This is a genomic window from Phaeodactylibacter sp. (assembly GCF_022763345.1).
In the GTDB taxonomy this organism is placed as follows: Bacteria; Bacteroidota; Bacteroidia; order Chitinophagales; family Saprospiraceae; genus Phaeodactylibacter.
The window spans coordinates 1-57,671 of sequence record NZ_JALEGS010000048.1 but is presented as its reverse complement, the minus strand read 5'-3'; the positions used below and the strand labels follow the sequence as shown (position 1 = coordinate 57,671).

General features: G+C 51.6%; 48 protein-coding genes (1 of these 48 running past the window's edge). 34 read left to right on the top strand and 14 right to left on the bottom strand.

Annotation, left to right across the window (positions count from 1 at the left end; translation table 11 throughout):
• The 4 genes from MRY86_RS12500 to MRY86_RS12490 form a co-directional block, all read left to right on the top strand.
• Nucleotides 1-450 carry the end of a choice-of-anchor L domain-containing protein gene (locus MRY86_RS12500; protein ID WP_293566446.1) on the top strand. Its footprint begins 1,344 nt before the window's first position, so only the last 450 of its 1,794 coding nucleotides appear in the window; its start codon lies off the left edge, out of view; its stop codon occupies nt 448-450.
• A 7-nt stretch (nt 451-457) separates the two neighbouring features.
• Entirely contained in the window at nt 458-649 is a 192-nt protein-coding gene (locus MRY86_RS27175) for a T9SS type A sorting domain-containing protein (RefSeq protein WP_363325403.1), read from the top strand.
• 301 nt (nt 650-950) lie between these two features.
• On the top strand, nt 951-2,207 hold the full coding sequence (locus MRY86_RS12495; protein WP_293571534.1) for a T9SS type A sorting domain-containing protein: 1,257 nt from the start codon (nt 951-953) through the stop codon (nt 2,205-2,207).
• 134 nt (nt 2,208-2,341) lie between these two features.
• Nucleotides 2,342-4,285, top strand: a complete 1,944-nt coding sequence (locus MRY86_RS12490) for a M1 family aminopeptidase (RefSeq protein ID WP_293566444.1) — start codon at nt 2,342-2,344, stop codon at nt 4,283-4,285.
• A gap of 193 nt (nt 4,286-4,478) precedes the next feature.
• On the opposite strand, the gene MRY86_RS12485 is transcribed toward MRY86_RS12490, so the two are convergent.
• Nucleotides 4,479-4,673: a hypothetical protein gene (locus tag MRY86_RS12485; RefSeq protein WP_293566443.1), complete on the bottom strand. Its 195-nt coding sequence runs from the start codon at nt 4,671-4,673 to the stop codon at nt 4,479-4,481.
• 271 nt (nt 4,674-4,944) lie between these two features.
• Between MRY86_RS12485 and MRY86_RS12480 the strand changes: the two genes are divergently transcribed.
• Together MRY86_RS12480 and MRY86_RS12475 are read left to right on the top strand one after the other, a co-directional pair.
• Entirely contained in the window at nt 4,945-5,232 is a 288-nt protein-coding gene (locus MRY86_RS12480) for a T9SS type A sorting domain-containing protein (protein ID WP_293566442.1), read from the top strand.
• Between the two features lie 326 nt (nt 5,233-5,558).
• A complete protein-coding gene (locus MRY86_RS12475; protein WP_293566441.1) occupies nt 5,559-6,896 on the top strand; it encodes a T9SS type A sorting domain-containing protein in 1,338 nt (445 codons plus the stop codon).
• A gap of 177 nt (nt 6,897-7,073) precedes the next feature.
• Here MRY86_RS12475 and MRY86_RS12470 read toward each other — a convergent pair whose 3' ends face one another.
• Nucleotides 7,074-7,649: a Uma2 family endonuclease gene (locus MRY86_RS12470; protein WP_293567565.1), complete on the bottom strand. Its 576-nt coding sequence runs from the start codon at nt 7,647-7,649 to the stop codon at nt 7,074-7,076.
• Between the two features lie 99 nt (nt 7,650-7,748).
• Between MRY86_RS12470 and MRY86_RS12465 the strand changes: the two genes are divergently transcribed.
• The 3 genes from MRY86_RS12465 to MRY86_RS12455 are packed head-to-tail and all read left to right on the top strand — an operon-like array spanning nt 7,749 to nt 9,736.
• Nucleotides 7,749-8,279 carry a hypothetical protein gene (locus tag MRY86_RS12465; protein WP_293567567.1) on the top strand — a complete coding sequence of 177 codons (531 nt, stop codon included), beginning with the start codon at nt 7,749-7,751 and terminating at the stop codon, nt 8,277-8,279.
• A 20-nt stretch (nt 8,280-8,299) separates the two neighbouring features.
• Nucleotides 8,300-9,064 (top strand): hypothetical protein, encoded by a 765-nt coding sequence (locus MRY86_RS12460; protein WP_293567569.1) that lies wholly within the window; start codon nt 8,300-8,302, stop codon nt 9,062-9,064.
• Nucleotides 9,065-9,736 carry a hypothetical protein gene (locus tag MRY86_RS12455; protein WP_293567571.1) on the top strand — a complete coding sequence of 224 codons (672 nt, stop codon included), beginning with the start codon at nt 9,065-9,067 and terminating at the stop codon, nt 9,734-9,736.
• 5 nt (nt 9,737-9,741) lie between these two features.
• On the opposite strand, the gene MRY86_RS12450 is transcribed toward MRY86_RS12455, so the two are convergent.
• Entirely contained in the window at nt 9,742-10,602 is an 861-nt protein-coding gene (locus MRY86_RS12450; protein ID WP_293567572.1) for a DUF2911 domain-containing protein, read from the bottom strand.
• Between the two features lie 176 nt (nt 10,603-10,778).
• Here MRY86_RS12450 and MRY86_RS12445 point away from each other — a divergent pair, with 176 nt between their 5' ends.
• The 3 genes from MRY86_RS12445 (at nt 10,779) to MRY86_RS12435 (ending at nt 14,318) form a co-directional block, all read left to right on the top strand.
• Nucleotides 10,779-12,752, top strand: a complete 1,974-nt coding sequence (locus MRY86_RS12445; protein ID WP_293567574.1) for an OmpA family protein — start codon at nt 10,779-10,781, stop codon at nt 12,750-12,752.
• Between the two features lie 171 nt (nt 12,753-12,923).
• Entirely contained in the window at nt 12,924-13,523 is a 600-nt protein-coding gene (locus MRY86_RS12440; protein WP_293567576.1) for a sigma-70 family RNA polymerase sigma factor, read from the top strand.
• A gap of 9 nt (nt 13,524-13,532) precedes the next feature.
• A complete protein-coding gene (locus MRY86_RS12435) occupies nt 13,533-14,318 on the top strand; it encodes an anti-sigma factor (protein WP_293567578.1) in 786 nt (261 codons plus the stop codon).
• Between the two features lie 787 nt (nt 14,319-15,105).
• On the opposite strand, the gene lepA is transcribed toward MRY86_RS12435, so the two are convergent.
• Nucleotides 15,106-16,896 carry a translation elongation factor 4 gene (lepA, locus tag MRY86_RS12430; protein WP_293567580.1) on the bottom strand — a complete coding sequence of 597 codons (1,791 nt, stop codon included), beginning with the start codon at nt 16,894-16,896 and terminating at the stop codon, nt 15,106-15,108.
• Nucleotides 16,897-17,227: 331 nt separating this feature from the next.
• On the opposite strand from lepA, the gene MRY86_RS12425 reads away from it, so the two are divergent.
• The 5 genes from MRY86_RS12425 (at nt 17,228) to dnaE (ending at nt 25,553) form a co-directional block, all read left to right on the top strand.
• On the top strand, nt 17,228-18,499 hold the full coding sequence (locus MRY86_RS12425) for a sigma-54 dependent transcriptional regulator (RefSeq protein WP_282784907.1): 1,272 nt from the start codon (nt 17,228-17,230) through the stop codon (nt 18,497-18,499).
• Between the two features lie 134 nt (nt 18,500-18,633).
• The gene (locus MRY86_RS12420; RefSeq protein WP_293567583.1) at nt 18,634-19,350 is read left to right on the top strand and encodes a TIGR00730 family Rossman fold protein; all 717 of its coding nucleotides are present in this window, start codon (nt 18,634-18,636) and stop codon (nt 19,348-19,350) included.
• A 375-nt stretch (nt 19,351-19,725) separates the two neighbouring features.
• Complete coding sequence (locus tag MRY86_RS12415; RefSeq protein ID WP_293567585.1) at nt 19,726-21,219, top strand: vanadium-dependent haloperoxidase; 1,494 nt, start codon at nt 19,726-19,728, stop codon at nt 21,217-21,219.
• 130 nt (nt 21,220-21,349) lie between these two features.
• Entirely contained in the window at nt 21,350-21,622 is a 273-nt protein-coding gene (locus MRY86_RS12410) for a phosphopantetheine-binding protein (protein ID WP_282784897.1), read from the top strand.
• Nucleotides 21,623-21,989: 367 nt separating this feature from the next.
• Complete coding sequence (gene dnaE / locus MRY86_RS12405) at nt 21,990-25,553, top strand: DNA polymerase III subunit alpha (protein ID WP_293567587.1); 3,564 nt, start codon at nt 21,990-21,992, stop codon at nt 25,551-25,553.
• A 59-nt stretch (nt 25,554-25,612) separates the two neighbouring features.
• Here the strand turns inward: dnaE and mscL are convergent, their stop codons facing one another.
• On the bottom strand, nt 25,613-26,026 hold the full coding sequence (gene mscL, locus MRY86_RS12400; protein ID WP_293567589.1) for a large-conductance mechanosensitive channel protein MscL: 414 nt from the start codon (nt 26,024-26,026) through the stop codon (nt 25,613-25,615).
• A 481-nt stretch (nt 26,027-26,507) separates the two neighbouring features.
• On the opposite strand from mscL, the gene MRY86_RS12395 reads away from it, so the two are divergent.
• The 3 genes from MRY86_RS12395 to MRY86_RS12385 all read left to right on the top strand — a co-directional run bounded on the left by MRY86_RS12395 (nt 26,508) and on the right by MRY86_RS12385 (nt 28,726).
• Nucleotides 26,508-27,320: a prohibitin family protein gene (locus tag MRY86_RS12395; RefSeq protein ID WP_293567590.1), complete on the top strand. Its 813-nt coding sequence runs from the start codon at nt 26,508-26,510 to the stop codon at nt 27,318-27,320.
• A 130-nt stretch (nt 27,321-27,450) separates the two neighbouring features.
• Nucleotides 27,451-28,023 carry a TlpA family protein disulfide reductase gene (locus MRY86_RS12390; RefSeq protein ID WP_293567591.1) on the top strand — a complete coding sequence of 191 codons (573 nt, stop codon included), beginning with the start codon at nt 27,451-27,453 and terminating at the stop codon, nt 28,021-28,023.
• A 10-nt stretch (nt 28,024-28,033) separates the two neighbouring features.
• On the top strand, nt 28,034-28,726 hold the full coding sequence (locus MRY86_RS12385; RefSeq protein WP_293567593.1) for a thioredoxin family protein: 693 nt from the start codon (nt 28,034-28,036) through the stop codon (nt 28,724-28,726).
• Nucleotides 28,727-28,734: 8 nt separating this feature from the next.
• On the opposite strand, the gene MRY86_RS12380 is transcribed toward MRY86_RS12385, so the two are convergent.
• Nucleotides 28,735-29,634, bottom strand: a complete 900-nt coding sequence (locus MRY86_RS12380; RefSeq protein ID WP_293567595.1) for a helix-turn-helix domain-containing protein — start codon at nt 29,632-29,634, stop codon at nt 28,735-28,737.
• Nucleotides 29,635-29,700: 66 nt separating this feature from the next.
• Nucleotides 29,701-31,200 carry a hypothetical protein gene (locus MRY86_RS12375; protein WP_293571532.1) on the bottom strand — a complete coding sequence of 500 codons (1,500 nt, stop codon included), beginning with the start codon at nt 31,198-31,200 and terminating at the stop codon, nt 29,701-29,703.
• Between the two features lie 166 nt (nt 31,201-31,366).
• Between MRY86_RS12375 and MRY86_RS12370 the strand changes: the two genes are divergently transcribed.
• The gene (locus tag MRY86_RS12370; RefSeq protein WP_293568752.1) at nt 31,367-31,729 is read left to right on the top strand and encodes a hypothetical protein; all 363 of its coding nucleotides are present in this window, start codon (nt 31,367-31,369) and stop codon (nt 31,727-31,729) included.
• A 91-nt stretch (nt 31,730-31,820) separates the two neighbouring features.
• On the opposite strand, the gene MRY86_RS12365 is transcribed toward MRY86_RS12370, so the two are convergent.
• Nucleotides 31,821-34,946, bottom strand: a complete 3,126-nt coding sequence (locus MRY86_RS12365; protein ID WP_293571530.1) for a glycosyl hydrolase — start codon at nt 34,944-34,946, stop codon at nt 31,821-31,823.
• Nucleotides 34,947-35,233: 287 nt separating this feature from the next.
• Nucleotides 35,234-35,854: an HAD family phosphatase gene (locus tag MRY86_RS12360; protein WP_293563004.1), complete on the bottom strand. Its 621-nt coding sequence runs from the start codon at nt 35,852-35,854 to the stop codon at nt 35,234-35,236.
• Between the two features lie 178 nt (nt 35,855-36,032).
• Between MRY86_RS12360 and MRY86_RS12355 the strand changes: the two genes are divergently transcribed.
• The 4 genes from MRY86_RS12355 to MRY86_RS12340 are packed head-to-tail and all read left to right on the top strand — an operon-like array spanning nt 36,033 to nt 41,185.
• Nucleotides 36,033-36,926: an AraC family transcriptional regulator gene (locus MRY86_RS12355; RefSeq protein WP_293563005.1), complete on the top strand. Its 894-nt coding sequence runs from the start codon at nt 36,033-36,035 to the stop codon at nt 36,924-36,926.
• A 44-nt stretch (nt 36,927-36,970) separates the two neighbouring features.
• On the top strand, nt 36,971-38,245 hold the full coding sequence (locus MRY86_RS12350) for an aminotransferase class V-fold PLP-dependent enzyme (RefSeq protein ID WP_293563006.1): 1,275 nt from the start codon (nt 36,971-36,973) through the stop codon (nt 38,243-38,245).
• A 57-nt stretch (nt 38,246-38,302) separates the two neighbouring features.
• Nucleotides 38,303-39,685 (top strand): alpha/beta fold hydrolase, encoded by a 1,383-nt coding sequence (locus MRY86_RS12345; protein ID WP_293563007.1) that lies wholly within the window; start codon nt 38,303-38,305, stop codon nt 39,683-39,685.
• Nucleotides 39,686-39,700: 15 nt separating this feature from the next.
• Entirely contained in the window at nt 39,701-41,185 is a 1,485-nt protein-coding gene (locus MRY86_RS12340; protein ID WP_293563008.1) for a T9SS type A sorting domain-containing protein, read from the top strand.
• 92 nt (nt 41,186-41,277) lie between these two features.
• On the opposite strand, the gene MRY86_RS12335 is transcribed toward MRY86_RS12340, so the two are convergent.
• Entirely contained in the window at nt 41,278-42,252 is a 975-nt protein-coding gene (locus tag MRY86_RS12335) for a polyprenyl synthetase family protein (RefSeq protein ID WP_293563009.1), read from the bottom strand.
• 33 nt (nt 42,253-42,285) lie between these two features.
• On the bottom strand, nt 42,286-43,953 hold the full coding sequence (locus tag MRY86_RS12330; protein WP_293563010.1) for a metallophosphoesterase family protein: 1,668 nt from the start codon (nt 43,951-43,953) through the stop codon (nt 42,286-42,288).
• A 299-nt stretch (nt 43,954-44,252) separates the two neighbouring features.
• Here MRY86_RS12330 and MRY86_RS12325 point away from each other — a divergent pair, with 299 nt between their 5' ends.
• The 8 genes from MRY86_RS12325 (at nt 44,253) to MRY86_RS12290 (ending at nt 52,948) form a co-directional block, all read left to right on the top strand.
• Nucleotides 44,253-45,170, top strand: coding sequence for an alpha/beta hydrolase (locus MRY86_RS12325; RefSeq protein WP_293563011.1), 918 nt, complete (start codon nt 44,253-44,255; stop codon nt 45,168-45,170).
• Between the two features lie 132 nt (nt 45,171-45,302).
• Nucleotides 45,303-46,592, top strand: a complete 1,290-nt coding sequence (gene glyA, locus MRY86_RS12320) for a serine hydroxymethyltransferase (protein WP_293563012.1) — start codon at nt 45,303-45,305, stop codon at nt 46,590-46,592.
• Nucleotides 46,593-46,826: 234 nt separating this feature from the next.
• Nucleotides 46,827-47,714: a universal stress protein gene (locus tag MRY86_RS12315; protein ID WP_293563013.1), complete on the top strand. Its 888-nt coding sequence runs from the start codon at nt 46,827-46,829 to the stop codon at nt 47,712-47,714.
• A gap of 29 nt (nt 47,715-47,743) precedes the next feature.
• Nucleotides 47,744-49,234, top strand: a complete 1,491-nt coding sequence (locus MRY86_RS12310; RefSeq protein WP_293563014.1) for a serine hydrolase — start codon at nt 47,744-47,746, stop codon at nt 49,232-49,234.
• Between the two features lie 112 nt (nt 49,235-49,346).
• Entirely contained in the window at nt 49,347-50,822 is a 1,476-nt protein-coding gene (crtI, locus tag MRY86_RS12305; protein ID WP_293563015.1) for a phytoene desaturase family protein, read from the top strand.
• 95 nt (nt 50,823-50,917) lie between these two features.
• The gene (locus MRY86_RS12300; RefSeq protein WP_293563016.1) at nt 50,918-51,754 is read left to right on the top strand and encodes a phytoene/squalene synthase family protein; all 837 of its coding nucleotides are present in this window, start codon (nt 50,918-50,920) and stop codon (nt 51,752-51,754) included.
• A gap of 3 nt (nt 51,755-51,757) precedes the next feature.
• Entirely contained in the window at nt 51,758-52,609 is an 852-nt protein-coding gene (locus tag MRY86_RS12295) for a lycopene cyclase domain-containing protein (RefSeq protein WP_293563017.1), read from the top strand.
• 90 nt (nt 52,610-52,699) lie between these two features.
• Nucleotides 52,700-52,948 carry a DUF2281 domain-containing protein gene (locus tag MRY86_RS12290; protein WP_293563018.1) on the top strand — a complete coding sequence of 83 codons (249 nt, stop codon included), beginning with the start codon at nt 52,700-52,702 and terminating at the stop codon, nt 52,946-52,948.
• A 16-nt stretch (nt 52,949-52,964) separates the two neighbouring features.
• Here the strand turns inward: MRY86_RS12290 and MRY86_RS12285 are convergent, their stop codons facing one another.
• From MRY86_RS12285 to MRY86_RS12275, 3 genes are read right to left on the bottom strand one after another with little or no spacing between them, the layout of a single operon-like run.
• Nucleotides 52,965-53,963, bottom strand: a complete 999-nt coding sequence (locus tag MRY86_RS12285; RefSeq protein WP_293563019.1) for a DUF3089 domain-containing protein — start codon at nt 53,961-53,963, stop codon at nt 52,965-52,967.
• Nucleotides 53,947-55,353 (bottom strand): sodium:solute symporter family protein, encoded by a 1,407-nt coding sequence (locus MRY86_RS12280; RefSeq protein WP_293563020.1) that lies wholly within the window; start codon nt 55,351-55,353, stop codon nt 53,947-53,949. The genes MRY86_RS12285 and MRY86_RS12280 overlap by 17 nt, the downstream gene beginning before the upstream one ends.
• 3 nt (nt 55,354-55,356) lie before the next feature.
• Complete coding sequence (locus MRY86_RS12275; RefSeq protein WP_293563021.1) at nt 55,357-57,132, bottom strand: M14 family metallopeptidase; 1,776 nt, start codon at nt 57,130-57,132, stop codon at nt 55,357-55,359.
• Nucleotides 57,133-57,336: 204 nt separating this feature from the next.
• On the opposite strand from MRY86_RS12275, the gene MRY86_RS12270 reads away from it, so the two are divergent.
• Nucleotides 57,337-57,576, top strand: coding sequence for a hypothetical protein (locus MRY86_RS12270; RefSeq protein ID WP_293563022.1), 240 nt, complete (start codon nt 57,337-57,339; stop codon nt 57,574-57,576).
• Nucleotides 57,577-57,671 lie beyond the last annotated feature (95 nt).

Genomic DNA, 57,671 nt, shown 5'->3' with positions numbered 1-57,671 from the left:
AATGAGCTGCAGGTGGCTTTCCAGAATAATGCAGCGCATGCCACGTCCTACCTATGGGATTTTGGGGATGGCCAGCAAAGCACGGAGCAGTCGCCCATGCATACTTACGCATCCGAAGGCAGCTACACCGTAACCCTTACAGCCATGAATGACTGTGGGGAGGCCATTGCGGTGTCAGAGGTGAGTGTAATGGTCGTCAGCACCCGGGATTTGCCTGTTACGGCTTTTGTGCTATTTCCTAACCCGGTTAAAGACCGCCTGACCATCCGCCCGGCAATGACCGGAGCTTATGACGTGTCTGTTTTCCGCGCCGACGGACAACTGCTGCTCCGCCGGCAGGGGCTGCAGGGGCAGTCCACCATTCCAATGGAGCAGTGGAGTGCGGGTGTTTATGTCATCGAACTGACCAATGAGCAGGGCGCTTTACAACGGCTGGTGAGTAAGCAGTAAAGGGTTTCTGCCGGAAATATATTTATCTGGCAATGTCTGCTTATACAATGCTCAGGGGCAGATACTAAGGCAAGAGGTATTTGATGAAAATGTCAATGATCTAACCTGGGGAGTAAACGGATTGCCTAAAGGCCTTTACCTCGCAGAGGTTCGTACCGAATCAGGACAAATAACTCGGACTAAAGTTTTAATCCAATAATTATGGGTTTATCAATAGGATACAAAGCAAAGAAAAAATTTATTTACCTTTTTTTTATTCTTTACTTTTTTGTCTAAACCTGGGATTCTCTCCTTTTTCAGCTCACGGGCAGGATAACTGGAATGAAGCAATAGATATACCTTATCTGGGCTCTAGAGCTACCAGTATTACAGTCTTCAATGACACTCTTTTGATGTATGGGCGAGGAAGGAAAATGGGTGAAGAACCTGTAGACGGAGTCTTCTTTGCTCAAGTTGATAGCTCCGGGCAGCTATTAAGGCACAGGTTTCTAACAGATAGTATGGGAGATGTACTTAGGAATTCAGAAACATGGGGAAAAGTAATTTTCGACTCTATTTCAAATTGTTATGTAGCAACAGGGGCCACCGTTTTTCGTCCGAGCTCCTTTCTTTTTAAACTCAACGATACACTTGGGCTTGAGCATGTACGTGAGTATGCCGATACCGTCAACCTTAGCAATTTCAACTATACTGTAGCCCCGGCTCATCCAGATGGGTATTATCTATATGGGCGAATTCAAGGCCCTGATACCGTGTCTTTTGGATTTGTCAGGCGTATCGATATGTACGGGGAAGAAATTTGGGAGCGCCGGTTTGAGCACAGCCTCTACAGCACGACTGTGATGGATGTTCAGCAACTGAATAGTGGCATGGCAGTAGCCCTGTCAGTAGAGCAGGAGTCCCCGCCTGGAGCACCAACTCAAAGTGGCCGTTCAAGAATTACACTACTTAGCCCTACAGGTGAAGTCTTAAAAGAATGGGTTTCTGATTTAGAGCCGGAGGAAGGGTATTTCCGGCAGGTCATCCCAGTAGATAGTAGCAGTTTCATCATTTACGGGCAACGGCAAGTACCTGGCCCTATCTCCAATTATACCTTATTGCAACCCACCCTCAGCAGATTTGACACGGCATTCCAACGAGCTTGGTCCTACAGCTTTGGCACCCCTCAGCGGGTTGATGCATTCAGCACTTTAATGGAATTTGAGAAAACGGCCGACGGCCATATTGTAGGCTGTGGCAGGAAGCTGATAAGCTCTTTTGTTGCGCATGGATGGATGTACAAATTCTCTTATGATGGGGAGGAAATTTGGGATAGAAATTTCCCCGTGCCTTTTACGGATTATTTCCCGGCTGGCGGCTTATTATTTGGATTAGGGCAACTCTCAAGTGGCAATCTGGTGGCCGGAGGCATAGCGACCGATGAAGATAATAAAAGATATGGCTGGTTTGTCAAAATGACCAACGAAGGCTGCCTGGATACGATGTTCTGCACGCCTGTACCAACACAAGTGCCTGATGCGGCGGCTTTGTTGGCCAAAGCGTACCCCAATCCGGCAACAGACCATTGGGTAGTAGAATGGGGGCATACTGATCCAGCTCATTTGCAACTTTTAGACCTGCAGGGCAGGGTCTTATTGGAAACCACAATCCGGCAAGGGCAGCAGGAAATCAGTGCTGTGGGTTTGCCACCGGGTGTCTATATACTCTCTTTTCGGGGGCAAAAGGTAACAGGCAGCATTAGAGTGGTAAAACAATGAGTAAGAATGCTTGTCCCGAGCTGTTGATTGTTGCAGAGTAGTCCCCACCTGCCTAATCTCACCCCCTCCGGTGACCATCCTCACCTTAGTTCAGGCTTTTGTCGCTTACTTTTCGGAGAATAAAAAAATTAGCGATGAAAAAATGGATACTCGCCGGTCTGCTGCTGGCCACTTTGAATGCATTAGGCACTGCCCAAACCGAGGAATGGGTGTGCAAAGATCAGGAAGCCATCACCGCCATGGAACGTGGCGCAGCCGAACGGCAGCTGAATTTCCGTTCCTCCGCATTGACCGATGACTACGATATCAAGTACCATCGGCTGGAGTGGAACATCAACCCCAACAACTACTACATTTCCGGGACTGTCACGACCTACTTCATGCCTAAGGAGGCCAACTTCATAGCGCTGCACTTCGATCTTGCCAATACCCTGCAGGTCAATAGTGTCGTTTTTCACGGGCAGGAAGTGGAAACCTACAGCCAAAGCAACAATATGCTGACCATCAACCTGCCCAATTCCCTGGCGATGGCGGAGCTGGACTCGGTAAGCGTTACCTACGAAGGCGCACCGCCGTCCAATGGCTTTGGCTCCTTTGCGCAGGCCACCCACAGCGGCAATCCGGTGCTCTGGACCCTTTCTGAGCCCTACGGTGCCCGGGATTGGTGGCCCTGCAAGCAGGATTTGAGCGACAAAATTGACAGTATTGATGTACTGGTGCGTACCCCGGTTGCCTACAAGGTGGCCAGCAATGGCTTGTTGAAAGAGATTATTGAAGATGGCAATGAGCACATCTACCACTGGAAGCACCGCTATCCCATCCCTGCCTACCTGATTGCCATTGCGGTGACCAACTACGCGGAGTACTCCGACTTCGTACCGGTGGAAAATGGGGAACCGATCGAGGTGCTCAACTACGTTTTTCCGGAAAACCTGGCAGATGCTCAACAGGCCACCACAGCTACGGTGGAAATCATGCAACTCTTCAACGAGCTCTTCGGGCTGTACCCCTTTGCCGAAGAAAAGTACGGCCATGCCCAATTTGGCTGGGGCGGTGGCATGGAGCACCAAACGATGAGCTTTATGGGCGGCTTTTCCCACCTATTGCAGGCGCATGAGTTGGCCCACCAATGGTTTGGCGATAAAGTGACCTGTGGCAGCTGGCAGGACATCTGGCTTAATGAAGGCTTTGCCACCTACCTGGAAGGACTGACGTATCAGTACGATCTGGGGCCCAACACCTGGGAAAACTGGCTATCCGGCAAGATCAATCACGTGACGAGCGCGCCCGATGGCTCCGTTTTTGTGTACGACACGAGCAGCGTAAGCCGTATTTTCAGCAGCCGCCTATCGTACTCCAAGGGTGCGATGCTCCTCCACATGCTGCGCTGGAAGCTGGGCGACGAGGCCTTCTTTCAGGGCGTTCGCAACTACGTGGATGCACCTGAATTAGCCTTTGGCTACGCCAAGTCTGATGACCTCAAGGGCTACCTGGAGGCAGAAAGCGGGCAGGACCTTACCGAATTCTTCGACGACTGGCTGTACGGGCAGGGGTACCCGTCCTATCAGATGCGATGGTTTCAGGAAGGGAGCACGCTATACGTCCGCCTGAATCAGCAAACCTCCCACGCTTCGGTCGGCTTTTTCGAAATGCCGGTCCCGGTACGCTTCCTGATCAGCGGCGGTATCGACACCTCCATCGTCTTCGACCATACTTTTGATGGGCAGCAGTTTGCCATCGAAATGCCCGGGAATGTAGGGATTGTCTACTTTGATCCCGAGCAGCGTATCGTGAGCCGCAACAACAGCGTGACGCAGGGGCAGTTTACCAATACCGAAGCCGCACTGCTGGAAGCAGTACAGGTATTCCCCAACCCGGTACAAGACGAGCTTAATCTAAGCCTCCCCGCCGGCACAACCCTTGAGCAAGCCCGCCTTTACCATGCCAACGGGCAGTTACTGGCGGAGTGGGCAGGTACCGTCCGGCAGCTGGAAATAGGGCAGTGGCCCAATGGTGCTTACACGGTGGAGTTGCAGACGAACTATGGTGTTGTCCGGAGGTTGGTGGTGAAGCAGTAGGGTGTGGCTGGGGGTTAGGCGCTAAGGTTTTCTCTGCGGTTGCAGGCGGTTTGGTGTTATGGCTTTTCCCCTCCTTCGCCTGAAGCTTCGGTGGGCAGAGCGTGTTTGGGTTTTCCCGACCCGGCGTCTAAGCTTGCTTCGCCGATCGAAGCTTTGCTCCTGCCGGGGAGCTTTCTCCCGGTTTTTACCAGGATCAGGCAGGCTGCAGAAAGAAAACGCGGACAGAGTGCCAAAGCAATACCTGATCAAGCCTCACCCGGTGTGCTTTTCGAAGGGGTAGTACGCCGGGCGAAAGGACCGACTTCGTTTTCAAACTACGTCGGACGGAGAGAGCGCCCGGCGAAGTGCCCATCATCGTTTGTAAACCATAGCGGATAATTAATGCCATGGTTAAAATCCTCACCGGGTGTACTAAGACAAGCCATCGCCGGGGCATTCACCCGGTGCGCTTTTCGAAGTAGTACGCCGGGCGAAAGGAGAGCGCCCGGCGAAGAGCGATCACTGGGCAGGAGCCCAACATTGTTTTCTCCACCCAATTCCGTATCTTACCAATTATTCACTAACCGCTAAAAAACGGGCCTCATGTATTATTCATTCACAGCTGGGGTTAAGCGCTTACCTATTTATCTGAATTATCAGTGCAGAATCTGCGAACCTATATGCAAACTTTAAACCTCTCTATTGAGAAGACTAAAAAGGGGAAACCGGCGGCAGAGCTACGCATTTTCCCCAATTCGGCTAAAGAAATACTCACGGTGGTGCTGCCGGATCACTTGACAACCGGGCAGCTGGAGCTCTACGATATGCAGGGGCGGCAAATCCTTCAAAGCACGCTGGTGGGGCAGCGTTCTGAAGTCCGCCTGCCAGGGGTACAAGGGGTGTATATCGTTATGGTCTATTCCCCCGACAACAAAGTTTTGGTCCGCCAATTGTTAGTCATTCAGTAAACCTTTGTTATTGAATAGAAGCCTGACTTTGAAAACAAAGCGGGCTTGTACCGTCTTTTGGAATACTTCAAAAGGAGTTTAAATCAAGTATAAAAAAGGTTATGAAAAATCAATTTAAATTATTTCTGGTAATCATATCTAGTGTGTTTTCAATTGCTCCTTTGCTCTCGCAGCCATTTAATATAGCTCAGGATTTAGAATTTATTGACAATAGATTTTATGATATTTCTTTAGTAGAGGAAAATATAATTTGCCTTGGGCTTGCCAAAGATCGAATCGGCAATTCTGCGTTTAAAAAGCAAGGAGCTTTAGTAGCAAAGTATAGCTTGAGTGGGATCTTACTCAACGGTATGTTGTTTACGGATACTGTAAATGTAGATACGCTTGATCCGGAGTTCAGCAATTTCGGGATCACTTGGTGGTATGGACAAATACTGCCTACTTCAGACGAGGGCTATCTGTTTACAGTAGTATCCTCCCGGAGTAATAAAGTAGCGGTCAAGCTGGATAGCGAGTTGCAGGAAGAATTCCGCTATGAGTACGAAGACAGTACCAATCAGAGTAATTTTTATTGCCTGGCTCCGGTGGAGGTAGAGGATGGATATCTGCTGTACGGTACGGCTGTTACCCTTGATGAATATGGAGAGCCCTACATAAGGCGTATTAATTCTACTGGAGAAACAGTGTGGCTGAAATACTATGGGCAGGAAAATGTAGCGGAATTCCTGGAAGACGGTGCTATGCAGGGGGACTCCGTTCTTGTCTTGGGTATTGGGCGAGATATTGAAGGTGTTACTGGGGGCGTAAATGTCATTACCAAAGTACGGGTATCAGATGGAGAAGTATTAGAAAGCTGGGAATCTCCCATCAATCCGGAAATGGGCTGGTTACGCGAGCTGACTGTCCTTGAGAACGGAGACATCATTACCTATGGTGACCAGTACCAAGGAGAAGATGAAAATGGCAACCGTATTTTACAACCAACTATTGCCCGGTTAGACAGTAATTATCAAACCACCTGGGTGAGGACTATTTTTAAGCCCTTCCGGCAGATCATCGGCAATGAATTCCGGGAACTCAAAGTGGTTTCTGATGGCAATATTGTTGGCTCAGGGGACCATTACACTAAGATACAGGGAGAGGACGTCACTGCCGGCTGGCTATTCAAGTTTACCCCCGAGGGAGATACTTTATGGTCCCGTTCGTACTTGCCCCTGTTTGAAGATTTCAACTTTTATACCTCGGGTAGCTTCGGGCGCTTTGCGGAATTACCCAATGGTGATTTAGTCACAGGCGGTTATGCAACAGGCGATGGTGATCGCAGTTGCTGGCTCGTCCGCACCAACTCAGAAGGCTGCATCGGGCAGGATTCCTGTGAGTACCTGGTGCATGCCGGGCAGCTTTTGCCGCCTCCGGCGCAGTCTGAGCTCTCCATCTTCCCCAACCCTGCCTCCCGCCACCTCACCGTCACCTGGCCGGGCGGAGCGCCCACGGGCACCGGGCAATTCACGCTCTACAATATGCAGGGGCAGGCGGTATGGGCAGTAACAAAACCATCTGCACCAGAAGTACCACTACTGTTGCCGGAGTTGCTGCCAGGCGTGTATGCCCTGCGCGTGGAAGTGGAGGGGCAGGCTTGGGTGGAACGGGTGGTGGTTAAGTAACCGACTTTGCGTCAAGCTTGCTTCGTCGGTCGGAGAAGGGTAAAGGTTAAAGTGTTCAAGGTTAAAGTATAATCGACAAGGAACAAAGCTCACCGGGTGAACTAAGACAAGCCATCGCCGGGGCATTCACCCGGTGTGCTTTATGTCAAAGTCAGTACCTAAGCCGAATGCCCACGGCTATCCCCACACCACCCCCTCATAAACAGCTGACAATGGGATTTCAATGTTTAGGGCCTCAATAGCGAGGGTTTTGTCCAATCCGGTAGTCCGGGTAATTTTCCAAAGGTCGCCGATGCGGTTATAGGTTTCGATGCTTGGTGAATACTGGTCGATGAGAATGTAAGCCTTCAAGGTGGGGATTTGGCGGTAGAAGAAGAATTTATCCCCCCGGTCATAGCGCTCTGTGGATGCAGACAGGACTTCCACAATAATGGTTGGGTTAATAATGGCATCTTGATGTTGCGGTGCACGCTGCAGTGGTCCGCAAATGACCATGGCATCCGGATATAAATATTTATTGAAACTGGCAATGTGAAGTTTGACCTCGCCATTGATGGCTCTGCAGGACTTTTGATGACCGCGGAGTCCCAATTTGAGTTCGCCAAAAATATTGCCGCTAATCAATCCGTGTTCAATGGTGCCGCCTGCCATAGCGACTACAGTCCCATCGTGGTACTCATACTTTATCCCGGATTCCTGCTCTAAAGACAAATAAGCTTCTAACGAAAAGTCTTTAAGGGGCTCTGCTTCCATGGCGTAGCTTTAAGTGTTCAGTAAAAATACATAAATCCATAGCCAAAGCCGCGTTTTTCGAAAGCCTTTCGTTTTAGTTGGGCAATCAAACGCTTTGCCATGAAAATCACTCATTGGGCCGGCTTGCTGCTGGCCGTAACGTTTTTAGCTGGCTGTTACACGGAGCCGGTAGAGATTCCGGAAGAAACGGTCGGGCTGGCGCCTGTCTATTCTGATGGCGACTGGAAGATCATTGAGAGCCAACCCCCTCAGCCCATCATTGAGCTCAACAAAATTTACTACAAAGACAGCCTCATCTTCGTAGGGGAAGCTCAGAAAGGCATCCATATCATCGATAACCACAACCCGGCAGAACCGGAGCGCATTGCTTTCATCAGCATTCAGGGCAACTCTGATATTTCCATCAAGGGTAATCTGTTGTATGCCAACAACCTTGCCGATTTGGTGGTCCTCAATATCAGTGACATCAACAACGTGGAGCTGGTGAGCCGGGTGGAAGGGGCTTTCCCGCAGAGCGGCGCAACCCTGCCCCAAGGCTATTTTGGTTTCTTTGAATGCCCGGACCCTGCCCTCGGTACCATCGTGGGCTGGACCGAAAAGACCCTCCAATCGCCGGAATGCTGGCGCTAACCTCTAAACTGAATGCTATCATGACTAAGATATCCACTTTTATCCTTCCCTTACTTGCCTTCTTTGTCCTGAGCTGCGCAGAGGATAGCGCCGATATTAGTGCGGCTGCTTCCAGCGGTACAGGCGTGGGCGGTTCACTGGCCCGTTTTACCATTATTGGCGATTACCTGTACACAGTAGACAATACGACTTTGGCTACTTTTGATATCAGTGCCCCGGAAGCGCCCGAAAAGATAGACGAGACGGTCGTTACCCAGGGCGTTGAGACCATCTTCCCGCTCAAGGACCACTTGCTGCTGGGAACCCAAAATGGGATGTATATCTATCGGGTAAGCGACAATGGACTGCCGGCTTATGTGTCTGAATACCAGCACGTAGTCAGTTGCGACCCGGTAGTAGCCAACCAAAATTACGCTTACGTAACCCTGCGTGTATCCGAATGCCGGGAGGCAGCTGCTGGCGCAGCCAATACGCTGGATGTGATTGACATCAGCAATATCGAAAGCCCCAATCTGGTCAACTCCCTTTCCCTGGATGGCCCCTACGGACTAGGGCTGGACGGGAATGTCCTTTTTGTATGTGAAGGGGCGAACGGACTCCGTGTTTTCAACCTTGATGACCCGGAATCACCCCAGGAAATCCGCTACCTGAATGATATTAATGCCATCGATGTCATCCCTCTTGGAGGGACTTTGCTGGTCGTCGGGCCAGATGCCCTCCTTCAATTAGACTACACCGACATCAATAACATTCAGGTGATTTCTGAAATAACAATAGGCGCTTAGATGAAGCATTTTGCAGCGATTGTACTGTTGCTCCTTGGTATTACTGGTATTCTAAGGGCCCAGCCCGTAGCTTCGTCTCCTAAGTTGACCGTCAAACTCGGCGCACTTAGCCTGGCCGATCCCGTTTTGCCTTCCTTTAATTTGGCCGGAGAGTTTCAGATCAGTGGTCCCTGGTACGGGCAGATGGAGGCGGGCCTGATCCTTAATCTTGACGATCAGGTGAATGGACTGAGGACTGGCGACAAAAGTGGCTTTCGGCTACGGCCAGCCGTCCGCTTCTATTACCAGGAAAAGCGTAACCGGTATTTTTTGGAATTTTTGCTGGTATATCGTCAGGTATCAATGGACATAGATGGCGAGTTTTTTATTGCTCCACCAAACGAGCTCTCCTATAATCGATTGGTCAATTACTCTGTGGATAGCCGAAAATTATCAGCCTTCCTTAACGTGGGGCTGTTTGACTATAGCTTTAACGAGCGCCTGTTATTTGAGTTGGGCATGGGGCTGGGCCTATCCGGGCAAGACAATTCCTTCAGCAATATACCTGAATATGCTTCTCTAAGGCGAACGAGCATCTTTAGTGGTGCTTATGACCCGGATTATGCACTCACCGTAGCTGATATCAGAGCCACAGGCATGCTGTACTTAAATATTGGGTACGTCCTTTTCTGACAGCTTCACTGGCGCTCTTCCTTCCAGGCCGTCTGTTTTGCCTGGACCGTTTTCCCGTATCGGGTTTTGAAGTCGTCTTCCGCCAGCTTCAGGGCTTCGGATGTTGCTTCCAAGGCAGACTGATAAGCTTCCTGTTTACCATTGATGAGAGCCAGTAGCCAGTAGCCTTGTGCTGTAGGCTTATGATCAATTGATTTTTGGGCGTAAGTCTGAGCTGGATTTACAGCCCCTGACCAAAAAAGAAAATCCGCAGCCTGAAGATAAACTTCCCATTCCCCTTCATCCGGCGTGGCAGCCAGGGCTTCTTCTATTTCTGCGATGGCACGGTCCATAGTTTCCACCTTGATCGGCAGGTAGAGCCGGAGCTTTTCCCAGCTAAGTAGCATGTAGCCGTTTTCAATATTCTGCCGGACGATCTCGTACTGCAGCATTTCCTGATGGCGGGTACGTGCAAACTTAGGCCGGATGTCCACCCTAAGCGCATCTTGTTCACGTTGGTAGTCATTGGTGCCACGCAATGACGTATTCCCGTTGAAAATGACAGTCCAGGTGGTGTCTTTTCTGGGAAGGACCAGCAAAGCATACTTGCCAGCTTTTAGTGGTTGTCCATTAATCTTTACATCTGTACTGAACGCCACCGTGGTTGCCGCATTGGCGCCGGCTCGCCAGAGAGTGTCATAAGGCACAAGTTGGCCCCATATTTCACGGTCGAGCACAGAAGGGGCACTGTAGTCTACAGAAATTTGGGTATACCCAATGGTGAGCGCAGCACTGGCAGCCGGGCTTTTAAGGGGCAGGTCTACCGTCTGGGCAAAGGCCAGCGTTTGCTGTAGCAGAAGGAGCAGGAAGAAAAAAGTAATTCGCATGTTGGTTGGTTTTGTGTGGCACAGACCGTTGATAATGCAATGTCTGTAATGGAAAACGAAGTCGGGAAAGGGTTTGTTTTACCAGCTATAGATTGAAAATATTATAAAAAAATCTATTAGTTTTGGGCTGATTTAAGCAGTGAGGCCTGCTGTACTATTCCAAAAACTGACTCCCAATGGCACGTATCTTTTTCGGGCTGTTCCTTATTTGCTGTTTCTTTACGACTGCTGCTCAGGTGGTGAGCCCAGGTGATGCGGTGGATTATTATAAAGCAGGGGAAGAAGCATTGCTGGCCGGGAAGGAGGAACAGGCCCTTCGGTTGTTTAGGAAAGCAGTAAAAGCAAAGCCCGATTTTAATGCTGCCAGACGCGGCCTGGCGCTCTGTCTGGAAGTGCAGCGGGATTATGAAGGTGCTGCACAGGAGTACAAACAGATTCTTGACCAGGATTCCCTTTTTTCGCGGGCGATGTACTTCCAAGCCGGAGAAGCGTTTTACAAGGCTGGGAAACCAGAGGAAGCGCTGGGATACTTTTCTAAGTATGAAGCCCTCCAGGCATGGGGTGTTGATACCTTTAGCCTGAATACGGAGCGGGAGCTTGAAATGGAGGAGGAGTACCTTAGGCGGCTGCCCGGTAATATTCGTGCCTGCGAGGTCTCACTGGATTCCATCAAATTTATCAACATCACTACCGTAGAGCCGCTTGGAGGGCAAGTCAATACCAAAGCGGACGATTATTTCCCTTTTCTGACCAATGACCAGAAGCTGCTGTATTTCACCCGCAAGACGGATAAGGGGGACGAAGACCTCTATGAAAGCGATTTCGCGGATGGGCAATGGTCAAGAGGGCGTCCTGTCCGTGACCTGAACACCAGAAAAGACGAGGGCATGAGCACCTTTGTCCGGGACGGGCGAGTCTTGTTTTACACCGTATGCGGCAGGGAAGGCGTGCTCGGTGGCTGTGATATCTGGCAAGTGGAAATGGACCAAAACCGGGAGGTCACCGCCATGGCGCCTCTGGAAGGCTTTGCCAATTCCGGAGGATGGGAATCCCAGGCAGCGATCAGCTGCGATGGACAGACCCTCTATTTTGCCAGTAACCGCCCCGGTGGGGTGGGAGGGACAGACCTCTATGTTTGTGAGCGGCAGGCAGACGGATCCTGGGGAGAGGCCGTCAACCTGGGAGCAGGCATCAATTCAAAACTGGACGAAGAAGCCCCCTTCATCACGAACGACGGGCAGACCCTTTACTTTTCCTCCAACGGCCACCCGGGCATGGGCGACCAAGATATCTTCATGAGCTGGAAGGACAACGATGGTGAGTGGTCTGTGCCTATTAATCTTGGCCCACCGGTGAATTCTGCCTTCCGGGAGCTGGGTTTTTTCCTGACTGCAGATGGGCAGACGGGCTATTTCGCCTCGGACCGGCCGGAGGAAAGCGCCGGTGGGCTTGATATCTTCCGCTTTCGACTGGATACGCAGCTTTATAGCCATCCAATAACCTTTGTGGAAGGGCTGGTGATCGATAGTTCTTTGGAAATGACGGTGAGCGCTACGGTTTCCATTGAAGGGCGTCAGGATATTCAGGTTGGACGGGACGGGCGGTTTTTCCTTTGTGTACCCGCTGGCGACACGCTATTCACGGCGGTCAGCAAAAAGTTTTTTCACCCCTATGAAAATGCCTTTATCATACCGCGATGGAACAACCGTCAGTTCTACACCATTGAGCTGTTGCTCCATTCCACATTTGATATACCTGATGCTGCTCCGGCCATTGAGCAGGACACTCTTCAGGCCATAGCTCCGCCGCTGCCGCGTAAGAAATTTGTTGAGTACACCCATACCGTTTTCTTCCCCTTTGATGAAGACAAGATGGAAATAGAAGAACGTGAAAAACTATTAGCTTTTCTGAAACCGCTGCAGAAAAAAGAGGCTCAGGATATTCGAATCGTCGGGTTCTCCGATGACATCGGTACAGACGACTACAACCTCCGGCTCTCCGAAGAACGCGCCAAGCAGATTGCATTGGTCATCATGGACAACGGGCTGGAGGTAGACCATATCTACATGGAGGGCAAAGGGGAGGTCAAAGACGAGACCACAAAAGCCCTCAATCGACGTGTGGAAGTGAAAATCAGAGTGCTGGAATAGCCGTATACTGCCTGACAGCCTCAGGCAGACAATTTAGGAATTTAGCACGCAAGCTGCCCTGCCAAATATCCCTACCTAAACAGTGAACAAAAGTCATAGGGCTCTGTTCCGCCTTTGGAACCTTGCCCTGAATATTAAGTTAATCCTACACCCGGAATTCAAACGCTGATTATGGCCGTAAAATTAAATGAGGACAAACTGGTGCGCCGCCTTCAGGCGAAGGATAAATCAGCCGTTGAAGAAATCTACGATTCCTATGCGCCATCCCTGTATGGCATTGCGATGCATATCGTAAAATCAGAAGCCATTGCTCAGGATGTGGTGCAGGAAACGTTCATTAAAGTCTGGAAAAACGCTGCAGCTTATGACACGAAGAAGGGAACACTTTTTACCTGGCTGCTCAACATCACCCGAAACGGAGCGATTGACAAGACACGTTCAGCAGCATTCCGGCGAAGGCGGCAGGCCGTATCCGTAGATGAGCATTTGAAGAATAACCATCAACTGAGCACAGCCCAAAACACAGATCAAATTGGTTTGAGAACCTTTGTCGATCAGTTGGAAGATAAATACCGGGAAATTATCGAACTGGCTTACTTCCAGGGTTACACTCAGCAGGAAATTGCTGAGCATCTTCAGCTGCCAATTGGTACAGTGAAATCGCGAGTCCGGATAGGGCTCCGTGAGTTAAGGAAAATCTTTTCAGAGCCAGGCTTAACCCACCTGTTAATCGCAGCTTTTTGCCTGTCGGTATGGTGGTTTGTCGTTTAAGAATATGCCATGAATAAAGATAAATTTTTACAGACTGGATTACTAGAGCAATATGTACTGGGCCTAACGGATGAAGAGGAAACTGCTGTGGTTAAACAGTATGCAGATACCTTTCCGGAAGTTCAGTCCGAAATTGATCAGATGCGGGAAGCACTGGATCAGTACGCAAAGCAGTACGCCGTTATGCCTCCGGAGGAACTGAAGTCCAGAGTCATGCATGGGGTCGAACAGGCAGATCAGCAGTCTGATGGAGATGCTGGCGCACCAGGTCCTGCCCGGTCGGGCTCTAACTGGATGGGGGTCGTATTGCTTGCGCTTCTGATAGGTGCTTCACTATTTTTGTATAGAGGCAAAGCTGCTGCAGAACGTGATTTGGCTTCACTGAAAAGCCAGTATTTGACCTTTCAGGCAGAATGCGAGCGTCAGAAAGCCGCGCTCCAGCAGGAGCAGCAAGTGTTTGCCACCCTTACGCACGAAGCTACTGTTCCTGTGCGCCTCCATGCTACGGGCCTGCAGGCACCAAGTGCCGAAGCGGTTGCCTATCTCAATGAGCTCGAAAAAGTAGCTTATATCAACGCCGGTCTACTACCTGAATTGCCTGCTGGAAAAACCTATCAGTTGTGGGCGGATGTTGAAGGTGAAATGATCAACATGGGAGTCCTCCAGCAAAGAAACAAAGGATTGCAAGCTGTATCCTACATAGACCATGCTGAGAGTTTGAATATTACCATAGAACCAGAAGGCGGTAGCGCGAAACCTACCGTTGAACAGCTCGTCGCAAACGGCGAAGTATAGCTTTGAAGGGTAATTAATCACCTTGCCATTGGACAGTGTCGGTTGAAGTCAAAAAATGTGGCTGAAAATTAGGTAGATTATCAAAAATTCTCCATTTTAGTAGCGCCCTCAGAACATATCCACCCTAATAGTCCAAAATTTATTGTTTAATTTTTAAATCCAATCGGCCTATGTTAATCCTATACATTGCCTCAGGTGCATTTGTTGTAGGTGGAGGGTTAGTGTTCTTTTCAAATCTTATGGCTCAAAAAACACGCAGCCGTTACTATTAATTGATCTGATCACCCCCCCTTACCTGTTAAAAACGGAGGATTGCCAAAGCTCCTCCTTGCATTAGTAAGCTATGGCACACACCCCAATCAAAACCAAACACATTACTATACTTGCTGCATACATCATTCACTGCTTTAGTGATTGGAAGCAGCGGTGAAGCCCTTCGGCTTCTGGTACTTTCCCATGAACTTATTGCTGACGGAGCCCCGGTTCCTGTCTAACCGATATGGTGCAATATCGCATTACCGGTGTTAATCATGCTAAACAGGTTTGTTTGGAAGGTTACACTGTAGCGGTTAACACCTATATCATAGTTATTGTCCCTCCTGCCTGTTTACAGGTGAGAGGGGCAATAGCTTTTGTTGCATAAGCTAAGCTGTCAAAACAAAACGAAAAACTAACCAACTACAGCTGATGCTAAAAACAGCGAAGGCACTGCCTAACCCTCGGGTAAGACAGTGCCTTCTGCTTTTGGAGGAAACCCCGCATAGAGGGCACCTGTCCTATTTAGGCATTAAAGCTTCAGCACATCAAGGAATGCCTTTTGGGGTACCTCGACTTTTCCGAACTGACGCATACGGCGCTTACCAGCCTTCTGCTTTTCCAGGAGTTTCCGCTTCCGCGTAATATCACCACCGTAACACTTGGCAGTTACATCTTTACGCAGGGCGGAGATGGTTTCCCGTGCAATAACCTTGGCGCCCACTGCCGCCTGTATGGCAATAACAAACTGTTGGCGTGGCAGTAGTTCCTTGAGTTTTTTGCATATCTGCCGGCCAAAAGCTTCTGCTTTAGACCGGTGAACCAGCGCGGAGAGTGCATCCACAGGCTCACCGTTTAGGCGGATATCCAGCTTAACCAGGTCCGTTTCCCGGTACTCTATAGGCTGGTAGTCGAAGCTGGCGTAGCCCCGGGAGACAGATTTGAGACGATCATAGAAGTCAAACACAATCTCCGCCAACGGCAGGTCAAAGGATAGCTCCACCCGCTCAGGCGTGAGGTAATGCTGCTTGGTCAGCGTGCCCCGTTTCTCCATGCAGAGGGTCATGATCGTTCCGATAAACTCTGGCTTGGTGATGATCTGAGCCGTGATGTAGGGCTCTTCTACCATTTCAATAGTATGCTGTTCAGGCAACTCCGAAGGCGTTCGTACCGTGTATTCCTCTCCGGACTTGTCCATCAGGTTATAGGAAACGTTGGGAACGGTCGTAATGACATCCATATCAAACTCCCGGTAGAGGCGCTCCTGCACAATTTCCAGGTGCAGCATGCCCAGGAATCCGCAGCGGAATCCGAAGCCCAGTGCAGCGGAAGTCTCTGGCTCAAATACCAGGGAGGCATCATTCAGCTGCAATTTTTCCAGGCTGTCCCGCAAGTCCTCGAAGTCATCGTTGTCAAGGGGGAAAATCCCGGCAAAAACCATGGGCTTGACATCTTCAAAACCCTGAATCGCCTTTTCACAGGGGCGTTCCACCGTAGTGATGGTATCACCGACTTTGATTTCCTTGGATTCCTTAATGCCGGTAATGATGTAGCCTACGTTGCCAGCCTCCAGTTTGTTTTTAGGGTGCTGTGTCATTTTGAGCACACCGATCTCGTCGGCTTCGTACTCCTTGCCCGTGTTCACAAACCGGACAAGGTCGCCTTTGCGCATTGTGCCATTAAGTATCCGGAAGTAAGCGATGACACCGCGGTAAGCATTGAAAACGGAATCAAAGATCAGTGCTTGCAGTGGCGCTTCGGGGTCACCTTGTGGCGCGGGGATGCGCTCCACAATGGCTTCCATAATGTCAGGAACACCACGCCCGGTCTTGCCACTGGCCAGGAGAATGTCCTCCTTTTCACAACCAATGAGGTCAATAATCTGATCAGAGACTTCATCGATCATAGCACTTTCCATGTCTACCTTATTGAGGATGGGGATGATCTCAAGGTCATGCTCAATCGCTAAGTAGAGATTGGAAATAGTCTGTGCCTGAATACCCTGAGAGGCATCTACCAGCAGGAGTGCGCCCTCGCAGGCGGCAATAGAACGGGATACCTCGTAGCTGAAGTCCACGTGGCCCGGTGTATCGATAAGGTTGAACGTATATTGTTTCCCATCGCTTGGACGGTCGTAATACATCTGTATGGCGTGACTCTTAATGGTAATGCCACGCTCCCGCTCCAGGTCCATGTTGTCCAGGGCCTGGTCTTTCATCTCCCGGTCGGCAATCGTCTTGGTATACTCCAAAAGCCGGTCGGAGAGGGTACTCTTCCCATGGTCAATATGGGCGATTACACAAAAGTTTCTGGTCTGCTTCATAGCTTGCAAATATACGCTATTTTAGATGTTGGTATGCACTATTTCTGCGACAGGGCTGATTATTACATCTATTTTACGTCGGCATACCCGTTTAGATGCCCTGCACCTCCTTATATAATGGAATGCGCTGCAAATAGTTGGCTTGCCCTGATTTGATATGCGCCAAATTTTTATATTTGGAAAAAGCTGATGCGCTGCTGAAACCTTCAGTGGCCTGGTGGCGTATACCCACTTACTAATTAGCCGGTTAGATCAATCCAATACAAACAACCTGATACTGGTTCCGCCTCTCCCGGGGCGCAGCCCGGTGGCAGCAAAACCGATTTGAAGTATGGCCAAAGTTCTCATCGTTGACGACGAAAAAAGCATTCGCCGAACCCTGCGGGACATCCTTGAATTCGAAAAGTACGAGGTGGAAGAAGCTTCGGACGGCATGGAGTGCCTGGTAAAGCTAAAGCAATCCCGGTACGATGTGGTGATTATGGACATCAAGATGCCCAAAATGGACGGCATGGAAGCATTGGAGCGCGTTCAAATACTGGCACCGGATACCCCCGTCGTCATGATTTCGGGGCATGCTAACATCGACACAGCAGTGGAAGCCGTAAAAAAAGGCGCTTTCGACTTTATTTCCAAACCACCGGACCTCAACCGATTGCTGATTACTATCCGGAATGCGATGGATAAATCCAGCCTCGTTACCGAAACCAAGCTGCTCAAGCGAAAGGTGTCCAAGTCTAAAGTACAGGAGATCATCGGAGAATCAGAAGGTGTACAGGAAGTCAAAAATACCATTGATCAGGTAGGGCCAACCGATGCCCGGGTACTCATCCTGGGGCCCAACGGGACCGGTAAGGAACTTGTGGCCCGCTGGCTGCACGAAAAGAGTGCCCGCTCGGATCAGCCCATTATAGAAGTCAACTGTGCGGCCATACCAGCTGAGCTGATTGAAAGCGAGTTGTTTGGCCATGAGAAAGGCGCGTTTACTTCCGCTCACAAGCAGCGCATCGGTAAATTTGAGCAAGCTAACGGCGGCACCCTCTTCCTGGATGAAATCGGCGATATGAGCCTTTCCGCTCAGGCTAAAGTACTTCGGGCACTACAGGAAAGCCGGATCACCCGCGTAGGCGGGGACAAGGAGATCAGCGTCGATGTCCGAGTAGTAGCAGCTACCAACAAAGACCTGCGCAAAGAAATTGAAGAGGGCCGCTTCAGGGAAGACCTCTACCACCGTTTGGCTGTGATCATCATCCGGGTACCCTCCCTAAATGACCGCAAAGATGATATTCCCACCCTGGCCAGGCACTTTGTGAAGCAGGTCTGCCAGGAATACGGCGTCCCCGCAAAACCCATAGCCCCCAGCGCGCTGGAACGCCTGAAAGACGTCAACTGGACCGGCAACATCCGAGAGCTGCGCAATGCCATAGAACGGCTGGTCATCCTTAGCAAAGACCGGATTAGCGAAGGAGATGTGGAACATTATGTACTGCCCACCAGCGCTGCGCCCAGCCAGAAACTGAAGGATATCTTTGCCCGCTTCGAGAGTAAAGAGGCATTGCTGGACTTCATTGACGAGCAATTTGCCGTCTATCAAAAGGCCTGAATTGAACTAAACGCCCGCTTCAGTTGTCTTTATATGCCCCTTTGCCACGGCTGCCCTTTCTGCTTGGAAAAGGCAGCCGTTCGATTGTTCGGGCATAAGGGAGGAACCAACTATCCTGAATAAAAGAATAGCCTATGACCAGTAATCAAGTGAAAAAGCACGAAATGCGGCAGTGGGGCCGCGCCATGAAAGGAGAGAATTCCTGGACCATGTTCAAGGTCATCTCCGAGTTTGTAGATGGGTTTGAAACCCTGAATAAAATGGGGCCCTGCGTGTCCATTTTTGGCTCTGCCCGTACCAAGCCAGACCACCCTAATTACAAGAAAGCCGTTGACATCGCGCGTATCCTTACGGAAGCGGGCTACGGTGTGATCACGGGTGGCGGCCCGGGTATTATGGAAGCCGGTAACAAAGGCGCACACTTGTACGGCGGCCGCTCTCTAGGGCTCAATATCGACCTGCCCTTTGAGCAGGGCTCTAATCAATATGTAGACCACGATGCCAACCTTAATTTCCGATACTTCTTCGTCCGCAAGGTCATGTTTGTGAAGTATGCCCAGGCATTTATCGCCCTGCCCGGCGGGTTTGGCACTATGGATGAGCTGTTTGAAGTGTTGACGCTGGTTCAAACCAAAAAAATTACCCAGGTTCCAATCATTCTGGTCGGGACTGAATTCTGGGGCGGGATGAAGGAATGGATCAAGCAGGTGATGCTCGAAGAACACCATAATATTAATCCTGATGACCTGGACCTGATGCCGATCGTCGACGACCCTGAAGAAGTCGTTGCCATCATTGATCAGTTTTACGCAGACAAGGGCGAAGAGTTAAGCCCGAACTACGAGCTTTAAGCTGAAAAAGAATACAGTACCGGGCGGCTCCTCTTCTTTAGACCGCCCGGTTCAGTTTAGGCAAAACCTATTCCGCGCTGCCACCATACTTCACTTTGAAGCGCCTGCCAATGCTCTTTCTTCTCTCTTCAGTCAGCCCTTTGTGCTGGGTTTATTTTCTATTTATCAAATATATTTTTACCTTTAATTGTCGGCTGGATTCCAGTTGGGCGCGCTTTCACAGGGTCATCCTGTGTAAAGCATGCTGCCTGTTCTTTATCCGCCAATTTCCCCCTCCCTTATGGTCTGCATATTTTATTCCTAAAGAAGCATACGCTTTGGTATACGATGTTAATACCGGAGCTGAAAACAAGCTATAAATAAACGAACACCGTTATGAAGAGATTTCTTTACATTTTACCGCTTGCATGGGCGCTGTTGCTGCTTGGTTGTGCGCCATCTGAACAAATGGATAAGGCAGCTACTCAGGCAGCTGAAGAACCCATGGGCGCCGACAATATTGCCTACAAGTGGGGAGAAATGGCGCTGCAGGCTACTGCCAATGACACGGAGCGTTTCAACCCCCGCCCCACGGTGACTTCCCGTTACCTCGGGCTTATCTTTGTGGCCGTATTTGATGCCTGGTCGCGTTACGATGAGCAGGCTTCGCCGGTTTATCTCAGCGATGTAGAGCGTCAGCCCATCTCCGCACAAACGCTGGGTAACAAGGAAGAAGCCATTAGCTATGCGGCCTACCGCACCCTGTGCGAGTACTACTACACCGATAGCTTGTTGTTCAGGTCGTTTATGGAGGAGCTGGGCTATGACCCGGACAATCAGTCGGTTGATCCTGCTACTCCTGCTGGTATCGGTAATCTGGCAGCGGCAGCGGTCATCGAAGCCCGAAAAGGAGATGGGGCCAATCAGTACGGCGAGGCCGAAGGGGCTAAGGGCATGCCTTATGCAGATTACACAGGTTACCTGCCGGTGAATACACCGGAAGAAAATGTAGATATCAACCGCTGGCAGCCTAAGTATTTCGTCACGAAGGAAGGGCAACGCTACGCACCTGGCTGCCTGACACCCTACTGGCAGTTGGTCAAAACGATCGGCATCCAGTCTGCTGATCAGTTCCGCCCCGGGCCGCCTCCGATGAAAGGCTCAGAACAACTGGCCAAAGAAGTGGAAGAAGTGGTGGAAATGCAAGCCAACCTGACCGATGCGGAAAAAGCCCTCGTCGAGTTTATGCGCGATGGGCCTCAATCGGTGCAGCAGGCCGGGCACTGGCTAAAGTTTGCTCAGGATGTCTCCCGGCGCGATAAGCATACCCTGGATGAAGACGTGAAAATGTACTTCCTGAATCAAGTCACCGCTATGGACGCTTTTATCGCTTCCTGGGATTCCAAGATGCACTATGATTTTGCACGCCCCTACGCGCTGGTCCATGATCATTACCGCGGTAAAGAGATCACTGGCTGGGCAGGCCCGGGCAAAGGCTTCGTGAAGATGAAGGGGGAGGAATGGCGCCCTTATTCTCCGGCAGAATTCCTCTGTCCACCTTTCCCCAGTTACGTATCTGGCCATAGTACAATCAGCGGTGCCTGTGCGGAAGCCCTGCGTCTTTTTACCGGAAGCGACCAATTTGGCGAAAGCCAGCAACTGGTTGCCGGGGCACTGACGGAGCCGGATAACCTTGGTGATACAGTGGTGCTTGAGTTCCTAACCTTTACAGAAACGGCAGAGATGGCTGGGATTTCAAGGGTGCTGGGAGGCTATCACATTCAAAGTGAGAATGTTGCCGGCCTGGAGTTGGGCCGTGATGTGGCACAGGAGGTATGGAGATTTTACCAAAAGCATATTGGTGCTTCCAGGCTGAGCAGCTCAGAATAGGTGCCCCAAAGACGAAGAAATGACTGGAAAAGACCAATCGGTCTTTTTTTTCGACAAAATTGAAAAACGTCAGGCAACCAATTGACGATGGTGTTCGTTATCTACCTCGAAAAGTAACGCAATACCCGCTATGACAAATCAAATAACTGTAGAATCCCCCGCTGCTACCCACACGATTCAAAACCGCGTCATTGACCTGATCAGCTGGCGTTTGAATATGCCGGTTGACAATATTCACCCTTACAGCCGCCTTCAGGAAGACCTTTATCTGGATGCTATTGACCTGATGCTGCTGATCGCTGAGCTGGAAAGCCGTTTCAACGCTTACCTTTCTGCTGAAGAATATGATGCCATTGAAACCGTGGAGGACGCGACGAATTACCTGATGAAGTATGCTGCTTAGTGGCAGAGAAAAAATTTCATCATTTATTCCTGCCTGCCCGTAAGGCTGTAGCCCAAGCAGGCAGGTCTGTCAACCTGTTTGGTAAAAGGCAGCTTTGTTAGTTAGGTTGCCTGAACTCCTTTCGACACCGGTACAGGTTGCGCCTTGTACCGGAAAAAGACAACAGCAAGTGTTCCCTGTCCACAGAGAGCACTTGTCCTGTTTCCTGGCATTCCCTTTCTGTCCCTAAGGTCCGCAGCCGATGTGGAAAACTCTTTCCCAATTTAATTTTTTGCTTCAACCGAAAGCCCTATTTTCGGTGTTATCGTAGAAACTGTCAATAACAGCTCGAAAAGCCTTCTCTTTTTCAGCCGAAACCGATAACATCATGCCGGAATTCGTACACCTGCACTGTCATACTCAATATTCACTGCTCGATGGCGCCTCCGAGATCGGAGCCATGATGGACAAAGCCGCCAAAGATGGCCAGAAAGGCGTTGCCCTGACGGACCACGGGAATATGTTTGGCGCTTTCAAGTTTGTAGCGGAGGCAGAAAGGCGCGACCTCAAGCCTATCATTGGTTGTGAATTTTATGTCGTGGAGGACCGGCACAAGAAAGCCTTTTCCAGAGCCAAAGGGGAAAGAGACCGCCGCTACCACCAACTTATGCTGGCCAAAAACCAGAAAGGCTATGAAAACCTGAGCAAGCTTTGCTCCCTGGGCTTTATCGAGGGCACCTACAGCAAGTACCCCCGTATCGACAAGGAATTAATTGAGAAGTACCACGAAGGCCTGGTTGTTACCTCCTGTTGCATTGGTGCCATCATCCCGCAGCTTTTTCTGGCGGGTAAAGATGAGGAAGCAGAACAAGAGTTGAAATGGTGGCTGAATATTTTCGGTGATGATTACTACATTGAGCTACAGCGCCACCGCGGGCTGGACAATATCGACGTAGGTAAAGACAGCAAAGGCAATCCGATCTACTCCAACCTCAGTCAGGAAGCTGTCAACCAAAAGCTGCTGAAGCTGGCCCAAAAGCACAACGTCAAGGTCATTGCCACCAATGATTCTCACTACGTAGAGGAGGACGATTGGATGCCCCACGATATCCTACTCTGCATCAATACCGGCAGCCTGCTGGAAGAGAGCACCCGTTTCAAGTTCCCGAGTTCTGACTTCTACTTCAAGACACAGCAGCAGATGTCAGAGCTCTTCCACGACCACGAAGAGGCACTGGCGAATACCATTGAGATTTACGACAAGATCGATAAGCTCACGCTGGCCCGGGATATTCTCCTGCCGGCTTTCCCCATGCCGGAGCAATTTGCCACACAGGACGATTACCTGCGCCACCTGACCTACGAAGGCGCTAAAAAACGGTACGGTACGATTACGCCTGAGATCAAAGAACGCCTCGACTTCGAGCTTTCTGTCATTGAAAACTCCGGCTATCCCGGCTACTTCCTTATCGTGCAGGACTTCACCACCACAGCCCGGGAGATGGGCGTTTCTGTTGGCCCAGGGCGGGGCTCGGCGGCGGGTTCGGCAGTGGCCTACTGTGTGGGGATTACGAATGTCGATCCGATCAAGTACGACCTCCTGTTTGAGCGATTTCTCAACCCGGAGCGGATTTCCATGCCGGATATTGATATTGACTTTGATGACGAAGGCCGGCAGAAGGTCATCGACTATGTGATCGACAAATACGGGCAAAACCAAGTCGCCCAAATTGTCACTTACGGCACCATGGCTGCCAAATCCAGCCTGCGCGATGTAGGCCGGGTAATGGATGTGCCGCTTTCCGAAGTGGACCGGGTAGCCAAGACCTTCCCCAACCACCTCAAAGCCAGCCTCGCCAAAGTGCTGAAGGATGGCGATATCGACGACAAGCTCAAAGGCGCCCTCAACAGCGAAGAGCGCGAAAAAGCCTATCAGTTCCGGCAACTGGCCGAGGCCGACGACAAAATCGGGCAGATGATCCAAACGGCCCGCAAACTTGAAGGCTCCGTCCGGAACACTGGCATACACGCCTGTGGAGTGGTCATCACACCGGATGACATCACCCGCTACGTACCGGTGACTGCGGACAAGGACACCGGCATGCTCGTCTCTCAGTTTGACAACAGTGTGGCGGAAGACGCCGGCCTGCTTAAGATGGACTTCCTGGGTCTGAAAACCCTGACCATCATCAAAAAAGCGGTGGCTATGGCAGAACGGAACCACGATGTCAAGCTCGATATGGACATGATCCCGCTGGACGACCCCAAGACCTACGAGCTTTTTCAGCGCGGGGAGACGGTTGGCATTTTCCAGTACGAGTCCGCAGGCATGCAGAAGTACATGAAGGAGCTCAAGCCTACCGCCTTTGAGGACCTCATCGCCATGAACGCCCTCTACCGCCCCGGCCCGCTTGAGTACATCCCGGAATTTATCGACCGTAAGCACGGGCGCAAACCAGTGACTTACGACTTGTCCGATATGCAGGAGTACCTGGAGGAAACCTATGGCATTACGGTCTATCAGGAGCAGGTAATGTTGCTTTCGCAAAAGCTGGCCGGCTTTACCAAAGGTCAGGCAGATATGCTGCGGAAGGGCATGGGTAAGAAGAAAAAGAAGATCATTGACGAACTGCACCCTAAGTTTATCGAAGGAGGGGTGGAGCGCGGCCATGATAAGGACAAGCTGGAGAAAGTCTGGAAGGACTGGGAAGCTTTCGCCTCTTACGCCTTTAACAAGTCGCACTCGACCTGCTATGCCTTCGTCGCCTTCCAAACCGCCTACCTCAAGGCGCATTACCCGGCGGAATTCATGGCCAGCGTGCTGACCAACAACAAGAGCGATATTAGCAAGGTGACCTTCTTCCTGCAGGAATGCAAGCGCATGGGGCTGAATGTACTTGGCCCAAGTGTGAATGAATCGGTTGCAGATTTCTCGGTAGACAAAAGCGGGAACATCCGCTTTGGCCTGACCGCCCTGCGTGGGGTGGGAGAGGGGCCCGTGGAAGCCATTGTAGAGGAGCGGGATGAAAATGGGAAGTTTGAGAGCATCTTCGACATGATGCGCCGGCTCAACCTCCGCTCTGTCAATAAAAAGGTGATGGAGAGCCTGGCAATGGGCGGTGGCTTCGACTGCTTTGAGGACACCCACCGGGCGCAGTACTTTACCCCCTCCGATAAATTCGACAGCCTCCTGGAGCACGCCCTGCGCTACGGCAATGCCTATCAGGCGCAAAAGGCACAGGCGGTGAATTCTCTTTTTGGAGATTCAGATGAAGTTCTGATCCCTGAGCCTGAGGTGCCCGAGTGCGAGCCCTGGCCGCTCATCGAGCAGCTCAACAATGAGAAAAACGTCACCGGCATCTTCATCAGCGGGCATCCGCTGGATGACTACAAAGTAGAAGTGGAAAACTTCACCAACTGCCCGCTGGACCAGGTGGAGGACAGCAAAAACCGGCCCTCCCTCAACGTAGCCGGCATGGTGATCAATGCCCGCCACCTCATCAGCAAAAACGGCAATGGCTGGGGCATTTTTGAGCTTCAGGATTACAATGGCTCCCTGGAATTCAAGCTATTTGGCGAGGACTACCAGAAGTTCAAGCACCTGCTGGAAATCGGGAAAGCCCTCTACCTCAACCTGGGCTGGCAGAAGAGCTGGCGCGATGAAAGCCTGGAAATCAAGGTGAAAGAAATCAAACTCCTGGACGGCATTGCGGAAAACATGACCGACGCCATCACCCTGAAAATCCCAGTGGAAGGGCTGACCATGGAGCTCATCGAAGCCGTGGACAAAGCCTGCGCTGAGCACGCAGGCCCGCACAGCCTACGCATGGAGATCATCGACCGCTCCAAGCGCCTAAAGCTGAAGATGAAAGCCAAGCAGCGGAAAGTGAATGCCGCGAATGGCTTTATTGCGGAGCTGGAGAAGATTGGGGTGGAGTATGTGTTGAATTGATTGCAGACGCGGCTAGGAGGAAGGCTCTTTCGAAGTGCCTTCCTCCTCCTCTGCCCTCTTTACTTCTTAAGCAAGTCCCGGATTTCAGCCAACAGTTCTTCCTGCGAAGGCCCCTTAGGCGCGGGTGGGGCTTCCTCTGCCTCTTTCTTTTCCGTCAGGCGGTTGTAAGACCGGATGATCATGAAAACAATGAAGGCAATAATTACAAAGTCCAAAATCCGCTGTATGAAAATACCATAGCGGATGGCAACCTCCTCCTGCACGAGCTCGCCCGCGTCATTGGACACGCCCTCCTGAAGCACGATAGCGAGGCTGGAGAAGTCTGCCCCGCCCAGCGCGAGGCCAATCGGTGGCATAATGACATCAGCCGTGAGCGACTTGACAATGGCCCCGAATGCACCCGCAATGATCACGGCTACAGCCAATTCCAGTACGTTGCCTTTCATAATAAAGGCCTTGAATTCTTTTAGCATTGTTTGGTGTGGTTGGTTTAACCCGTGAAAATTACGACAGAAACTCAAATAATTGATCGCTAAAATGGATGAAACAATGCTTTTCTACATTTTCGTTGGCTTTGGCAGGAGTGAACAAATAAAGCCTGCCACTTGCGCTGTATCACATTTATCCTTACTTTAGCTGTGCACGTTGAAACACAAGGGCAGTAGCGCTTCCCCCCGGATTCCTGCTGCCCGCTTTTTTTGCCTTCTCTTTGCCTGATAGTAATGCTATAGTCTTTTCTTCAAAGTAGCTTCCCGGAGAGTTGCTAAACATTTTCTTGCTATTAAAAAAAATAGCTTTTTCGCGAACCAAGCTTGTTTTGCTTTGTATTTATAGTAAAGCTATCAAAGAGGCTAGTTTTGCTGAAAAATAGCTTTCGTTTGGGCTCACGAAACGCGTCCTGTGGTATCAAATCATCCATCTCATGGTTTATTGATCACCTTAAAATTAATGGCTATGAAAAATTTCCTGTTTTTAATGATGTGCTTGGCGCTGTCCGCGCTTACGACTAGCTGTACTGTAGTAAAGCAAGGAGAGGTCGGCGTCAAGCGCACTTTTGGGAAGTATGCTGACCGGCCATATACCGAAGGGCTTCGGGTATTCAACCCCTTCACCACCACGGTAGTCAAAGTGCCGGTCCAAACCGAAAATATGGAGGTCAGCCTCAACCTGCCTTCCAAAGAAGGGCTCAATATCCGGGCCGACATTTCTATCCTGTATAACCTAAAGGCAAACAAAGCACCTGATCTGCTCCGGGAAATTGGGCGGAATTATGAAAACAACGTTATCCTTCCCGTCTTCCGGTCCACGGTTTCCGACGTTACGGCCCGTTACTTCGCCAAGGACATGCACACCGGCGAGCGTGCAACCATCGAAGTGGCGATCCGTGATCAGATGGCGGGCCTGCTCGAAGAACGCGGCATCATTATCGAAGCGGTGCTGATCAAGAGCATACAGCTGCCTGCCAACCTGGCCCGGGCGATCGAGGAAAAACTGGAAGCCGAGCAACGTGCCCTTCGAATGGAGTTCGTCCTGCAGGAAGCACAGCAGGAAGCGCAGCGCCGCCGTATCGAAGCCGAAGGTATCCGGGATGCACAAAACATCATCTCGCAGGGGCTCGACCCCAACGTGCTGCAGTTCAAGTCCATCGAAGCGTTCCTTGAGCTGGCCAAGTCGCCGAACACCAAGGTTATTATCACCGACGGGGATATGCCCATGTTGATGGACCCGCAGCAGCCGGGGGCGGTGCAAAGCACGCTCAAGAATTAAGGTTGTAAGAACCAAGCGATTTCATACTAATTACTATTTTGGAAGGGTGCCGTGTATGCGGCACTCTTTTTTTAAACCCTTTACGCCCGCCACCGTTTTCTCAAAGTGTAAGTATGGAAAAACAACAATCATGAAAACAGGACTGATGCTCGCGATATTGCTGCTGACTGGCGGGTGTGGTGCCTCAGAGCAGCAAGAAACAAGCAGCAATACCTCTGATCAGCAAGAAGAAGCCGCCGTTTACGAAGACTATCCGGAGGCGGACAGCCTTTTGTCGGGCATCCCCGTTTATCCAAAGTTTGACGATATGGCGCCCTTACTGGCGCTGAATAACGATACCACTTACGTAGTCAACTTCTGGGCCACCTGGTGCAAGCCCTGCGTTAAGGAGTTGCCTTACTTCATAGAACTGAGCAAAAAATATGCCGACCAACCGGTTCGAATATGGCTCATCAGCCTTGATTTTCCGGCTCAGTTGCAATCCCGCCTTGTCCCCTTCGTTGAAGAGCGGGAGATTAAGCCAATGGTAGCCGTACTGCTGGATGGCAAGTACAATGACTGGATTGACCGGGTTTCCCCGGAATGGAGCGGCGCCATACCGGCTACCCTTTTTTACCGGGGCAAGGACCGCCACTTCGTTGGAGAAGCCGTGCACAGCCTGGAAGAGCTGGAACAGGAACTCAATACCATTTATCAACCATAACACTTTGACCATGAAACACCTGATGACTACCCTGTTGCTTGGGCTCTTACTGACTGCTTGTGGCAATGCCACTGAAGCCGGAAAAGAGCAAGCCACCAACACCGAAACGACGGAGGCCACCGAGACAAAACCTGAAGCTAAAACAGTATCTCAGCGTGCTGAAGGCATTGCCGTTGGAGAGCAGGCACCTGACTTCGAGCTCAAAAATGTAGATGGAAAGACCTACAGCCTTGCCGGTATCAAAGATGCGAATGGAAATGCTCCTAAGGGTTATGTCGTCATCTTCACCTGCAATACCTGTCCCTTTGCAGTAGCGAGCGAGCAGCGCATTATTGACCTGCACAACAAGTATGCCCCACAGGGCTATCCGGTGGTGGCCATTCAGCCCAACGACCCCGCCATTCAGCCGGGCGACAGCTTCGAGGCGATGCAGGCGCGGGCAGAGGAAATGGATTACCCTTTCGTTTACCTCTTTGACGAAGGGCAGGAAGTATATCCCGTTTATGGAGCAACGAAAACGCCTGAGGTGTTTCTGTTGGATGCCGACCGCTACGTGAAGTACCACGGTGCTATTGATGACAGCGTACGCGACCCTGAAGGTGTGGAGGAAAAATACCTGGAGAATGCCATCAATGCCCTGATGAATAATGAAACGCCCCATCCGCCTGTGACCAAAGCGGTAGGTTGTGGTATCAAGGCTTAAGCTTTCACTTACCGATGCCCGGCTCTGGAGAAGAGCTGCTTACGGAAGCGCTCCGGAGTGGTGGCTTCGTACTTCTTGAAAAAACGGCAAAAATAGGCTGCATCCTTAAAGTTAAGCGCATCGCTGATTTCACCGACCGTCCGGTTTTCGTGAGCCAGCATGCGCTTAGCTTCCAGCATCACCCGGTGCCGGATGAGGTGTCCAGCCGATTGCCCTGTCTTCTCCTTCGCAACAGCATTTAAATAGTTAGGCGTTAGGTGCAGCAACTTCGCATAGTCTTTTACCAGCCTCGTCTCGCTATAGTGCAGATCAATCAGCTGCTCAAACCGCTGTATGATATCCCTCAGCTGCGGCGTTTCGCTTGGGTTGGCCTGAAACCGGTCTTCGTAAACCTGTTGTGCCCGGCACAGGATGACATTCACGTAGGAGCGCAGCATGCTCATCATCCCGGTTTTATTTTCCCGGTACACCTCTAGCATTTGCTCCAGCAGGGTGCAGCAAGCCTCGGCATTCGGCTCATCCAAATCCACAAACGGATGCTCATAGCTGGAAGAGTAAAATGGAAATTCATACAGCTTATTCATGTTGTAGCGCTGTGTGAAAAAGTCGGCCGTAAAGAACAGTACATATCCTTTCAGTCCCTCATCCCGTTCCCAGGCATGTATCATTCCCGGCGACATCAGGAAGAGGCGCCCCGGCTTGACATCATAGGCCTTGAAGTCGATCAGCTGACTGCCGTTGCCGGAAGTGGCGAGCAGTAGCATATAGTAGTTGTGCCGGTGGGGATAGGCAAAGCCATCCGTCTCAGACATGAAAACCTCGTGCCGGGCCAGGTCAAAATGTTTGCCTGCCCGGGTGAAGGCATTACAGCGCAGTTCGTCAATATTAAAGCTCTTGGGTTCTGACATATCAGATGGTCTCAATCCTGTCAAACAGGGCTAAAATAATGCTTTCCAAAACCTAAGCGGTACATTTTACGGATTTTTGACCTCAAGCATCGGGCACCCCTGCTGTTTGGCCTGTAGCCATCGGATGATGTCCAGGTATTCAAAAGCCCGCCGTTCGTAGGGGTCGGTATTCAGTTCACGAAAAGCCCTCAGGTAGTATTCGTAGTCGTAGTTTGGCCTGAATTGACCGATAAGTGCAGCCAGCTTGCGGATCATCCGCAGGAACAAGGCTTCAAATTTGTGCAGCTGGCCGGCTCGTTTAAAACGGGTGTAGTGCGCGCTACAGGTATTTTCCAGCAATTGTCCGTTTCCGAGTTCAAAATGGATCAGCAGATTGAGGAGTTGGCTGCTGCGCTGCAAATACGCCTGCCCCTCAGATGAGGGCAACTGCTGAAATGCAACACTGTACTCCAGTGCACGCTCAAAGGTTTCCTGCACAAAGCACTGATACGTCATATTGTACAGCAGCAACCGCCGTTCGGAAAGACTCAGGGAAGAGGACCGTAAAAGCGCTTGAGCAGCTGCTTCCACTTCGGGGAAGTGCTGGTAGTCCTGAGTGAGCTCAATGAAACTGATCTCATACAGGCACTTTCGGATTTTCAGCAAATCTGCATATTCGGAAGTCGGGGGCCGCAATTGCCCGATGCCGTCCAACAGTTCCCGGAGTTGAGTGGTTTTTCTAAGCTGATAGCACCAGTTGATGTGGTTGAGGTAGGAAGCCATAAAATCCTTGAAGCGTTCCTGCCGTATAAACGGATGCTCCTCCCAGAGCCGGAGGTTATGGTCGCTGTAGGAATAGGCCAGCTCGTAATCGCCCTTCAGGGTATGAAAAGTGTAATGGATACCATTGAAAAGTTGTTTTGCGCGCAGCGTTTGAGGAATGCTTTGATCCGCTACCCAGGGGTGGGACATTTGTATTTCCAGGTCCTTCATTTCATTGGGCTGCCGCAGGCTTTGCTCGGTCTTACTGTGGGTATAGAGCCGGTCGTAAAGGGCAAAATAGAAGCGCTCCTGCTCCAATAGTCGGATAAGGCGTTCTGACTGTGTGTTAATAGCTGCTTTCCGCTGCGCGCCGTCACTCATGAAGTGCAGGCCAATGGTGTGGTTTTCAAGTTGCAGCGCTTCCAGCCAAAGCGTAAGGTATTGCAGCTTGGCACACGCTTTTTGCACCTGTTGTAGCTTGGCCAGGCCATCTTCATAGAGGCTTCGTTCGATGAGCAGTTGTGCATGCTGAAACTGCTGTTCTGCCTTCCGGCGCTTACTATTCTGCTGATGGTAACAATGAAGGCTGTCGAGTAGCTGTTCGTAAAGGTATTGGCAAAGTGTGGGAAAGTAGGCCGCGCTGCGCCCCTTACTAAACTGCTCCCGAATAGCCTCCGGCGATGCTTCCAGTTTGACCAGGGCTCTGTACAACATCAGATAGGCGGGCTGTTGCTCGCCCCGGAAGGCCATGGACTGTTTTTGGAAGTAGGCTTTCTCCGTTTGGCTCAGGCTTTTTATCAGGCGAATTAGCCGGGGATTGACCATTTGAAAAATGAAGTTTTTGGTTTAAAGCTCTTTAAAAATAATCAGAAAAAAGCATTTTGGCTTTATTTGAAACCTGAAATCGAAATTAACTTTTTTGGTTTAGGTAGCCGTGTGGGCCTAATTTTGCATTGTTCTTTTTTACCAAATGAAAATACAAGCTTTAAAAATGAAACGTACAATCTGCTTTTTCCTGTTCAGCTTTGTTCTACTCGCTTCCTGCAATAAGGACGAAGAGGAAACCATCACCCCTGCTGATCCTTTCTTCGGAAAGTGGATCATCACCGAAGCCTTCGGCGATTTTGCGGACGCCAATGAAGGGACCACCTATGAGTTTACGGAGGAAGGGACCCTTACTATTGAAAAAGGGCTGCTTTTCAATGAAGGGACTTACGTCAAAAACGATACGATGATCATGGTAGACCTGAATGGCATTGAGATCAATTACCTGTACACGCTGAGTAATGAAAAGCTGGAATTAGATAACGCAGGTGCAGGCAACAATCAGCGGTTTATCCTGGAAAGGCCTTAACCGCTTCAAGAGGTATGCTGACGACGCCCTGTTGTTAGCCGTAATCAAAAGGGATAAGCTGGTGCTTGCCAAATGACAGGCACCGGCTTCTTTATTCTGCCCCCAGCGGCAGCATAATGGCAGGTATCTGATAAGTCTTGTACAGCTCGTTGAAAGCGGAAATGTCGTCTTTGGTGATTTTCCGCATGTCTTTTTTCATGCCAGCCCACTGTTGCAAAAGGTGCTCCAGGCGTATTAACGCTCCCTTGGTTACCACAGGTTTAGGATGGTCGATCCGGGCTTTCAGGTCCATTAGTTCTGCGCTCAGCCGGTTGGGATAGTTGATGACATCCTGATGCGTTTCCTGCTTCGGCTGAATAAGATTGTCCTCCCAGTCCGTAATCCGGTTGATAAGGTGCTCACCGGCATCCAAAATCTCCTGAGTGCAGTCAATTTGCTTAAGGTTGGCATGCAGTTGTTTAACCTGTTGCTTGACGTTGCGCATGTGCTGTATCGACTGATGGACCTCACGGACCGCCGACTCAATGCTCAGCAGCAGCTCCTGCTGGGCAAGGTAAGCCTCCTGAGGGGCATTAAGCCGGGGGTCTGCCTGTAGGACAGCATCGCTTTTCAGCACACCATAGGGGGTGGTCAGCCGGATACGGTATTGTCCGGGCGGGACCAGGCTACCTTTATAGTCCCCAAGGATGAAAACACTGGGCACACCAGGCATAGGCTCCCGCCTTAGGTCCCAGTGGAAAACATTGAGTCCCCGGCAGGCGGGCAGGGTGGGTTCCGGTTTGGGCCCGCCTTCGTAGGCATCTGCTGATTCAGGTGCTTCATTGGTGAAGGTCCGAAGCGTATTGCCAAAAGCATCGAGTACCTCCAGCTGCAGCCGGAAACTATCCAGCGCCTCGGGCAGATAGTACGCAATTTGCAAGCCATTGGGTGGGTTCTCTCCAAGGCCATACACCGGCTCATCCGGGAGGTCGGCAAGATAGCGGATGGCAGGCTCCGGTTCGAAAAGGTAGGCGCGCTGTATAATGTTGTCTTCAATTTGCCGCAACGGGGACAGCCCGTCAAGGATCCAAAAAGAGCGGCCCGATGTCGCAGCAATCAGGTCGTTGCCCTGCACTTTCAAATCGGTGATGGGGCATACGGGCAGGTTAAGCTGAAAGGGCTGCCAGCGCTGCCCATCATCAAAGGAAATGTAGAACCCCCTTTCGCTTCCGCCGTAGAGCAAGCCCGGACGGACCGGGTCTTCCCGCACGACTCTTATGAAATGCTCAGCGTCTATACCTCTTGTGATTTTTCGCCAGGTTGCTCCCTGATCCTCAGACAAGTAGACCAGAGGCTCAAAGTTGTTGAATTTATACTTCATGGCCACTACATAGACCCGATCGGGGTCATGAGGAGAAACTTCGATGCAGTTGATGTATGCTTCACCGAGATTGGGCGGGGTGACGTCCACCCAGTTTTCGCCGTCATTGGTAGTCAGGTGCAGCAGTCCGTCATCACTACCTGCCCAGATGACTCCCGCTCCATGTGGGGAGTAAGCCAGGTAGCTGATAGTGTTGTAATTTTCACCACCTGCACCTTCATTGGTAAAGGGGCCGCCGCCTTGTCCCTGTTTTTCAGGTTCATTACGGGTAAGGTCTGGGCTGATTTCTGTCCAGGAAAGCCCGCCATCCTCACTGCGCAACACCACATTGGCACCATGCAGCAGCACATTTGGGTTTTGGGGCTGTACCAGCAGCGGGGCATTCCAGTTGAAGCGGTACTTCATGTCTTTGGGCGCTTTACCGAGGCGCAGGGCCGGGTAAGCCATAATGTCGTTCGTCAGTTTTGTTTCCTGGTCATAAACCGAAAGATTCCCTTGATAGCTGCCGCCATAGACTCGTTTGGGATTGTCGGGGTCAAGGGCGATGAAGGCGCTTTCACCCCCTGCGACCGGGTACCAGTGGCGGTCAGCAATACCCGCATCGGCCGTCCGGCTGGGAATGGCAAGGGTGGAATTGTCCTGCTGTCCTGCATAGATGTAGTAAGGGAAGCGGTTGTCGGTCGCGATGCGGTAGAGCTGAGCGGTGGGTTGATTGTGTTGGGATGACCAGGTTTTGCCGCCGTTAAGGGTCACGGTCGCCCCTCCATCGTTGCCCAGTACCATAATCTCTGGATTACGCGGGTTGATCCACAGTGCGTGTTGATCGGTATGCGGATTGGAAACGCTGGTGAAATCTTTCCCACCGTTATTGGATTTCAGTAACGGGGCGTTGAGTACATACACCGTTTCCTCATCAGTTGGGTCCACTGCGATCTTGGTGTAGTACCAGGCCCGGGCAACGGTGACCCGCTGATTGTTGACCAGCTCCCAGTGCTCCCCCCTGTCCTCAGAGCGGTACACGCCTCCGTTTTCAGCCTCAATTACGGCGTAAACTTTTGCCGGGTTGGAAGGTGCGACGCACACTCCTACCTTGCCCATTTCTTCAGGCAGGCCTTCGCCCAGTTTTTCCCAGTTCAGCCCGCCATCAGTGGAGCGATAAAGCCCGGAGCCTTCGCCGCCACTCCGGATGCTCCAGGGGGAGCGGAGGTGGTCCCACATGCCGGCGTAAAGTATTCTGGGGTTGGAAGGGTCTATGCTCAGGCTGGCCGCCCCGGTCGTTTCGTTGATGAAAAGAGTTTTCTGCCAGGACATGCCCCCATCCATACTCCGGTACACGCCTCGGGTCTCAGAAGGGCCGTGTACCGCACCCTGCACGGCCACGTAGACAATGTCTGGATACCTCGGGTGGACCACAATAGCAGAAATGTGGCGGGCATATTTTAAGCCCAGGTATTGCCAGGAGCGGCCTCCGTCCTGTGATTTATAAACGCCATCTCCGGCACTGGTCATCACACCCCGGACCGGATGCTCGCCTGTGCCTGCGTAAATGGTATTGTGGTCAGAAGGCGCTACGGCTATGGCGCCGATCGAGCCGGTATTAAAGAAGCCATCGGAGCAGTTGTCCCAGCTTTGGCCGGCATCCTCGGTCTTCCAGATGCCCCCGCCTGTAGTGCCCATGTAAAAGCGCAGAGGGTAACTGGGCACACCAGCAACAGCAACGCAGCGGCCACCTCTGTAGGGGCCAATGTTGCGCCAGGACAGACCCTCCAGCAGCTTTTGCCGGACGAGTTGTTGAGGCTGTGCTAAGGCTTGTGCGGATAGGAAAATTAGCGCGGCCCATACCAGGAACTGTTTCATACCTATGCGTTTAGTTATGAAAGGACTATGGGGGGTAAGGGCACGCTTTCCCGTAGATCGTTTTCTCACCGTATGTGTTTTTTCGGCAGTGCTTAGGTTGTTCCTATGTTTTGGCACTACCTTCTCAAAGTATGCTGAATGTCGTTCTAAAGCTGAGCTATGCCCGGCTTTCCCTAGTGTTTGCGGCTAAATATAAGCATAGAAGTCATCAATGATGTGTTTTCCACTGTAAAGCTTGCCGCTATGCCTGATTTTTACGTACAACGACCTGGAAATGTTGCACTAAGCTAGCCGATCACGCCGAAATGTTGTAAAGTGGTGCGCAGGGCCGTTGGGTTGGTAAAGTGAATGGTGCGGATGCCTTCCTTCCGGGCTGCCAGTACATTGCGGTGGCTGTCGTCAATAAACAAGGCTTCTTCGGGGTGGACACCGTTGCGCTCCAGCAGCAGTTGATAGATTTTGGGGTCGGGTTTTTTGAGCTTTTCTTTTCCGGATACCAGAATGTCTTCAAAATATTTCAAAAATTCATAGCGCTCCCAGGCGATAGGCCAGGTCTCGTGGCTCCAGTTGGTTAAAGCTAGCAGGCGGTAACGTTGCTCCTGATGGATTCGCTCAAGGATGGAGACCGTACCCTCAATCGGCCCGCCGAGCATCTCTGGCCACCGTTCGAAGAAGGCTTTTATCTGAGGCTTGTATTCCGGAAATTCAGCCGTTTTCAAGGCTATAGCTTCCGCGAATGGGCGCCCGCCGTCCTGTTGCTCATTCCAGTCGCCTGTGCAAACATGCTCCAGAAAGTGCTCCATTTCCTGCTCCTCCTCAAAGAGCTTGCGGAATAAATGGCGGGGGTTCCAGTCGATAAGAACGCCCCCAAGGTCGAAAATAATCGTATCCATTGGTGATGGGTTCATAAATTTAGCGTTGTTGCCGCAAGATAGGAATATTTAGGCCGCCTGAAGTGGGGCAAGCATACGAATCCCACCTCCTACTTTCCCGGGTTTTGTCTAACAGCGGGCTTTTTAAATACTTTTTTAAGGCAGGGCAGCTCGATGAATCGGTGTCTTTAAGCAAAATGATCAACGCAATAAGATGAGGTTAGATCCACAGTTTGTACAAGCAGAGGGCTTTAAAGCATTCAAAACGGGGTATAACCCCCTGAACCGGGTGGTTTATTCAGATCTGCAGGATTGGGTTTCCCAACGGCCAAGTCAGGGCATCGGGATCAAGTATGTGCAGGAAGGGGAAGAACAGTACGAAGTGGATGGGCAGCTGTACCATGTGAAAGCCGGTCAATTCCTGATGGTTAACCATCAGCAGGAGGTTACGGCTTTTGTGCGGTCCCGAAAAATTGTCAAAGGGCTTTGTCTGTACATCGATCCGGAGCAGGTCCGTAATGCGCAATCTCTGCTCGGGCAGTCTGCTGAACAATTGCTGGATGAGCAGGTCTCCGCAAAACCCTTTGAGGTTCGTCAACGGACTTATCCTGTCCGGCATTCCCCCATTGAATCCATTGTCCGGAGTTTGCTGCACAATCCTCATACCCTGTATCAGGATAGTGACACCCTTTTTGAGCAGCTGGCCCTCGCTGTGGTACAGAAAGAGTTTCAGGTAGGAAAAGAAGTTTTTGCGATCCATGCCAAGCGCCGTTCCACCAGGGAGGAGCTGCATCAGCGGTTGACCATCGCCAAGGCTTACATGCTGGACAACCTCAGCCAGCCGATGCTGGTCAGTGAAGTGGCCCGGGAGGCGGCTTTATCGGAGTTCCATTTTATCCGGACGTTTCGGCAGGCATTCGGGCTTTCGCCCAATCAATTTATGCAGCGGGAACGTATTCGTCAGGCCAAGGCCTTGCTTCGCCAGCCTCACCTGAGTGTAACCGAAGTTGCTGCACAGTGTGGTTTTAGCGACCTTCAGTATTTTAGCCGGACATTTAAACGCCTTGCGGGCGAATCCCCCTCTCGTTTTCGTGCACAATGCCCATGATTTTCCGTCCTCTTGTGTATATTGTCTGAAAATCCCAGTTTACTATGCACTCCCGAAGGAAGTTCTTCTCTCATATGGGCACCGTCGCTGGTACTTTGGCTACGCTGCCTTTCTTTCAGTCTGATTCCGGTCAAGCACTGCTGGAAGCGCTCGCCCGGCAACCAGATGCCACCGATGAGGACTTTTGGCGGCTGATCCAGCAAGCCTATACCGTATCTCCAACCATCCTCAACCTCAACAACGGCGGCGTCAGCCCTTCACCAAAAGTAGTACAAGAAGCCGTGGAACGCTACAACCGGCTAAGCAACGAAGCGCCCTCCTATTATATGTGGCGCATTCTCGATAAAGGCAGGGAACCCCTGAGGGCTCAGCTGGCTGGCTTGCTGGGCAGTAGCCCGGAGGAAGTGGCCATCAACCGGAACGCCTCAGAAGCCCTTGAGACCGTCATTTTTGGACTACAGCTGAAGGCAGGGGATGAAGTGGTGCTGAGCAAGTACGACTATCCTAATATGATGAATGCCTGGAAACAGCGGGCTCACCGGGACGGGGTCGTACTCAAATGGGTCGATCTGGACCTGCCAATGGAAGAGGAAAGCGCCATCGCCGAGCGTTACATCAGTCAGTTTACGGATAAAACCCGTGTTGTCCACCTGACACATATGATCAACTGGAACGGGCAGGTATTGCCGGTGCGTGCCATCGCGGAGGAGGCCCGGGCAAGGGAGATCGACGTTATGGTAGATGCTGCTCACTCCTTCGTGCACCTGGATTTTAAGGTGGAGGAACTGCAGTGCGATTACCTGGGCACCAGTTTGCACAAATGGCTCTGTGCCCCATTCGGTAGCGGGCTGCTCTATGTGCGCCAACCTAAAATTGAGGCCATCTATCCCTTATTCGCAGCCCCTGAGCCGGACAGCAGTGATATCCGTAAATTCGAACACTTGGGCACGCGTTCCTTCGCCATTGAGCAGGCGATCGGGCAGGCCGTGCAGTTTCATAAACTCATTGGCAGCGCCCGAAAAGAGGCCCGGCTGAAATACCTGCGCACCTACTGGGTGGATCAGGTGCGGGACCTGCCGGGCTTCCGGAGCTACACGCCCGAAAACCCCGACCTTGCAGGTGCGATTGCTAATGTCGGGTTTGGAGACCGTGACGCCGGGAAGCTCTATGACCATCTTTTCAAGAAATACAAAATCCATACCGTCCCCATCAAATGGGAAGGCATCAATGGGGTGCGCATCACGCCCAATGTCTACACGCTCGCAGAAGACCTGGACCGCCTCGTACTTGCCATAAAAGACTATGTGCGTTCTAATTAGCAATTTAGTGCAACCCCGGCGTTGGAAGAGCGGCTACCTTTGTTGAAAAAGGAAGTCATGAGAATAGGGTTACTATGGTGTGCGCTTGTCCTTAGTGTTACGGTATTGCAGGCACAGCACCTCAAACGTTCTGGTACGTTGGGCATTTATCCTGCAGCCCTTAGCGCAACGGAAGCGCTTAAGGCGGGTATGGATGCTCCAAAGGGGATTAAAGTGGCGAAGGTAATGCCAGGATCCGCTGCCGAAGCTATTGGAATAGCCGAAGGCGATCTGGTCCTTGAGGTCAATGGTGAAGCGGTGGAAAGCCCGGCTGGCATTGTAGCTCAGCTAGGTGAACTCAGCGCAGGGGAGGAAGTTGTCCTGACTACCATCAGAGACGGCCGTAAGCTGACACAAACAGGCCCTATGGGTGCCCGTCCGCTCCCGCTGGCTCCGGGGGCTACTGTCGACTTCGGTGAGGTGCCTTATGGTGGTGGGCACCTGCGGTCTTTTCTCGAAAAGCCGGAAGGAGATGGCCCATTTCCAGTCATATATTTCCTGCAGGGCTACACCTGTCAAACCGTAGAGCATGGCAGCCCCCACAGCCCGATGCGTAAGTTGTTTAACCAATGGGTGTCCAATGGTTATGCCGTATTCCGGGTGGAAAAGCCTGGAGTGGGGGAGAGCGCCGGCACGCCGGACTGTGAAAGCATAGATTTTGATGCCGAGCTTTTAGCATTTAAAGCCGGATATGAAGCATTGCTGAAACAGGAGGGCATTGATAAGGAACAATTATTCCTGTACGGGCACTCTCTGGGCGGAGTAGTGGCGCCCTTCCTGGCAGCTGAGTTCCAGCCCGCCGGTGTCATGGCCTTTGGTTTCGTGCTTAAGCCCTGGAAGGACTACATGTTCGACATTCATTGGGATCAGCGGATACGCATGGGCGAAGACCCCGGGCAGGCGATGGCGGATTGGCAGGCTGGCCGGCACCTGCTGAATGCCTACTTTGATGAGGAGTTGGCTCCTGCCGAATTCCTGAAGACCGATGCAGACCGGGCTGCTTTTGCCGGTTTGATGTCCTACAATGGCCAGGAGCATTGTTTTGGAAGGCATTACTCTTTCTGGCAAACCCTGGACCGGAAAAATCTGCCTGCCGAATGGCAAAGGGTGGACTGCCCCGTGCTGGCCATGTACGGCGAATACGACCTGGCTGCGATTGATGACCGGGGCGCAAAGCAACTGGCTGGCCTAATCAACCGGGAGCGCCCTGGCAATGGTACGTTTCAGCTCATCGAAAAGACCAATCACTCCCTGCTCAAAATGGACAATTTTGAAGAACAACTGGATTTTGCCACCGGGCAGAGCGAGGTACGGGCAGCCTACTACCAAAACAACTTTAATGATCAGTTTGCCGATGGCCTGTTTAACTGGATGAACGGTGTATTAGGAAAAACCCGCTAACTAAAAAGCAACAACATGATGCGTATTTATCTAAGGGCTTCTCGAAAAATAAAATACACAACTGGTTTTACCCAACTACTAAGTATCACTTTGCTGATGCCTCTGGGCTTGTTTGCCCAAAACTATGTGGATGCCACGAATCAGATGCCTGCCGCATTTACCAGCGGCGCAACGATGGATGTGGAAAGCGCCGACCTGGATGGAGATGGTGACCTGGATATTGTCCTGGCTGGCGAAGCCTTGGAAAACCTGATTTTCTTTAATAACGGGAGCGGGCATTTTACCCTTGATCCGGAGCGGATGTTGCCGGAGTACGATACTTCAGATAATTTCCCCGGGGAAGACAGTGAAGATATTGGTATTGCTGATTTCGATGGAGATGGTGATCTGGATTTACTTTTCGTCTCTGAGGATACGCCCAATCACGAGCTGCTCCTCAATGACGGAAACGGAAAGTTCACCTTTGCCAACTACACCTTCCCTCAAAGTATCGGGAATGCCGTTTTGGTCATGGATATCAATGCCGATGGCAGCCCCGATATCATCATCGGCAATAAAGGGAACAATACCGTGCTGATTAATGACGGTGGGGCGAACTTCTCCAATGAGACCGTAGACCGCTGGCCGAATAATGCTGATGGCACACAAGATCTGAAAGCATTTGACATTGATAACGATGGTGACCTGGATATTTTTGAGGGCGCAGAATCCGGTGGCAGCAATATCTATCTCAACGAAGAAGGTGTTTTTACGGAGGCGAATGAACGCCTGCCGATTTGGCCCTTCGCCATGGAAACCCGGAAGGTCAGCCTGCTGGATGCAGACGGCGATGGTGACACAGATGTCTACCTTTCCAACGTCGGTTGGTCACCCCTGGCAGCAGGAATTGACAGGTTGCTCCTAAATGACGGCAACGGATTCTTTGAAGATGTGACTACCAGCAATCTTCCCGGGAACATTACGAATGAAACTACGCTGGAAGCCCAGCCCCTTGACTTTGATCAGGATGGGGATGCGGACCTTATTCTTACGCAGTGGTCGGTCCCGGGCTCGCGAGCCTATCATGTGCTTTTAAATGATGGAAATGCTAAGTTCACGGTTGCCCCGGAGTCGGTCTTGCCCCAGGCCAATTTCACACAGGGTACCGGAGTGCACGCCAATGATTTTAATGGGGATGGCATTGCAGATCTCTATCTGGCTAATTACAATCAACAGGACTACCTCTTTTTTTCGGAATTAGCCTCAGCTATTGGTACTACAGGTGGTAATGCTGAGGCTGATTTCCAGGTATTTCCTAATCCGGCACAAGAGGTGCTGCACTTTGCAGCTGGATCACCGGGGCAGGTGCAGGTTTTCGATGCAGCTGGCCAACTGAAGTGGGCAGGTCAGATAGGACAGACAGGCCAATTGGATGTAAGCCGCTGGGCGAGTGGAACCTACTGGGCCCGGTATCATACCAACGCCGGAGCCATTGAGCCCCGGTCTTTTGTCAAAGAGTAATTAAAGATGTAACAGTTTTCATAGTGTCAGGCTTTCTTCGGAAAGCCCGGCAAGAGAGTGGTTTCGAGCCTGCGCTTTGGCGTGGGCTTTTTTTATCGCTTCCGCTCCGTTACGAAAGTCACTAAATCTTCCAGCGATTGCCGGGAAGGTGTTTCCGGGAAGGTCCGTAGTAGCTCAAACGCTTCTGAGCGATAGCGCAGCATGGCTTCCTTCGCATAATCGAGGCCACCACTTTGCCGTACGAAGTCGACGACCTCCTTCACCTTTTCCGGTTGGTCGCTGTATCGCTTTATGGTGCTGATGATGTGCTTACGGTCCTTTTTGGGTGCCTGATCCAGGGCATAGATCAGGGGCAGGGTCATTTTCTTTTCCTTGATGTCTATGCCCAGTGGTTTGCCCACATCATCCGTGCCGTAGTCAAAGAGATCATCGCGGATTTGAAACGCAATGCCGATCTTCTCTCCGAAGAGGCGCATTTTTTCAATTTGTTCGTCATCCTGTACGGTGGAGGAAGCCCCGGCGCTACAGGCTGCCGCAATTAGGGAAGCCGTTTTTTGGCGGATAATATCGTAGTAGATTTCCTCCTTGATATCCAGCCGGCGGGCTTTCTCAATCTGTAGCAGCTCCCCCTCACTCATGGCTTTGACAGCGTTGGAGACGATTTCCAGCAGGCGGTATTCTTTGTTTTTCAGGGCAAGCAGCAGCCCCTGCGAAAGAAAATAGTCGCCGACGAGGACGGCGATTTTGTTTTTCCAAAGTGCATTGACGGAAAAGAACCCCCGGCGCTCAAAGGAGTCGTCCACCACATCATCGTGGACGAGCGTTGCGGTATGCAGCAGCTCCACAAGGGAAGCGGCGTGATAGGTGGAGTCGCCCACTGTGCCGCAAACTTTGGCAGCAAGGAAGACAAACATAGGCCTGACCTGCTTACCCTTTCGGCGAACGATGTAGTAGGTGATTTTGTCGAGCAGAGAAACCGGGCTGCGCATGGCTTCCCGAAAGCGCACTTCAAAGTGGTTCAGCTCTTCTTCGATCGGTTTTTTTATCGCGTCTAAGGATGTGGCCATGGACTTGGTTTTACTGCCCAAAACTACAAAACTTCATCGTTTGACCACCTGATATTTCCGGAGTACCTCCTTACCACTTCGAATGATGAGCAAATATTCCCCTTTCGGCAGTGTGGCATTGACCGGAAACTTCTTGACGCGCTCACCGGGTTTCTCCGCAGGTATATTGAAGCGGTCACGGATAGCGTACTCTCTATCGATAAGCTGTGCAGCAACCGGGCCGGGCCTGGGCATGGTAAACTTTACAGTAATAAAGTTTTGGGCATCGGGCATCACCTTGGTGTAGGGGGACCAGTCATTTGGGTCAGAAGGTTCTGCTTGGGCGGGTGACGGCGGAGCAACGGTTTCGGGCGGAGCAGGGTTATTGTCTGCCAGCCGTTCCTCCCTGCGTTCCTGAATGCGTTCGCGTACAGCATCGCGTATCGGTTGACGGGAAGTTTGAGCTATCCTGTCATTTTGGATGTAGACAACATCTCCGGTGGAAGGTGTCCAGACGTTCAGCCCGAGAGGAATTTCGAAGAGGTTGTTATGGCTCACCTCCGCTACATTTAGGGACTCATCTGTTTTCACAGTTCGGACCTCTATCCGGTCAGGCATGACGAATATCCACTTGAATTGATTGAAGCTGTCATGTGCCCGGGTCCATTCCTTGGCATCGTCGGCATTCCGGAGTGGCGCGCCCCAGCAACCTTCTCCAACGTATACGGTTCCACGCTCATCGTCTCTAATGAAGCCCTGATCACTGCCCGCGCCACGGAACGGCCGGAGAGGGTAGGTGGTTTTAACCACGTGGGCATCAGACTCCAGGACCAAGTCTACTTCGTAGGTGTAAAAAAGACGAGCCCAGTTGTTGTAGAGTTCATCTTTTTCGGGCTTTCCCCTAGTGTGGGGCCGCATACCGTGGTGGTACTGCGCCATTTTCCAGGTCACATGTTGATTGGCTTCCAAATCCCCTTCCAGCCATATGGCCTGACTGCCGGCAGGCGCAATCATCGAATTGAGGGTATACAAACGGAAAAGGTCTCCTCCGAAGGTAAGCGCATAGTAAACATCAATGCTGGGAACATCGAAAAGCTCTGTGATCGATGCATTTTCCCGCTCATGATTACCCCGGGAGGTGACGATTGGGAATAACCGTCCATCACTACCGATGGTTTCCTGCCAGTCATCAAACCAGTCGCGCCAGTTTTCGTTGGTATCCCCGCCGGTCATATCCCCATTGAAAATAACGAAGTGGGGGCGCAGTTTGCTGACCAGGCGGTTGGCCGTCACCCTAGCCTGACGGTTATTCCGGGAGTCGCCCCCGGCAATGATGGACAAGGGCTGATTTGGGTTGTTGGGCGTGGTCTTAAAAGACATGCGCTTGCTCATCCCCTCGCTATCCTGAATGACAAAATAGTACACCGTATTAGGCTTTAGCCCGGTCAGGCGTACAAATTGGTTCTGCATGCCCTTTGCTCTGATAAAGCGGTCCGGGGCTTTGCGGTAACGATAGGCATTGGCTTGCCCGCCGTAGTCGATTTCGTCAAAATGCAGGACTGGATTGGAACCAGAGACCTGATCCCAGCCAATAACCATCGTAGTGGCCGGGTCGTCGCGCCACATACACCGATAGCGGGCAGTCAGCCCCATCAGCTCAGTAGCGGTGGACGATACGAAAGTCAATAGCAATAAATAAGGCAGATGATGGGTTACACGCATCTATGGTTGATTTTTTCAGTCGCTCTATAACGGTATCCTATACGCCAAAGGTATAGGCATTGGGCTGATTCCGGAAATAAATCCGGCCAGCACCGTTATTGTTTATACTGCTGTAACGGTTTTCAGTTGCAAAAAATGATGAGAGACGATGGAAAAAAGCCAGCATGGGCATTAAAAGTGGCTTTTGCGCCCTCGTCTGTGCTAGCTTTCTTCCGCACAGCAATTAAATCAGACAGGTATTCATTCGTCAGGCTGGTACTAAAGGCTTACATTTCGGGATAATTATTTAAAATTCAGCCATGAAACAGCCACTCACCTTTCTGCTGACTTGCCTGGTACTAGTCGTACAAGGGCAGCAGCGTTACTCCACGCTCACCTATTTTGAAACGGATTCTTTTGCACTGGAACTGGATCTGTTCCTGCCAGAAACACCTTCGCCCACCCTGAAACCCTTGCTGATTTATGTACATGGCGGTGGCTTTTCGGGCGGAGACCGGGCCGGCGGGCATAAGCTGTGTGCCTACCTTTCGGAAAAGGGCATCGCAGCGGCCACGATCACCTACACCCTCTACATGAAAGACAAAAGCTTTAGCTGCGATGGCATCCTTTCAGAGAAGATTCAGGCCATACGCCTTGCAGCTAATCAGCTTTGGCAGGCCACTGCCTTTTTGACCGGACAGGCAGACAAGTATGGTATTGACCCTTCAAAAATATTCATAGCCGGGAGCAGTGCCGGGGCAGAGACGGTCCTCCACGCCGCCTTTTGGGACCGTTCGGTCATGCAGCTCTATGGTGACCCTTTGCCCGGGCGTTTTCAATATGCTGGTTTGATTGGCGGCGCTGGTGCGATCATGGATATGAATGGAATAACACCAGAAACAGCCATTCCGGCTCTGCTTTTTCATGGCACTGTCGACCCACTCGTGCCTTACGGTACCGCTGCCCATCATTACTGCGATACAGACGCCACCGGATGGCTTATGCTCTTCGGCTCTCATTCCATCTATGAACGCTACAGCGATATTGGCGCGGATGTTGAGCTGCACTCTTTTTGCGGGGGTGGGCATGGTTTTGCAGGGGCTTACTTCTATCAGAAGCAGGAGCGGATCGTGGATTTTATCGACCGGGTACTAAACGGGGCGCACTTTCAAAACCATCTGATCTTTCAAAAAGGCGATGCAAAGGCACCCCAAGGTCAGGTATTCTGCCGCGATTAGGGATCGTAAGCCGGAAAAAACACGATCCGGTCAAAAACAGGCTTCTATTTTATTCTTATTTGCAAAGGGCTTACCTTTGCGGCAGAATGCCACACCAGCATCCACTGATTTTCAAAACCGTATAGCGACAATATGAAAGATACAACCGTTTTTAACCTCATAGAAAAAGAGCTGCGCCGTCAGCAGCACGGTATTGAGCTGATTGCTTCCGAAAACTTTACGAGCCCGCAGGTGATGGAAGCCGCCGGGAGCGTGCTGACCAACAAATATGCGGAAGGCTATCCCGGTAAGCGCTACTACGGTGGCTGCGAAGTGGTGGATGAGATCGAGCAGCTGGCCATCGACCGACTGAAAGAACTCTTCGGAGCAGCCTATGCCAATGTGCAGCCCCACTCCGGTGCGCAGGCCAATGCTGCAGTCTTCCTCGCTATTCTGCAACCCGGTGATGCGATTCTGGGCTTTGACCTGGCGCACGGTGGCCACTTGTCTCATGGCTCTCCCGTCAACTTTTCCGGTAAGGTGTACCGCCCGCATTTCTATGGTGTGGAAGAAGACACTGGCCTGATTGACATGGATAAGGTAGAGGCGAAAGCGTTGGAAGTAAAGCCTAAGCTGATCATCTGTGGTGCATCGGCCTACAGCCGCGACTGGGATTATGCGCGCTTCCGGGCCATTGCGGATAAGGTAGGCGCTTTGTTGCTGGCGGATATTGCCCACCCTGCGGGGCTGATTGCGACTGGTTTGCTCAACAACCCCATGCCGTATTGCCACATCGTAACTTCCACCACCCACAAAACCCTGCGTGGGCCACGCGGTGGCATCATCATGATGGGCGAAAACTTCGACAATCCCTGGGGCCGTACAACGAAAAAGGGCAATCCGATCAAAATGTCGGCTATCCTGAACAGCGGAGTCTTCCCTGGCATGCAGGGCGGTCCGCTGGAGCACATCATTGCCGCAAAAGCGGTGGCTTTCGGTGAAGCGCTGCAGCCCGGCTTCAAAACGTACACGGAGCAGGTCGTTAAGAATGCGCAGGCGATGGCCCGGGTCTTTGTGGAGAAAGGCTACAAACTGATTTCCGGCGGGACCGATAACCACCTTATGCTGATTGACCTGCGCTCCAAAGGCGTGACCGGCAAGGTGGCAGAGCAGAAACTGGGAGAAGCAGACATCACCGTCAATAAGAATATGGTGCCTTTCGATACACAGTCGCCATTTGTTACTTCCGGCATCCGGGTAGGCACCGCAGCGGTGACCACCCGTGGCCTCAAGGAAGCCGATTGCGAAAAAGTGGTGGGATGGATTGATACGGTCATTACCAACCCGGAAAACGATAGCCTGATTGCGGAAATCCGACAGGAAGTCAATACCTTTATGGCACAATTCTCCTTATACGAGGTGGCAGATGCTACCTTAGGCTAGGACAAACACCATCTTTTACCCGCACTACCGGGAATATCTAAGACTCTAAACCCGAAAGTGCCTGGCTGGCTTTGCCCACGCCGGGCGCTTTCCGTTAGAAGGCTTTCGTAAGTGATCATTATCAATGGCTCGATTGCTAATTTTCATTGCGCATGAAGCCCGGTAAAGCCTATTATGAAATTGTGGCATCCTGCTGTACCTTTAGGAGCCAAGTACCTAACCAAAACCAACGACATGCTAGCATTCAAGCGCGCCCTTGTGGCATTAGACCTGTCAGAAATGGACCTGCAGCTGCTACAATTCCTGGCACGGCATTACCAGGCGCTGGGTATCCAAAAACTATATGCGCTGCACATTATGCCTGATTTTACGGAGCCGTCCCACCCCGACCTGGATTTTCAGAAGCGATTTGCCCCGGAGGCTCCGGTAGATGAGCGGGTGGAGTCGGCGATTAAGGCCCGTGTGGAAGAGGTCTTTGGCGAAGCGCCCGGACTGGACATCGATATTGAAGTCCGGGAGGGCAAACCCTATGAGAAATTACTGCACTGGACTAAAATCAAAGAAGCAGATTTGCTGATTATGGGTAAAAAGCGCTTGAGTGAAGGCAGCGGTATTACGGCTAAGCGTGTGGCCCGAAATGTGCATGCGGCGGTATTGCTGGTGCCCGATGGTGCTGGGGCTGAAATTACCAATCTAGTCGTCCCTAATGATTTCTCTGAAAATGCCGCCCGTGCCCTGCATGCCGCCCTGTCTTTCAGCCGGGCGATGAAGGGGCAGCCCGTACACAGCCTTCATATCGTTGACTTGCCACCAGGACAATACTACAACCGTGCTGCGCCCGACCGTGGCTACCTGGGCTTGCTGATGGAGTCGGCTCGTCTGGCAGCCAGAAAATTCCGGGATGCTCAGGGCATTGCCGATGACGATATCGTGGATGCATTTCAGGAAAACAGCAGCAACAACCTGGCTGCGCACATCCTCCGCTATGCTAATGACCACAGAGATTCGCTACTGGTAATGGGTGCCAAAGGGCACACCCCCTTCGAGACGTTCCTCTTCGGGTCCGTGACGGAGCGGCTTGCGCAAAGTATTGAGGGGCAACCGTTGCTTATTGTCCGCTAATCTGTAACTTCACTAAAAAGATTTGATTCATGGCAAAACGCTACGTCTTTTCCCTTTTGCTGCTGACCTGGTGCATGTCCCTCCTGGCTCAGCCAACCGCTTATTTCCCAAAGAGTGCCCCCGAAGCACAAAGCGTAGTTTCGGATTCCATACTGTCCTTTATAGACCGGGTGGAAGCGGAGTTTGACGTAGTGCACAGCTTTACGATTATCCGTCATGGCTATTCGGTAGCCGAAGGCTGGTGGGAACCTTACGAACGGGAGGCACCCCATATCATGCATTCACTCAGCAAAAGCTTCACCTCTACGGCTATTGGCTTTGCCGTTCAGGAGGGGGTACTGACGCTAGACGATTTAGTGGTCTCCTTCTTTCCAGACAAAACCATCGGCAAGCCAGAACGCTACTGGAACCAACTGCGCATCCGCGATTTGCTGACGATGAATACCGGCCATGCAGAAGAACGCTGGCCGGATGCCACCACAGAGGATTGGGCACAGTTCTTTCTGGGTACTGAGCTGGACTTTTTGCCCGGCACTCATTTCCGGTACAACAGCATGGCGACCTACATGCTCTCTGCCATCTTACAACGGGCCACAGGCGAAATGCTGGTGGACTATCTGGAACCACGTCTTTTCCAACCACTCGGTATTCCAAAGCCAGACTGGAAGACCTGCCCCGATGGCGTCAATACCGGTGGCTGGGGCCTGCAGGTGCGTACGGAAGACATTGCCAAGTTCGGGCAGTTCTATTTGCAAAAAGGAAAGTGGGAAGGCAAGCAGCTTTTGTCCGGAGACTGGGTGGAAATGGCGACTTCAAAGCAAGTGTCCAACGGCAGTGACCCTGCTAACGACTGGGCACAGGGCTATGGTTTTCAATTTTGGCAATGCCGCCACAAAGCCTACCGGGGGGATGGAGCCTGCGGGCAGTACTGTATTGTGATGCCGGAGCAGGATGCGGTGATCGCCATTACTTCCGGCACACCGGATATGCACCGCCTGTTGCAGGTGGTTTGGGAAACTTTGTTGCCTGGCATGAAAGATAAGCCGCTGTTCTCCCAGCCGGAAAAGGACGCGGAGCTCCGGGAGCGCCTCAAAGGCTTACGATTACCCCTAGTGACTTCCGGAGGTGTTAAAGCCGGGGTTGAGGATGGTACCTACCGGCTAAAAGACAATAATGCAGCCCTGAAGGCAGTCCGTTTCCGTTTGCAGCAGGCGGAACCCTATCTGGTATTCGAAACCGGAACGGGCACGGATACCCTTTGGATGGGGAAAGCGGCTTACCGCAAAGGCATGGTTGCACACCCTCTGCCCTATACCGAAAACCTGGAACCGGAGGTAGCCGCTCATGGGGATTGGGTCAGCCCCGCCGTTTATGAAGCCAGAGTATACCTCTACCATTCTCCCGCCCGGGTCACTTATACCTTTACCTTTGAAGGGGACAAACTAATGATGGAAGCCGACCTGCATCAGGCTTTACTGGGCAGGCGGGATTTGGAAGTGCTTACTGGTCAGCGGGAGTAAAAGGAGCCGCAGAAGCACGCTTTTGTCAAAGGAAAGTAAGCTTTCTGTCAAAAATACTTAAACAAAAAAACGGGGTTGCTGTTTCTCCCTTGTCACTAAACAAAAAGCAGTCTTGGCAAAGAAAGTCATTGTTATTGGATCAGGGTTTGCAGGGCTTTCTGCAGCCTCTCATCTTGCCCAGAAAGGGTATAAAGTTACCATTTTAGAGAAAAACAGCATCGCCGGGGGGCGCGCCCGCAAGTTTGAGCAGGACGGCTTCGTGTTTGATATGGGGCCTAGCTGGTATTGGATGCCGGATGTGTTTGAGCAATACTTCGCGCAGTTTGGCAAGAAACCTTCTGACTACTACGAGTTGGTTCGGCTAGACCCTTCTTACGAAGTGATCTTTGGTAAGGGCGATAGCATGGAAGTCCCTGCTAAAATGGAAGAATTGGAAGCCATGTTCGAGCAATATGAGCCGGGCAGCAGCCAAAAACTCCGGCAGTTCCTTAAAGAGGCGCAGTATAAGTACGAGGTGGGCATGAACGAGTTTGTACACAAACCTTCTCATTCCATCATGGAGTTTGCGGACACGCGCATCCTAATGAGCCTCTTCCGCCTGCAGATGTTCACTTCTATTTCCAAACATATCCGCAAGCTGTTTAAGCACGAGCAGTTGATTCAGCTGCTGGAATTCCCAGTCTTGTTCCTGGGTGCAACGCCTGAGAATACGCCTGCGCTTTACAGCATGATGAACTACGCCGATATGGCACTGGGCACCTGGTACCCTATGGGCGGTATGCACAAGATAGTGGAAGGCATGGTGAGCGTAGCGGAAGAGCTAGGCGTGGAGATCAAGCTTAATGAGGAAGTCCAGCAGATTTACGTTCCGAACGGGCATGCCACGAAGGTCATTACCCAAAACGGTGAGTATGAAGCTGATATCGTGGTGGGAGGTGCAGATTACCATCATGTGGAGCAAAAACTGCTGCAGCCCGAGCACCGCATGTACAATGAAAAATACTGGGACAAACGCACGATGGCGCCTTCTTCTTTGTTGTTCTACCTGGGGATTGATAAAAAGATTGAAGGCTTACACCATCACAACCTCTTCTTCGATGCCGACTTCAAGAAGCACGCTGTGGAAATTTACGATCAGCCGCAGTGGCCAAGCGACCCGCTGTTTTACGTCTGTGCACCATCGGTCACCGACCCCAGCGTAGCGCCAGAGGGCAAAGAGAATTTGTTTGTGCTCATCCCCCTTGCACCTAATCTGGAAGACACGGATGAGAAGCGCGAGACCTATTTTAACATCGTAATGGACCGTCTGGAAGATCTGACCGGGCAGGAAATTCGTAAGCATATTATCTACAAGCGGGCTTTTGCCCACCGGGATTTTGAAAAGGACTACCATGCTTACAAGGGGAATGCGTACGGGCTGGCAAATACGCTGTTCCAAACCGCCTTCCTGAAGCCAAAGCTCAGAAGCAAGAAGGTCCGCAACCTTTACTATACTGGTCAGTTGACCACACCGGGCCCCGGCGTACCGCCTTCCCTGATCTCAGGCAGCGTGGTAGCCAATGAAATATTTAAAGCTGTGAAACCTTAGCATTTCTGTGCGCAAAGTCTGAACCGTAAGTTCCGCCCGCTGGCAACTGGAAAGAGCTTATCAGATACGCACCGGATTGCAAAACCGATAACATTATGATGGAATTGTACAACAAGGTTTGCCGGGAGTGCAGTAAGCACATCACAAACCGCTACAGCACCTCCTTTTCCATGGGGATCCGCGTTTTCGATAAGCGGTTCCGTTCACCTATCTACGCGGTGTATGGCTTTGTGCGCTTTGCGGATGAAATTGTGGATACCTTCCACGAGTTTCCCAAGAAGGCTCTCCTCGACCGTTTCCGGGAGGATACCTACCGGGCTATCGAAGAGCGCATTAGTCTCAATCCGGTACTGCATGCCTTCCAGGAAACCGTGCATCAGTATCAGATTGAGCGGGAATTGATTGATGCCTTCCTGGATAGCATGGAAATGGACTTGCACTTTGACCGTTACCACGACAGCCTGTACAAAAAGTACATCTACGGCTCCGCTGAGGTGGTGGGCCTGATGTGCTTGCGGGTGTTTGTGGAAGGCGATAATGAACAGTACGAACGCCTCAAGGCACCGGCTTGTAGCCTGGGCTCTGCTTTTCAGAAGATCAACTTTCTGCGCGACATGAAGAGCGATTTTGATGAGCGCGGACGGGTGTACTTCCCGGGTGTGGACTACACGCGGTTCTGTCAGCAGGACAAGCTCGAAATCGAAGCCGATATCAAGAAAGACTTCGATGATGCCTATAAGGGCATCGTGCAGCTTCCCGAAGGCGCACGGTTTGGGGTTTACCTGGCTTATATTTACTACACCAATCTGTTTAAGAAAATCCGTTCGGCACCGGCCGACCGGGTTACGCAGGAGCGTATTCGCGTACCTAACCGGCGTAAGGCTGTGCTCTTGTTCAGTTCGGCCCTGCGCAACAGCCTGAACTTATTGTAGATTATGGATTCAGTCGTTTCTCTGCCTTCCCGGGTTCAGGCCCGGGTGCGGGCTGTCTTGCCGGCTATTGTGGTGTTGGTTCCTCTGTTGCTTGTAGGCTGGCAGTGGGCTACAGACCCGGTCCTCCCCGACAATTACCTGATGCAGGTGCCGGAAGTTACCCGTTTGCCCTGGTTGGAAACGAAATGGGCTTATTTTGGTCTGCACATCTTCACATTCGTACCGGTCTTCCTGCTCAGTTTCGACAAAAACGTACATTACTACCGCAAATGGAAGCCACTGCTTCCGGCTATCGCGATTGTCGGTGGGCTCTTCATCGCCTGGGATGTATTCTTCACCGCTCAGGGCGTCTGGAATTTTAATGAGCGCTACTTTGCCAATATCCGCCTCCTCCACCTGCCCGTGGAAGAGTGGCTGTTTTTCTTCACAGTCCCTTTTGCCTGTGTATTCATTTACGAATGCCTGAATTTTTACCTCAAAAAAGACCTGCTCGCGCGCGCAGAATCCTGGTTGACGCCGCTTATGGGCTTCGGTTTCCTGCTCATAGGGCTGCTGTACTGGGGGCATTTGTACACCACGACGACCTTCCTGCTCACCGGAGGTTTTGTCCTCTACCACTGGCTCTTTCTGGACGGCACCTACCGCAGCCGTTTCTACCTGTCCTACCTGGTTGCCCTTGTCCCGTTTTTGATTGTGAATGGCGTGCTTACCGGCGGCTATACCGAGCAGCCGGTAGTCATTTACAATCCGGAAGAATACCTGGGCATACGTATCACTTCTGTACCGTTGGATGATTCCGTCTACGGCTTCCTGCTGATGTTTGGCGTGGTGACGCTGTTTGAGCGCTGGCGGTAAAAAGTGATCCTTGGAACTATTAACCACCTATTTATTGTATTATATTAGTAAAGCAATAGGATCGCCAACTAATCAAAGTTAAGTTACTCAATGAGCGATCAACAAATTCTAGCACAGCTTAATCAACTACCAGCAGGGCTGAAAAAAGAAGTTGAAGACTTCATTTCCTTTCTGTTATTCAAGTATGAGTCCCGTAATATCGATAATAAGAATAGAGTATCTGAAAAAAAGGCTGCATTCAGCGAATACAGAGCTGTTTTTCAAAACGCTTATTCGATGGAAGAAATTGATTTCCAGTTAGACAAGCTACGTGACGAATGGGAAAGGAATTCCTTTTAGATACCAATACTGTAACTCACTCCCTAAACCGCTCCACCCGCTGCACCGCATTTTTCCGGATATCCACATAAAATAAATTAAGGTCGCCTACATGATAGTTGCGACGCAGCATCAGGAAGCTGCCCGGAAACTGAGGTTTGCTACTCCATAGTACGGGCCCGCGCACCTCTGCACTAACGTTATTGGGGCGTACCTTCTCGAAGGGAGTCAGGACAGCGCCATCATTGAGCGTACGGGGCGCAAACGCCTTGGTGGTATCCCAAAGCAGGGGGTTGGTCACAACGACAGCCGGTTCCGGCTCCTTTTTGGTACCCCGCCGGAAGGTTCGCCACGAAACATAGCAGCCGGTATCAAGGCTGTCGGTGCAGGGCGGTATGTTTTCAAAATCTGTTTGGCGTACCGGAATACCAATGATGTAAGCGGCTACGAGTTGTGATTGCAGCGGCTTTCCATCGAAAAACTCCCGCAGCAATTGTTTGGCATGGGTAGTCCCCTGACTATGAGCAGCGATGACGATCGGCCGCCCGTCATTGTAGTGCTCCAGGTAGTATTCAAATGCCCTCCGGATATCGCTGTACGCCAGGTCAAACGCCTGTTTGGCGCTTGTGGTATCTTTGGTGAAGTAAGCTTCGAGGTGCGCCTGCCGGTAAAATGGCGCATACACCTTGCCCGCGGCATTGAAGGCGCTTGCCTGGAATAAGATCGGCCCTTCCAGTGTACGCTCCTGCAAATCGGCTTTCCCAACCGGTCCGTTCCAGAGCCGGTCGCCCCGCTTGCCGGTGTAGGTGGTGGGATGGAGGAAAAACACATCGGCGGCAGCACTATCCTGCTGATCTTCCAGCCCGTCAGGGGCCCGGTCGGCAGGGTCGGTTTTGGTAGGAAGGGCCGCCCAGGCGTCTGCCTGACTGTAGTCCGGTGCCATCGGCTTAGTGGTGGTAGAAAAGGTGCCCGAAGGCTTGGTGGCACAACCCCACAAGAGCAGGCTTAAAATCAGGATGTTAAATCGTGTCTTCATTGAATAGTACTTTTTTCGGATCGTCAGGCCATAGCCAACTGCCTAACAGCATGCCCAGCAAACTGCTCAGCCCGCCGTAGATCAGGCTTGGGATTGCAGTGGCCTGCCATTCGCAAATTAGCCAAACCGCCATACCGATGATAATGGCCGCAAGGGCACCAATGTTCGAAGCGCGCTTCCAGTACAGCCCTGCCGTTAGTGGCACAAACAGGCTCACCAGGCTTAGGGCGGAGGACTGCCCGACGAGCTCGTAGATATTCTGAGTGCTAGCGGCAAGCAGGGCAGAACAAATGGCAACCCCTACCACAGACAGCCGCATCACCAACAGCAATCGCTGATCGGACATGTCGCGAAAGTAGGGGCGCACCAGGTTTTCCCCAATGACGGTAGCCGGGGCAAGCATAGCGCCGGAGGTCGTACTGAGGATGGCCGACAGCAACGCTCCGAAAAAGAGGATTTGCACCCACATGCTACTGTGTTCCAGCACCATAAAGGGCAGGACCATCTGCGTGTCGTCCACCATTTGCAGTTCCGGGTAGAGCATTTTGCCGCATAGGCCGATAAAGAGGGGGATAGACCCAATGGTCAGGTACATGAACCCTGAAAGGTAGGAGGCCGTTACCGCTGTTTTTGCCGACCGTGCCGACATCACCCGCTGAAAGACATCCTGCTGCGGGATAGACCCCAGCCCGATCGTGATCCAGGCCGCGATATAGTGCACGATGCTGTGGAAGTCGCCCTCCGGCCAAAACCGGAAAAAGCCCTCCGGTACCGAAGCGGCCACCTTTTGTACGCCTCCCACCTGCTCCGACAATTGCCACGCAATGATCAGCAGCCCGATGATGATCATGATGGTCTGTAAAAAATCTGTGATGGAAACCGCCCACATCCCGCCGATGTAGGTGTAAAAGACCACGATCAGCGCACAGAGCAGGATGCCCTGCAGCAGGGTGAGCCCGGCGATGGTATTAAGAATGATCGCCATAGCCACGAGCTGTGCCGCAATCCATCCGAAGTAGGAAGGGATCATGAACAGGGCGGAGATGACCTCTGCCTGCCGGCTGAAGCGGATACGGAAGAAATCATTGAAAGTGATGATGTTCAGCTTGTACAGCGGGCGGGCAAAAAATGCCCCTACAAGCACCAGGCAAAGCGCAGCACCAAAGGGGTCTTCGATCACCCCGATCAGCCCGTGCTCTACGAATTCTGAGCTGGCGCCCATAATGGTTTCAGAACCAAACCAGGTCGCGAAAAGAGCAGAAGCCGCCACCACCATAGGCAGGTTACGCCCGGCAATAACAAAGTCTTTCGTGGAGTGCACCCGGCGGGAAGCCCACCAGCCTATACCGAGGGTCAGCAGCAGATAGCCACTAATGAAAAGCAGCAGCATGACCTACTCTGTTTCGGGTTGGAAGCGGATATCCTGTAGATCCATCAGCCGGCCCACGGGATAAAGCCGGTAGGTAGGCTCATAGTGGGTAGAGCGCTCGTAGATGAAGTTGAGCTGAGCCCGGGCGGACTTGGCAAACTCCGGGTCTTCCGCCCTTTTGGCTGCAAGCGCTGCCTTTAGTTCCGGGTCTTCCGCCAGCATAGCGGCTGCTTTGTCTTCAAATACATAGGCTGAGAAGTACTCTTTCTGCATAAGGATGCCATCGAAGAAGTTCCAGGAGAAGAAGGCATCCGGCGCCTGAGGTTCCAGGGTTTCCACAATGTACCGGTTGAGGGACTGATTGACCAGGACCACGTAGTCGCCCCGGTGGTAGCGCTGTTGGCGGTCTTCGGTGGTTACGGTTGTGCCGTAATGGAGGTAGTGCCCCTCGTAGGCAGCGCGGTCTTTGTAATCTTCGATGCGGTATTGTTCCACCTTCAGCGTTTGGTCTTCCGTAAGGCGGTGCAGCGTGACATTATTCCACCGCAACCGTTCGATAACCTCCTGATAAGCCTGCGGAATGATATAGGCGATGGGCTTTTGGACGGCTACCGTGGTATTGTAAAACTTAAAGTAGGGAATTTCCATGGTGTAGGGCGCCTCCCGGTCGTAGTAGAGCCGTTGCAGCCCGGAGACTTCGCTTGGCTTGTATTTGGCTGTGTAGCCTTTGAAAGTTTGGGGTACCTGACGCTCCATATCGAGTGCCCAGTTCAGGGCAAAGGTGTCCTTTTGGATAGTATGGGTACGGGCTTGCTTTCGGGCATCCTGAATGGATTCATGGTCGTCCCAGGCGGCCTGTAGCAGGTTGTCCATAAACGTGTAAGTGCTTTTTACCCGGTCTTTGAAGGGCTTCAGCATATGCGTCTCGGGCATGAATCCGATGGTATTGTGCAATGCCGCATAGCCGGTAGAGTAGCGGGGCAGGTCGAGAAAAGCCGCAATGCCTTCATCCGGTGTGCTGCGGGCGTAAACGTAGGGCGTCATTTCCCACCCATCGGCTTCCATGTCGGCGTAAAGGCGGGGGAGCAGGCGGTTGTCCAGGTAATCAGACAGGTGGGGATCGAGCTTGTCGCTTTGAGTGGGAATGAGGGTGATGGTGTATGGATAGTCGGCCCCATTTGACGTATGATTGTCGACAAACAGGTCCGGCTGCCAGTCGGCAAAAATTTGATTAAACGTCTGCGCATTGCGGGAATCGGCTTTGATGAAGTCCCGGTTGAGGTCGAGGTTGCGGGCATTGCCCCGGAAGCCATGTGCCTCAGGCCCGTCCTGATTGGCGCGGCTATGCGGCCCGCGGTTGAGCCCGCCACCGATATTGTAAAACGGGATAGCCACCACCACAAGGCGGTCGAGCAGCGCCATTTTCTCCGGGCTTTGCAGCCAGTTGCGCAGGAGCAGCATCGTGGCATCCACCCCGCAGGGCTCTCCGGGATGAATGGCATTATTGATGAAGATGATCGTTTTGCCCTGCGCTTTTGCCGCTTCCGGTTGCCAGGCTCCGCCGGTGGCGAGCACGGCCGCATGCAGGGGGAAGCCTGCGTCAGTGTGCCCATGTGCCTGCAGGTGCAGCTGTGGATAAGCCAGGCTTAGCGTCTCGTAAAATGCAATCGTTTGTTGGTAAGTCGCAGTGGTATTGCTGTCCAGTTCGAAGGGGGCGGTAAGGGCCTGCGGCTGTTGGGCAGACAACTTCGCTAATGGGATTAGGGCCAGCAACAAAGGCAGTAGCAGCGAGTTTCGCATTTCGGATCATTTTAGTGAGGATAGCGGTGGTAAAAGTAGCTCAAAATATGCGAATGGCAGTAGGCATGCCAGTAGCGTAAATAGAGGATGCAGGATAATGATTGTTGCATAAAGGGAGAAAAACCCGCATATTGAGATTGATGTTTACTTATACGATTGTATTACAGCCACTTTCGAAAAACGGAAAGATAAAACGATGCTTAAATGATAGAAACATCTGCGACTACCGAAATTATTGATTTCATTGCTCACGAGAACCCCCAAAAAGTGATGGAATTCAAAGTATCGCACCTGACAAAGCAAAGGGTCTTCTCCTTGATAGAAGCGTCCAAAAATGGCGAGCTTCCTCAGGAAGAACAAAAAGAACTTGAGCAGTATTTGCTCTTGGAGCATTTGATGCGTATGGCAAAAATTAAAGCTTATCAATTGCTCCATGGCAAATAGATATACTGACGATTAAGTGGTTTGCCACAGCAAACCTACTCAATGTCAGCATTTACGCTGGGAAGTGGCTTGCTCCGATGTCGCAAACCACTTCG

Excerpts from the sequence above, each read along its gene's own strand:
- MRY86_RS12495 (WP_293571534.1), top strand. The coding sequence starts at position 951 with ATGGGAGATGTACTTAGGAATTCAGAAACATGGGGAAAAGTAATTTTC.
- MRY86_RS12490 (WP_293566444.1), top strand. The coding sequence starts at position 2,342 with ATGAAAAAATGGATACTCGCCGGTCTGCTGCTGGCCACTTTGAATGCA.
- MRY86_RS12485 (WP_293566443.1), bottom strand. The coding sequence starts at position 4,673 with ATGGCATTAATTATCCGCTATGGTTTACAAACGATGATGGGCACTTCG.
- MRY86_RS12480 (WP_293566442.1), top strand. The coding sequence starts at position 4,945 with ATGCAAACTTTAAACCTCTCTATTGAGAAGACTAAAAAGGGGAAACCG.
- MRY86_RS12470 (WP_293567565.1), bottom strand. The coding sequence starts at position 7,649 with ATGGAAGCAGAGCCCCTTAAAGACTTTTCGTTAGAAGCTTATTTGTCT.
- MRY86_RS12465 (WP_293567567.1), top strand. The coding sequence starts at position 7,749 with ATGAAAATCACTCATTGGGCCGGCTTGCTGCTGGCCGTAACGTTTTTA.
- MRY86_RS12460 (WP_293567569.1), top strand. The coding sequence starts at position 8,300 with ATGACTAAGATATCCACTTTTATCCTTCCCTTACTTGCCTTCTTTGTC.
- MRY86_RS12455 (WP_293567571.1), top strand. The coding sequence starts at position 9,065 with ATGAAGCATTTTGCAGCGATTGTACTGTTGCTCCTTGGTATTACTGGT.
- MRY86_RS12450 (WP_293567572.1), bottom strand. The coding sequence starts at position 10,602 with ATGCGAATTACTTTTTTCTTCCTGCTCCTTCTGCTACAGCAAACGCTG.
- MRY86_RS12445 (WP_293567574.1), top strand. The coding sequence starts at position 10,779 with ATGGCACGTATCTTTTTCGGGCTGTTCCTTATTTGCTGTTTCTTTACG.
- MRY86_RS12440 (WP_293567576.1), top strand. The coding sequence starts at position 12,924 with ATGGCCGTAAAATTAAATGAGGACAAACTGGTGCGCCGCCTTCAGGCG.
- MRY86_RS12435 (WP_293567578.1), top strand. The coding sequence starts at position 13,533 with ATGAATAAAGATAAATTTTTACAGACTGGATTACTAGAGCAATATGTA.
- lepA (WP_293567580.1), bottom strand. The coding sequence starts at position 16,896 with ATGAAGCAGACCAGAAACTTTTGTGTAATCGCCCATATTGACCATGGG.
- MRY86_RS12425 (WP_282784907.1), top strand. The coding sequence starts at position 17,228 with ATGGCCAAAGTTCTCATCGTTGACGACGAAAAAAGCATTCGCCGAACC.
- MRY86_RS12420 (WP_293567583.1), top strand. The coding sequence starts at position 18,634 with ATGACCAGTAATCAAGTGAAAAAGCACGAAATGCGGCAGTGGGGCCGC.
- MRY86_RS12415 (WP_293567585.1), top strand. The coding sequence starts at position 19,726 with ATGAAGAGATTTCTTTACATTTTACCGCTTGCATGGGCGCTGTTGCTG.
- MRY86_RS12410 (WP_282784897.1), top strand. The coding sequence starts at position 21,350 with ATGACAAATCAAATAACTGTAGAATCCCCCGCTGCTACCCACACGATT.
- dnaE (WP_293567587.1), top strand. The coding sequence starts at position 21,990 with ATGCCGGAATTCGTACACCTGCACTGTCATACTCAATATTCACTGCTC.
- mscL (WP_293567589.1), bottom strand. The coding sequence starts at position 26,026 with ATGCTAAAAGAATTCAAGGCCTTTATTATGAAAGGCAACGTACTGGAA.
- MRY86_RS12395 (WP_293567590.1), top strand. The coding sequence starts at position 26,508 with ATGAAAAATTTCCTGTTTTTAATGATGTGCTTGGCGCTGTCCGCGCTT.
- MRY86_RS12390 (WP_293567591.1), top strand. The coding sequence starts at position 27,451 with ATGAAAACAGGACTGATGCTCGCGATATTGCTGCTGACTGGCGGGTGT.
- MRY86_RS12385 (WP_293567593.1), top strand. The coding sequence starts at position 28,034 with ATGAAACACCTGATGACTACCCTGTTGCTTGGGCTCTTACTGACTGCT.
- MRY86_RS12380 (WP_293567595.1), bottom strand. The coding sequence starts at position 29,634 with ATGTCAGAACCCAAGAGCTTTAATATTGACGAACTGCGCTGTAATGCC.
- MRY86_RS12375 (WP_293571532.1), bottom strand. The coding sequence starts at position 31,200 with ATGGTCAATCCCCGGCTAATTCGCCTGATAAAAAGCCTGAGCCAAACG.
- MRY86_RS12370 (WP_293568752.1), top strand. The coding sequence starts at position 31,367 with ATGAAACGTACAATCTGCTTTTTCCTGTTCAGCTTTGTTCTACTCGCT.
- MRY86_RS12365 (WP_293571530.1), bottom strand. The coding sequence starts at position 34,946 with ATGAAACAGTTCCTGGTATGGGCCGCGCTAATTTTCCTATCCGCACAA.
- MRY86_RS12360 (WP_293563004.1), bottom strand. The coding sequence starts at position 35,854 with ATGAACCCATCACCAATGGATACGATTATTTTCGACCTTGGGGGCGTT.
- MRY86_RS12355 (WP_293563005.1), top strand. The coding sequence starts at position 36,033 with ATGAGGTTAGATCCACAGTTTGTACAAGCAGAGGGCTTTAAAGCATTC.
- MRY86_RS12350 (WP_293563006.1), top strand. The coding sequence starts at position 36,971 with ATGCACTCCCGAAGGAAGTTCTTCTCTCATATGGGCACCGTCGCTGGT.
- MRY86_RS12345 (WP_293563007.1), top strand. The coding sequence starts at position 38,303 with ATGAGAATAGGGTTACTATGGTGTGCGCTTGTCCTTAGTGTTACGGTA.
- MRY86_RS12340 (WP_293563008.1), top strand. The coding sequence starts at position 39,701 with ATGATGCGTATTTATCTAAGGGCTTCTCGAAAAATAAAATACACAACT.
- MRY86_RS12335 (WP_293563009.1), bottom strand. The coding sequence starts at position 42,252 with ATGGCCACATCCTTAGACGCGATAAAAAAACCGATCGAAGAAGAGCTG.
- MRY86_RS12330 (WP_293563010.1), bottom strand. The coding sequence starts at position 43,953 with ATGCGTGTAACCCATCATCTGCCTTATTTATTGCTATTGACTTTCGTA.
- MRY86_RS12325 (WP_293563011.1), top strand. The coding sequence starts at position 44,253 with ATGAAACAGCCACTCACCTTTCTGCTGACTTGCCTGGTACTAGTCGTA.
- glyA (WP_293563012.1), top strand. The coding sequence starts at position 45,303 with ATGAAAGATACAACCGTTTTTAACCTCATAGAAAAAGAGCTGCGCCGT.
- MRY86_RS12315 (WP_293563013.1), top strand. The coding sequence starts at position 46,827 with ATGCTAGCATTCAAGCGCGCCCTTGTGGCATTAGACCTGTCAGAAATG.
- MRY86_RS12310 (WP_293563014.1), top strand. The coding sequence starts at position 47,744 with ATGGCAAAACGCTACGTCTTTTCCCTTTTGCTGCTGACCTGGTGCATG.
- MRY86_RS12300 (WP_293563016.1), top strand. The coding sequence starts at position 50,918 with ATGATGGAATTGTACAACAAGGTTTGCCGGGAGTGCAGTAAGCACATC.
- MRY86_RS12295 (WP_293563017.1), top strand. The coding sequence starts at position 51,758 with ATGGATTCAGTCGTTTCTCTGCCTTCCCGGGTTCAGGCCCGGGTGCGG.
- MRY86_RS12290 (WP_293563018.1), top strand. The coding sequence starts at position 52,700 with ATGAGCGATCAACAAATTCTAGCACAGCTTAATCAACTACCAGCAGGG.
- MRY86_RS12285 (WP_293563019.1), bottom strand. The coding sequence starts at position 53,963 with ATGAAGACACGATTTAACATCCTGATTTTAAGCCTGCTCTTGTGGGGT.
- MRY86_RS12280 (WP_293563020.1), bottom strand. The coding sequence starts at position 55,353 with ATGCTGCTGCTTTTCATTAGTGGCTATCTGCTGCTGACCCTCGGTATA.
- MRY86_RS12275 (WP_293563021.1), bottom strand. The coding sequence starts at position 57,132 with ATGCGAAACTCGCTGCTACTGCCTTTGTTGCTGGCCCTAATCCCATTA.
- MRY86_RS12270 (WP_293563022.1), top strand. The coding sequence starts at position 57,337 with ATGATAGAAACATCTGCGACTACCGAAATTATTGATTTCATTGCTCAC.